Consider the following 56,101-nt stretch of genomic DNA (forward strand, 5'->3'; position numbering starts at 1 on the left):
ATTCGGCGGCCTTCGCGCTGCTGCGCATGCGGCCCTGAACCACGATCTGCGCGCCGGTCATGCTCTGTGGCTTCAGCAGGACGGGGTTCATGTGGACGCTGGCCGGCACGCATGCCGCGCGCGCCTGCAGGGCCTGGGCGCGGCCGATCTCGCCGCCGTCCTCCGTCACGGCGGCATTGTTCGACATGTTCTGCGGCTTGAAGGGGCGCACGCGCAAACCGCGCCGCGTGAAGGCGCGGGCCAGCCCCGCGACGATCAGCGACTTCCCGACATCGGAGCCCGTGCCCTGGAACATGAGGCTCCGCGCCGGCATCAGAACTCCACGCCCTTCTGGGCGCGCACGCCTGCCGCGAAATGGTGCTTCACGGCGCCCATCTCCGTCACGCAATCGGCGGCGGCGATCAGCTCCGGCTTCGCGTTGCGGCCGGTGACGACCACATGCAGCCCCTCGCGCCGCGAGGTCAGCGTCGCGACCACCTCGGCGATATCCAGCATCTCGTAGCGCAGCGCGATGTTGAGCTCATCCAGCACGACAAGGTCCAACGCGGGGTCGGCCAGCATGCGCTTGGCCTGTTCCCAGGCACGGGCGGCAGCGGCGAGGTCGCGGGCACGGTCCTGCGTCTCCCAGGTGAAGCCTTCGCCCATGCTGTGCCACTGCACGCGCTCGCCGAAGGCGGCGAAGCCGTCCTGCTCGCCCGCATGCCAGGCGCCCTTCACGAACTGCACCACCCCGACGCGCCCGCCGGTGCCCAGCATCCGCAGCGCGAGGCCGAAGGCGGCGGTGGACTTGCCCTTGCCGGGCCCTGTGTTCACCAGCAGCAGTCCCTTTTCCACGATGGGCTTGGACGCGACCTCGGCGTCCTGCACCTCCTTGCGGCGGCGCATCTTCTCGCGATGGCGGGCGGCTTCTTCCTCGGTGATGCTCATTTCAACCTCAGGGGCAGTCCGGCGACGATCAGCAGCACCTCGTCGGCCTCGGCCGCGACGCGCTGGTTAAGGCGGCCCTGCGCGTCGCGGAAGCGGCGGCCGAGCGGTGTTGCCGGCACGATGCCGGAGCCGACCTCGTTGGAAACCAGCACGGTCTCGTCCGTCCGCTGGCGGAGTGCCGCCAGCAGCGCCTCGGCGGCGGCCTCGATATCGGCCTCGGCCAGCATGGTGTTGCTGAGCCAGAGCGTCAGGCAGTCCACCAGCAGGGGCGCGGGGGGGGCGGCGGCAATGGCGCCGGCCAGGTCCAGCGGCGCGTCGATGGTGGTCCATCCGGCGGGGCGGCGGGCGCGATGCTCCGCGATGCGCGCCGTCATCTCGGCATCGTAGGATTCGGCCGTGGCGATGTAGGTCCAGGGCGCCGGCAGCGCCTGCACGAGCGCCTCCGCATGGCGGCTCTTGCCGGAACGCGCGCCGCCGAGAACCAGGGTCATCCGCTTCGTCATGGGCCGCGGACCATGGCCGCAGCCGGGGCGAACCGCAACGGTCTCCCGAACGGCGTTGACAGCGGGCCGCCGCCCGTGTCTCTCATGGCTGAGCTTGATGGTCCCCAATGGGAGTTGGGGTGAAAAGGGAACATGGAACGGTCGCCGAGAGGCTCCGAAGCCATGGCTGCCCCCGCAACTGTGAGCGGTGAGCCTGCGCCAATCAGCCACTGGAGCGCCTTCGGGCACCCCGGGAAGGCGGCGCCAGGCGTGGATCCGCGAGCCAGGAGACCTGCCATCTCGCCACAGACCCACGTACCGGGCGGGGTGCTCCGGTGCGTTAGCCATTCCGGCGACGGCGCCCTGCGCCGCCATCGCATCCCGCTGGCCGTGTCCGCCCCGGACCCGGAGGAGTTGCGCTTGACTGAATCCCATCCCGTGCCGGTGACGCTGTTCGTCTGCACCACCTGCCGCCATCCCGAGGACGGGCCCGAGGCACCGCGTGCCGGCGCCCGCCTCGCCGCAGCCCTGCACGCGCCCGAGGGCGTCGAGCTGCGCGAGGTGGAATGCCTCGGCAATTGCCGCCGCGGCCCCTCGGTCGCCATGGTCCGTGAGGGCGGCTGGAGCTACGTCTTCGGCGGGCTCGACGCCGCCGATGGTTCCGCGGTGGTGGAGGGCGCGCTGCTCCTGGGCGCCTCCGCCGATGGGCTCATGCCATGGCGCGGCCGGCCGGAGGTGCTGAAACGCGGCCTGATCGCCCGCATCCCGCCCGTTCCGGGGATCGCGGCATGAGCCTCGCGCGCATTCCCTGCACCATCGTCACGGGCTTCCTCGGCGCCGGAAAGACGACGCTGATCCGCCACATGCTGCAGAACCCGCAGGGGCGGCGCCTCGCCGTCATCGTGAACGAGTTCGGCGATGTCGGCATGGATGCCGAGATCCTGCGCGGCTGCGGCGCGGAAGCCTGCGACGAGCAGGGCATCATCGAGCTCGCCAACGGCTGTCTCTGCTGCACCGTGGCCGACGACTTCGTGCCCGCGCTCGATGCGCTTCTGGCGCTGGAGCCGCGGCCCGAGCACATCCTCATCGAGACCTCCGGCCTCGCGCTGCCCAAGCCCCTGGTACAGGCCTTCCACTGGCCGGCCATCAAGGGCCGCGTCACCGTGGACGGCGTTGTCGCCGTGGTGGACGGCGCGGCGCTGGCCGAAGGCCGCGTGACGGCGGACCCCGAGGCGTTGGCGGCCCAGCGCGCGGCCGACCCCTCGCTCGATCACGAGGATCCGGTCGAGGAAGTCTTCGAGGACCAGATCGCCTGCGCGGATCTCGTGGTCATGACCAAGGCGGACCTGCTGGATGCGCCCGCGATGCAGCGCGCGCAGGCGGCCATCGCGGAAACCTTGCCCCGAACCGTGCATGTGGTGACGAGCGCGGAAGGGCGCCTCGATCCCGGCGTGATGCTGGGCCTGGGCATCGGCACCGAGGCCGACATCGAGAATCGCCGCACCCATCACGACGACGAGGCCGATCATGACCATGACGACTTCGACACCGTGGTGATGGACCTTCCCGAGGCGCCGGACGCCCCCGCGCTCGCCGCGCGCGTGGCCGCCGCCTGCGCGGTGACGGGCGTGCTGCGGGCCAAGGGCTTCTGCCCCGTCGCCGGCAAGCCGCTGCGCCTTCTCGTCCAGGCGGTGGGCCAGCGGGTGACGCAGCAGTTCGACCGCGCCTGGGGCCCGGCCGAGGCGCGGCAGGGGCGGCTTGTCGTGATCGGGCTCAAGGGCTTCGACCAGGGCGCGGTCGCGAGGGCGCTCGCCGGGTAGGATGCATATCCTCGCCACCACCTCCGCCACGATCGACGGGCTCGCCGAGCCGGTCGATCTGCGCCAGGAGCCGGCGCCCGTGGTGGCGCTGTCCTTCACCGACAGCGACCTGGCGGGGCTGGAAGCGGCGTGGGAGGAAGGGCTGCCCGAGCTCCGGCTCGCGCCGCTGCGGGACCTGCGGCACCCGATGTCCGTCGATCTGTGGCTGGAGCGGACGGGGCAGCATGCGCGCGTGATCCTGCTGCGGCTGCTCGGCGGGCTGGACTGGTGGCGCTACGGCGCCGAGCGCCTGGCCGAGACGGCGCGGGCCAGGGGCATCGCGCTCGCCGTGCTGCCGGGCGAGGATGGCGACGATCCGCGCCTTGCGGAGCTGAGCACCATCCCGGCCGAGGAGCGGGCCACCTGGCTCGCGTACTTCCGCGAGGGTGGACGGGCCAATCTGCGCGCGCTACTGCGCCGCGTGGCACGGCATGCGGGCGTCGGCATGGAGGCGCCGCCGCCGCATCGCCTGCCGCGCGCCGGCGGCTGGAAGCCAGGTCAGGGTGAGACCGTCTGGCGCCGCGACGGGTCACGCCCGGTCGTGCCGATCCTCTTCTATCGCTCCATGCTGCTGGCCGAGGACGCCGCCCCTGTCGCCGAGCTGGCGGCGGCCCTGGAAGCCAAGGGCATTGCGGCCGCGCCCATCTTCGTCGCGAGCCTGAAGGAACCCGAGAGCCTGGCCCTCGTCCGAGCGGCGATGGAGGAACTGCGGCCCGCGGCGATCGTCACCACCACGGGCTTCGCCTCGGGCGATGCGGCGGCCCTGGGCGCGCCGGGCGTTCCGGTGCTGCAGGCCGTGATGGCGACGACAGCCCGCCCTGCCTGGGAGGGCAGCCCGCGGGGGCTGGGCGGCGCCGATCTCGCGATGCATGTGGTCCTGCCCGAGCTCGACGGGCGCGTGCTCGCCGGTGCCTTGAGCTTCAAGCATGGCGACGGGCCGCGCCAGGCCAACCGGCCGGAGCCCGATCGCGTCGCGCAGGTGGCGGCGCGCGTCGCGGCCCTGTTGCGGCTGCAGGCGTTGCCGCGGGCGGAGCGCCGGATCGCGATCCTGATCCCCGACTATCCAGGGGCGGGCGGGCGGGCGGGCTACGCGGTGGGACTTGACGTGCCGGAGAGCGTCAGGCGGCTGCTGCTCGATCTCCGCGGCGCGGGCTACGCGGTGGGACCGGTTCCGGATACCGCGCGGGACCTCATGGCCGCGCTGGAGAACGCGCGGCGGACGGCCCCCTCCGTCCCGCAGGAGCCGTGGACCGATGACGGCGGCGCCGACTTCGCCGCTTTGTCGTTCGGCCGCGTCACCGTCGCCATCGCGCCCGATCGGGGGCTTGCCGAAAACCGCCGCGCGGATTGGCACGATCCGGCATTGCCGCCGCATCCCGCGTTGCTCGGCTTCGGGGCATGGCTCCAGGAACATGCCGACGCGGTCGTGCACATGGGTGCGCATGGCGCCATCGAATGGCTGCCGGGCAAGGCGGTCGCGCTCACGGGCGCCTGCTTCCCCGAGCGCGTGCTGGGCGCGCTGCCGGTCTTCTATCCCTTCCTCGTCTCCAATCCGGGCGAGGCGGCGCAGGCCAAGCGGCGCATCGCGGCCACGATCCTGGGCCATTTGCCGCCGCGCCTGGCGGAGGCCGGTCTTCATGGCGCCCCCCGCGAGCTGGAACGCCTGCTCGACGAATACGCGATCGCGGACGGACTCGACACGCGGCGGCGCGAGAGGCTCGCGACCCTCATCCTCGAGCAAGCGGGCGAGGTTCCCGGCCTGGCGCCAGGGTCGCCGCCGGTGGAGGTGCTGAAGCACCTCGACGCCTGGCTCTGCGACCTCAAGGAGCTCGCCATCAAGGACGGGCTGCACATCTATGGCCACGCCGCGGCGGAGGACGGCGCCGCGCGGATCGAAAGCGCGGCGGCCGAACGTGCGGCGCTGCTGGCGGCGCTGGACGGGCGTGCGGTCGCGGCTGGGCCCGGCGGGGTTCCGGGCCGGGCGCGCCGCGATGTGCTGCCCACCGGGCGCAACCTCTTCACCGCCGATCCGCGCGGCCTGCCGACCGCGACCGCCATGGATCTCGGACGCCTCGCCGCCGAGGAGTCCATCCGCCTGCATCTGCAGGAACAGGGGGAGATGCCACGCTCCATCGTGCTCGATCTCTGGGCCAGCGCCACGCTGCGAAGCGGCGGCGAGGAGATGGCCCAGGGCCTCGCCCTCATGGGGTGCCGTCCCATCTGGGACGAGGCGAGCGGCCGCGTGACGGGCATCGAGGTGCAGCCCCCGGCCGTGATGGGCCGCCCGCGCGTGGACGTGACCTTCCGCGTGTCGGGCCTGTTTCGCGATCTCTTCCCGGCGCAGATCGCGTTGCTCGACGCCGCGGCGCGCGCGGTGGCGGCGCGCGACGAAGGCCCGGGCGAGAATCCGCTCTCCATGGCGCCCGGCCCGCGCGTCTTCGGCGCGGCGCCCGGGGCCTATGGCGCGGGGCTGGAGGATGCCCTGGCCTGCGGTACCTGGTCCTCGCGAGAGGATCTGGGCCGCGCCTATCTCGACGCCACCTCGCATGCCTATGGCGGCGCGGACGGTGCGGCGGAGGCGGCGCCCGGCGCGTTCGAGGCGCGGGTCGCGGCGGCGGACGCCTTGGTCCATGGCAGCGACGACCCGGCGCACGACCTGCTCGAGGGCGGCGCGGACGCGGCGCATCTGGGGGGCTTCGCAAGCGCGGCGGCGATGCTGGGCCGGGCGCCGCTGCTGATCTCGCTCGACACCACCGATCCTTCCCGTCCGCGCGCACGCCCGCTCGCCGTCCAGATCGCGCGGCTGGTGCAGGGGCGCATTGCGCCGCGCTTCATCGAAGGCCAGATGCGCCACGGTCCCCGGGGGGCCTCGGAATTCGCGGAGACGGTGGACCGCCTCGTCGCCTTTGCGGAAACGACGGACGCCGTCCCCGATGCCGCGCTCGACGCGGTGTACGCGGCCTATCTCTGCGACCCGCGCGTGCGCGGCTTTCTCGTGCAGCAGAACCCGGCGGCGTTGCGCGCCATGGCCCGGCGCTTCGCCGATGCCTTGCGGCGCGGAATCTGGCACCCCCGCGCCAATGATGTGGCGGCGACGCTGGAACCCTGGGCATGACGCCGCGCGGTGCCTGTCCGAGCCTGGCGGCCCCGATGGAGACGGGCGATGGCCTGCTGCTGCGCGCGCCGGGCGGCGAGTGGAGCCGTGACACCGCGCTCGGCATCGCGGAGGCCTCGCGGCGTTACGGCAATGGCGTGCTCGAGGTCACTTCGCGAGGCAATCTGCAGCTCCGCGGCCTCAGCCGCGCGACGGCGCCCGCCTGCGCGGAGGCGCTGCTGGCCCTGGGCATCGCCGATGCGCCGCCCATCCTGGTGAATCCTCTCGCGGGCCGCGATGCCACTCTCTGGGCCGACCCGCGCCCGATCGCCGCCGCGCTGGCGGCCGCCTGGCCGGGAGGGTTGCCGCCGAAATTCACCGTCGTCGTGGATGGCGGCGGTGCGCTGCATCTCGATGCGGTAAGGGCCGATCTGCGCCTGGTCGCGACGAAGGCGGGCGACTGGTGGCTGGGCCTGGGCCGCGCCACGCGCTGGCTCGGGCGTGTGCCCGGCGGCGATGCGGCCGGGGCCGCGTGGCGCGCCTTGAGCGTGGGAGCCGGCGGGGGGACCGGCCCGGAGCCGCGCCCCGCGGCCGAGCCGCTGGGGTGGCATCGTGCCGGGGCGCTTGGCCTGGCGGCGGCCTTCGGCAGCCTGGAGGCCGATACGCTGCGCGCCCTGGCGGAAGCCCTTCCGGATCGGGCCGTCCTGCGCCCGGCACCGGGCAGGGCGTTGCTGGTGCTCGGGGTCGCGGAGGCCGGGCCCCTGACCGGCGTGGCCGCGCGGCTGGGCCTGATGACCGACCCGGCGGACCCGCGCCGCCGGGTCCTGGCCTGTCCGGGCCGCCCTGCCTGCGGCAGCGGTGAGGCCGAGACGCGCGGGCTGGCCGCGCAGCTGGCGGCCCTGGGAGGGCTGCCTGGCGGCACCCTCCATATCTCCGGCTGCGGCAAGGGCTGCGCCCATCCAGGGCCTGCCGCCGTGACGCTGGTGGGCCGCGCGGGCGGTTTCGACCTGATCCGGGCTGGCGGGCCGCACGATCTTGCGGCATGCCATCTGGCGCCCGGCGAGGTGGCCACGGCGCTCAAGGAATTGCGATGACCGACTACATCCGCGACGGCGCGGCGATCTACGAGAAGTCCTTCGCCATCATTCGCGCCGAAGCCGACCTGTCCCGCTTTTCGGCGAGCGAGGAGGATGTCGCGGTCCGGATGATCCACGCCTGCGGCATGGTCGAGGCCGCCGCCAGCTTCGCCTTCGCGCCCGGCTTCGTGGAAGCCGCCCGCGGTGCGCTCCAGGCGGGGGCGCCGATCCTCTGCGATGCCGAGATGGTGGCGCGGGGCGTGACGCAGGCGCGGCTTCCCGCGGGCAACGAGGTCGTCTGCCGCCTGCGCGACCCGGAGGTCCCCGCGCTGGCCGCGCGCCTCGGCACGACCCGGTCCGCGGCCGCCTTCGAGCTGATGGCGGAGCGTCTCGAAGGTGCCGTCGTGGCCATCGGGAACGCGCCCACGGCCCTGTTCCATCTGCTCGAGATGCTGGAGCGTGGAGCGCCACGTCCGGCCGCGATCCTCGGCATGCCGGTGGGCTTCGTGGGCGCGGCGGAATCCAAGGATGCGTTGATGCAGGCGGCGCTGGGCGTGCCCTGGGCGGTGGTGCGGGGCCGGCTGGGCGGAAGCGCCATGACGGCGGCGGCGCTGAACTCGCTCGCACGGGCGGGGTTGTGAGCACCGGCCGCCTCTACGGGGTCGGGACGGGCCCGGGCGATCCGGAGCTGCTGACCCTGAAGGCTGCGCGTATCCTGGGCTCGGTTCCCGTCGTCGCGCATTTCGCCAAGCGCGGGCATCCGAGCAACGCGCGTGCCGCCATTGGCTCCACGCTGCGCGCGGGCGCGGTCGAACTGCCGCTCCTCTACCCGGTGACGACCGAGATCGACCGGCACGATACGCGCTACAAGGAATGCATCGCCGCCTTCTACGAGGAAGCGGCGGCCGCGGTCGCGGCGCATCTCGATGCGGGCCGCGACGTGGCGGTGCTGAGCGAGGGCGATCCGCTCTTCTATGGTTCCTACATGCATCTCCATCTGAGGCTATCCACGCGATACCCGACCGAGGTGATCCCGGGCATCACCAGCATGTCGGGCGCATGGTCGGGCGCGGGCGTGCCCATCGCGCAGGGCGACGACGTCATCGCCATCCTGCCCGGCACGCTGCCCGAGGAAGAACTCGTCCGCCGGATTTCCGATGTGGAAGCCGCCGTCATCATGAAGGTGGGGCGCCACCTGCCACGCATCCGGCGGGCGCTGGAGAAGGCCGGGCGGCTCGATCGCGCGATCTATGTGGAGCGTGCGACGCGGCACGACGGCCGCACCGAGAGGCTGGCCGCGCGGGACGACAGGCCGGCGCCCTATTTCTCGCTCGTGCTCGTGCCGGGCTGGGCGTGAGCGGGCGCCTCGACATCGTGGGCCTCGGCCCCGGCCGCGAGGGCCTTGTGACGCCGGAGGCGAGCGCCGCTCTGGCGGCGGCCGCGGCGATCTACGGCTACGGCCCTTATCTCGCGCGGGTGCCGTGGCGCGAGGGCCAGGCACGCCATCCTTCGGACAACCGCGTGGAGCTGGACCGTGCGCGCGCCGCGCTGGAAGCCGCCGCGCAGGACCGCGTCGCGATGGTCTCCGGCGGCGATCCGGGCGTCTTCGCCATGGCGGCGGCGGTTTGCGAGGCGGTGGAGCAGGGGCCGCAAGCCTGGCGCGGCATCGAGATCGTGGTGCATCCCGGCATCACCGCGATGCTGGCGCTGGCCGCCCGCCTGGGCGCGCCGCTCGGCCATGATTTCTGCGCCATCTCGCTCTCCGACAATCTGAAGCCATGGCCGCTGGTCGAGAAGCGCCTCGCAGCCGCCGCTGGCGCCGGCTTTGCCATGGCGCTCTACAACCCGATCAGCCGCGCGCGCCCGTGGCAGCTCGGCCGGGCGTTCGGGGCACTGCGCGCCGTTCTGCCCGCCGCGACGCCGGTGATCTTCGGCCGTGCGGTGATGCGCGCCGAGGAGCATATCGAGATCACGACGCTCGGCGCCGCCGATCCCGCGCGGGCGGACATGGCGACCTGCGTGATCATCGGTACCGCCGAGACACGCGTGATCGCTCGTCCCGCCCTGCCGCCACTGGTCTACACGCCGCGGAGCATGCCCGCATGAGCGAGCCATTCCATGGCGGCTTCGGGCGTGGCGACGGATTCCGCTTCGGGCAGTGTCGGCCGGCGCAGCATGATCACGCGCAGCCCCAGCGCGCGCGCGACGGCGATCTTGCCGTAGGTGGCCGTGCCGCCGCTGTTCTTGCAGATGATCGTGTCGACGGCCTCGCTCTCCAGGAGCAAGCGTTCCCACGCGATGTCGAAGGGGCCGCGCGCCACGACATAGAGCGCATCCGGAACCGCGAGGGGCGGCTCCACGGGATCGACGCTGCGGATCAGGTAGCGGTGCTGCGGCGCGGCCTCGAAGGGCCGCAGTTCCTGGCGCCCGAGAGCGAGGAAGGCGCGCCGTGGCGCGGCGCCGAGCGCGGACACGGCTTCGGCGGCATCACCGACCTCGAGCCAGTCGTCGCCCTCCTGCCGGCGCCAGGCCGGACGCCGCAGCGCGAGCAGCTTCACCGGAGCGAGCGCGGAGGCTTCCGCGGCGTGGTGCGACATCGCCGCCGCATAGGGGTGGGTGGCGTCCACCAGCGCTTCCGTGCCGCTGGTGCGCAGATACTCCACGAGGCCGGCGATGCCCCCGAAGCCGCCGTGGCGCGTCGGCAGGGGCATCGCGACGGGCGTGGCGGTGCGGCCGGCCAGCGAGAGCGTGGCATCGGCCCCGCGCTGAGCGAGCATGGTGGCGAGCTCCCGCGCTTCCGTCGTGCCGCCGAGTATGAGGATGCGTGACATGCCCGCGCAAATTGCGGCGGCGCCGCGATGGCTGTCCATCCTGGGTATCGGCGAGGAAGGGATCGCGGGTCTGCCGCCTCTCTCCCGCGGGCTGATCGAAGGCGCCGAGATCGTGTTCGGTGGCCGCCGCCATCTGGAGCTGGCGGCCGGGCTGATCCGCGGCGAGGCGCGGCCCTGGCCGTCACCCTTCGACGTCTCCGGCGTGCTGGCCGAGCGTGGGCGGCGCGTGGTTGTCCTGGCCTCCGGCGACCCGATGCTGCATGGCGCCGGAGCCACGCTGCTCCGGCGCATGTCCCCGGAGGAGGCGTTGGTGGTGCCGGCGCCATCCGCCTTCAGCCTGGCGGCCGCGCGACTGGGATGGCCGTTGGAAGGCACGGTCACGCTCTCGCTGCACGGCCGCCCGGCCGGGCTGCTTCGGCCCCATCTGCATCCCGGCGCGCGCATCCTGGCGCTGACCAGCGACGGGGAGGGGCCGGCCGCCATCGCCGCCCTGCTTCGGGATGGGTTCGGAGCCAGCCGCATGACCGTGCTCGAAGCGCTCGGCGGGGAGCGCGAGCGCATCCGGCGCTGCGACGCGCGTGATTTCGCCCTGGCGGATGTCGCAGCGCTGAACCTCGTGGCGCTGGAGGTCCGGGCGGAGCCCGGCGCGAGGGTGATCCCGCGCGCGCCCGGCCTGCCCGATGCCTGGTTCGAGAATGACGGGCAGCTCACCAAGCGCGAGATCCGCGCCGTTACGCTCTCCTCCCTGGGGCCCAGGCGCGGTGCGCTGCTGTGGGACATCGGTGCCGGCGCGGGGTCGATCTCCATCGAATGGATGCTCTCCGACCCCTCGCTGCGCGCCATCGCCGTCGAGGCGCGGGCGGATCGCGCCGCGCGCATCCGCCGCAACGCCTGGGCACTGGGCGTTCCGGGCCTCGCGGTGGTCGAAGGCGAGGCGCCGGGCGCATTGGCCGGGCTGGCGGCACCGGACGTCATCTTCCTCGGCGGCGGCGCGGGCGATGCGCTGGACACGGCATTGGCGGCGCTCAAGCCGGGCGGCCGCTTGGTCTGCAATGCCGTCACGCTGGAGACTGAGGCGCTGTTGCTGGCCCACTACGCCGCGCGCGGCGGCGAGCTGACGCGCCTCGCCGTGTCGCGCGCCGTGCCGGTGGCCAGCATGACGGGATGGCGCGCCGCGATGCCGGTGACGCAATGGGTCTGGGACAAGCCGGCATGAGGCTCGTCGCGGGAATCGGTTGCCGTCGGGGCGCGACGGCGGCCGAGGTGCTGGAGGCGGTGGACGCGGCGCTGGCGGCGAGCGGCCTTGGACGCGGGGCGCTGGAGCGCCTGGCGACCATTCCCCACAAGGCCGGGGAGCCGGGCATCGTGGAGGCCGCGCGGTGCCTGGGCATCGGCCTCGCGATCGTCGAGGATGCCGCCGGCTTTCCCGGCCCCACCGAAAGCCGTTGTTCGCGTGCCACCACGGGCCTCGGCTCCGTGGCGGAATCCGCGGCGCTGGCGTCGGGGCGCGGCCGGCTTCTGGCGCCGCGCAGCAGCACGAGCCGCGCGACCTGCGCGCTGGCGGAGATCGCGACATGACCATCCATTTCATCGGCGCCGGGCCGGGCGCGCCGGATCTCATCACCCTTCGCGGCCGGGATCTCATCGCGCGCTGCCCCGTCTGCCTTTTCGCCGGCTCCCTCGTGCCGATGGCGCTGCTGGCGCATTGCCCGCCCGGCGCGCGGATCGTGGACACCGCACCGCTCGACCTCGACGCCATCGAGGCGGAGTTCGTGAAGGCTTACGAGGCGGGGCAGGAGGTGGCGCGCCTGCATTCGGGCGACCTCTCCATCTGGTCGGCGGTGGCCGAGCAGGTGCGGCGGCTGAAGGCGCGCGGTATCCCCTACAGCATCACGCCCGGGGTTCCCGCCTTTGCGGCCGCCGCCGCCGCGCTGGGGCAGGAGCTCACCATCCCCGAGGTCGCGCAGTCGCTGGTGCTGACGCGCATGGGCGGCCGTGCCTCCTCCATGCCGCCGCGCGAGACGCTCGCGAATTTCGCGGCGAGCGGCACGACGCTCGCCATCCACCTCGGGATCCACGCCATCGCGCGCGTCGTGGAGGAGCTGGTGCCGTTCTACGGCGCCGACTGCGCCGCCGCCATCGTGGTGCGCGCGAGCTGGCCGGAGGAGCAGGTGATCCGCGGCACCCTGGCCGATATCGCCGCGCGCGCCGAGGGGATCGAGCGCACGGCGATCATCCTCGTCGGCCCGGCGCTGGGAGCCGAGGGGTTCCGCGAGAGCGCGCTTTATTCCGTCGATTACCGCCGCAGGTATCGCGGCGCATGACCGACCAGCCGGCCCTCGCGATCGAAGATGGCGACGTCGATCGCGACGCCCTTGAGCACCGTCATCGCGGTCTCGCGCGCCCGTTCGGCGATGATGTCGCCGAGGCCAGCCGGTCCCCGCTGGAACGCCTCCGCCACCGTGTTGCAGGCCGCGAGTTCCGGCATGCCCGCCAGTTCCGCCAGCGCCGTCATGTCTGCGCTGCCGCGCTTGGAATGCAGATCCAGGAGTCCCTGCGCGAGCTTCGTCATCTTCGCGACCCCGCCTGCGATGGTGACGCGCTGGACGGGGTGGCCGCGCAGATATTTCAGCATGCCGCCGACGAAGTCGCCCATCTCGATCAGGGCCACATCCGGCAGGCCATGCAGTTGCCGCACGGCGGTTTCGCTGGTGGAGCCGGTGCTGCCTGCGATGTGCTGAATGCCCGTCGCGCGCGCGACATCGATGCCGCGATGGATGCTCGCGATCCAGGCCGCGCAGGAATAGGGCACCACGATGCCCGTCGTGCCCAATACCGAAAGCCCGCCGAGGATTCCCAGCCGCGCATTCAGCGTGCGTTCCGCCAGTCTTTCGCCGCCGGCGATGGCGATGGTGACCTCAATATCCGGGCGCGGCTCCACCTCCGCCAGCGCGGCGGCGATCATGCGGCGCGGCACGGGATTGATGGCCGGTTCGCCGGGGGGGATGGGCAGGCCCGGCCGCGTCACCGTTCCCACGCCCTCACCCGCGCGAAACACGACACCGCTGCCCGCCGGCAGGCGGCGCAGCTCCACGCGGATGAGGGCACCGTGCGTCACGTCCGGATCGTCGCCGGCATCCTTCACGACGGCGGCCATGGCGCCGGCCTCGTCCAGCGCGTGCCGGGCCAGCGCGAAGGCCGGCTTCTCGCCGCCGGGGAGGGTGATGCTCACGGGGTCCGGGAAGTGGCCCGTGGCGAGTGCCGTCATGGCGGCCTTGGCGGCCGCCGTCGCGCAGGCGCCGGTCGTCCAGCCACGGCGCAGATCCGGTCCGGGGCGATCGCTCGGGTCCATGCTGCATGGCCTATCGCGGATGCCGCCCCGCGTCACGCGCGGACATGACGGCCAGCGGCCTCATCGTCTCGGCGCCGCGCTCGGGCTCGGGCAAGACGACGCTGACGCTCGGCCTGCTCGCGGCGCTGCGCGGCCGAGGCGTCGCGGTCACCGCGGCCAAGGCGGGGCCCGACTACATCGACACGGCCTTCCACGCCGCGGCCTCGGGCCGGGCCGGGCTGAACCTCGATTCCTGGGCCATGTCGCCAGCCCTGCTCGATACGCTGATGGCGGAGGCCGCGCTGGACGCGGATCTTCTGCTGATCGAGGGGGCCATGGGCCTGTTCGATGGCATCGAGGCACCGCCGGGCCGCAGCGGCGCGGGCGCGGACATCGCGGCGCGGCATGGGCTCCCCGTCCTGCTCATCGTCGACGTGTCGGGTGCGAGCCAGAGCCATGCGGCGCTCCTGCGCGGCTTCGCGACGCATGATCCGAAGGTGCGGATCGGCGGCGTCGTGCTCAACCGCGTGGGCAGCGAGCGGCACCGGCGGATGGTGGCCGATGCCGTCGCGCCGCTCGGACTGCCCATTCTCGGCGCCATTCCCCGGGACGCCCCGCCGGCCCTACCCGAACGCCATCTCGGCCTCGTGCAGGCCGAGGAGCATCCGGCGCTGGGCGCGGCGCTGGCCGCGCTGGGGGAGCACATCGCGCGGTACGTCGATCTCGATGCCGTCAGGCGGCTTGCCGCGCCGCTCGGGATTGCCGCCGCCCAGGTGCCCGGCGTGGCCGTGCCGCCGCCGGGGCAGCGCATCGCGCTGGCGCGGGATGCGGCCTTCAGCTTCGTCTATCCGCATCTGCTGGCGGCCTGGCGGCGGGGGGGGGCAGAAATCCTTCCCTTTTCCCCGCTGGCGGACGAAGCGCCGCCGGACTGCGCGGATTGCTGCTGGCTGCCTGGGGGCTATCCGGAATTGCATGGCGGCCGGCTTGCCGCCGCCTCGGGCTTCCTCGCGGGGTTGCGGCGCTTTGCGGCAGCCCGGCCCGTGCACGGGGAATGCGGCGGCCACATGGTGCTGGGCGAGGGGATCGAGGATGCGGCCGGTCAGCGTCACGGCATGGCGGGCTTGCTGGGCCATTCCACCAGCTTCGCGCGCCGGCGCATGAATCTCGGCTACCGGCGCGCCCGGATGCTGGCCGATGGCCCGATGGGCCGGGCGGGGAGCTGGCTGCGCGGCCACGAGTTCCACTATGCGACGGTCACGGATCCGGGGCGCGATATGCCGTTCGCCCTTCTCAGCGACGGCACGGGGCGGGAGCTGGGCCCGGCAGGCGGGCGGCGCGGCTTCGTCACCGGCAGCTTTTTCCACGCCATCGCTCGCGAGGAAGCATGAGCATCGGCGACCTGGCCCGCCAGCGCCTCGACGCGCTGGCCAAGCCGCGCGGCAGCCTGGGCACGCTGGAGAGGCTGGCGGTGCGCCTGGCGGAGACCCAGGGGCGCATCGATCCCGAGGCCTCGCCGCGCCGGCTCATCGTCTTTGCCGGGGATCACGGCGTCGTGGCGGAGGGCGTGGGCCTTTGGCCGGACGAGGTCACCGCCGCGATGATGCGGCTGATCCTGGAAGGGCGCGCCGGCTGTTCGGCCCTGGCGCGCGCCAGCGCGACGCCGGTGGTGCTGGTCGACGCCGGCAGCAAGGCGGAAGGCATCAGCGGCGAGGCTTATCGCGACTGGCGCGTGGCGAAGGGGACGCGCAGCTTCGCGCGCGGACCCGCGATGAGCCCGGCGGAGTTCGACGCCGCCCTCGCCTGCGGGGCCCGCGCCGCGCGGGAGGCCGCGGAGCAGGGCGTGCGCGTGCTGGCGCTGGGCGAGGTCGGCATCGGCAACACCACGACCGCGGCGGCGCTGGCCGCGCTGCTCACCGGCGCTTCGGCCGACAGCCTGATCGGCCCCGGCGCGGGCGCGACGCCCGAGAGCCTGTCGCGAAAGCGCGCCGTGGTGGGGGAGGCCGTGGCCCGGGCCCAGGCGCTGGAACCACACGCGGCGATGGCCGGGCTGGGCGGCTTCGAGATCATCGCCATCGCCGGCTGCATCCTGGAGGCCGCGCGGAACCGCCTCACGGTCGTGCTGGACGGCTTCATCGTGGGAACCGGCGCGCTGGTCGCGCAGGCGATCGATCCCGCCGCGCTGGGCTGCTGCCTGGCCGCGCACCGGAGCGCGGAACCCGGGCATGCCGTCGTGCTCGCGCAGCTCGGCCTGGAGCCGTTCCTGGAATGGGGGCTGCGGCTGGGCGAGGGCACGGGCGCCCTGCTGCTGCTGCCGATGCTGGAAGCCGCGGCCGGGCTGCTTCGCGACGTCGCGACGCTGGCCGAGGTCACCGGCCCATGATGCGGGCGGCGGCGACGGCCATCCAGTTCCTCACCCGCCTCCCGGTGCCCGGGGGTGCGGTGACCCCGGAAGCCTTCTTGCAGGAGATCGGGCGCGCGCTGCGGCTCTTTCCGCTGGTCGGCGCAGGGATCGGCGCGCTGACGGCGCTCGCGCTCTGGCTGGTCGACCTGGTGCTGCCCTTCGCGCTGGCGGTTCTGGTCGCGCTGGCCATCGAGGCGCGCCTGACCGGCGCGCTGCATGAGGATGCGCTGGCCGACCTCTGCGACGGGGCGGGTGGGGGGCGCAGCCCGGAAGATGCCTTGCGGATCATGAAGGACAGCCGCGTCGGCGCCTTCGGCGTGCTGGGCCTCGGCTTCGGGGTCGCTTTGCGCGCGGGCGGGCTGATGGCGTCGGGCGGCGCGGCGCAGGCGGCGGTGGTGCTGATCGTGGCCGGCTGCCTCGGGCGCCTGCTGATGGTCGCCGTCATGGCGGTCGTGCCGCCGGTGCCTGGCCGGGAAGGGCTGGGTGCCGCCGTCGGGCCCTCGGCCAATGCGAAAGGCCTGGGCGTTGCCGCGCTGCTCGCCGCGCCTGTGCTGTTGCTGGGGATTCTCAGCGATGCGCGCGCCATGGCGGTGGCGGGGGGCGCGGGGGTGCTGTTCCTCTTCTGGTATCGCGGATGGTTGCGGCGGCACCTCGGGGGCAGCACGGGCGATGCGGTGGGCGCGGCCGGTTATGTGGGAATCGTGATGGCGACGCTGGCTTTCGCGATGGAGCGATGAAGCGCGCCCTGCTGCTGCGGCATCCGCCCGTCGCGGCGCAGTGGGGCGGCCGCTGCTACGGCCGGACGGATGCCGGGCTGAGCGCGGAAGGCAGGGGGCAGGCGAGGCGCTGGTCCTGCGGGGATTTCGCGCGGGTCGTCACCTCGCCGGCGCGGCGCGCGCGTTGGCCGGCGGCGCTGCTCGCGCGGCGGCGCGGCCTGCCGCTGGAGATCGAACCGCGCGTCGCCGAGCGCGATTTCGGCGCCTGGGAAGGGATGAGCTGGGACTCGATCTGGCAGGCCGAGGGCGATGCCATGAATGGCATGATCGACGCCCCTGGCAGCTTTCGCCCCGGCGGCGGGGAAACCACGGCGGAACTCGCGCTCCGCGTGCTGGACTGGTGGCGTGGGATTCCGGACGAACCCATTCTCGTTATCGCCCATGGCGGGCCGATCGCGGCACTGGCGGGGTCGCTGCGAAATCTCCCGGTCCGCGAATGGCTCGGTCAGATCCCGGCGCCCGGCGAAGGGCTCCTGATCCAGGGCGATGCAGTCAGCCGCTGGAAGGCTCCCTGAGCTCCGGCAGATCGGGCGGCGGCACGCGGCCGAGCAGCAGCGGGCGGAGCGGCGGCGGGCGATCATTCTTGCCGACGAAGCCATCCGGCGCGGCCAGCCAATGGCGGGCGAATTCCAGCAGATCATCCGTGGAGGCGTCGGGGTCGAGGCCCCCGAGGAGCCAGCTCCAGCGGCCCTGTCCCGCGAAAGACACGCGGCAGCGTGCCGCGCAATTGCCGATGCAGGGTGCCGCGACCACGCGCAACCCGGCCAGGCCGGGACGCGCGGCGACCTCCTGCGCGAGGCGCGCGGCGAAAAGCTCGCCGGCCCTCACCGGGCCGCGCTTCTCGCGATCGGGATGGGTGCAAGGCGCGCAAACCTGCAGCTGCGCCGGATGACGAGAGGGGCCCAAGGCTTCGACCTTCCCAAGCATGAATGTTACTATATAACATACCAGTATGAACCAATACTCGATGTTCAATGGCTTGCGTGGCTTCGGAGCGCCTGCCTAGCATGGATGCCGCAACGGTCCCGCGCGAGCGGGTGAAAAGGGAATGCCGTGAGTCCGCCGGGGAAGTTCCTCCCCGTCCCGGGCAAGTCGGCAGCTGCCCCCGCAACTGTCAGCGGCGAGACGCTGGCCTCTTCCGCCGAAAGGCGGGCCACTGCGGCGCGAGCCGCGGGAAGGCTGGGCCAGCATCCACGACCCGCGAGCCAGGAGACCTGCCGTCGCCGGAGTGCCGAGAGGCCGCCGTAACCCACGAGGATCCGGGCGGGGTGCACCGGGGACAGGTGACGACGATGCGTATTTCCCCGGCGGCCCAGGCCGCCTTTTCTTCCGTCTGGGCTGACCGCCCGGCGCGCTTCTACGCGCATGGCATGGATCGTTCGGATTACGGGCGCCATGCGGGCGCCGCGCTGCATGCGGCGCTCGGCCGGCCGGCGAGCCTGATCGATATCGGTGCCGGCGCTGGCCACCCCGCTCTGGGCTGGGTCGAGCCGCAGGCGCCATGGTGGGCCGTCGAGCCCAACCGCTATCTGCGCGCCCGCCTCGGCCGGCTCTCGCGCACGAGCCATCCCGGGCTGCGTCCCATCGACGCGCTCTGGCAGGCCATGCCGGAACTGCCGCTTGCGGATGTGGCGTTCTGCGCGAACACCTCCGGCCCGCTCGAGGCGCCGGCGCTTTTGCTGGACCTCATGAGGGGGATGGCGACGCGCGCCGTCGCGTGGATCGTGCCGGCGCAGCGTGGGCCGAAGCGCTGGTGCCTGTCGGGCGCGCTGCCCGCGCATCTGCACGGCGAGGAGGAGCGCCCGGCCGTCACCGAGGTCCTCGCCCGCCTGGGCGAAGGCCGGCAACCCAGCCGCAGCACGCTCTTCCCCTGGAGCTTCACGGCCCGCTTCGCCTCGCGCGAGGACGCTTTCGCCCATTGCGCGATGCAACTCGGACTGGCGCCGCAGGATGCGCGCCGGAAGGCGTTGGAGGATCACCTGCAGACGGCCCTGCGGCGGTCCGATGACGGGGGATACGAGCTCTCCGCCCCGAAGCTCTCCGCCCTGCTGATCTGGGACCGCGTCTGATGCGCCGCGCTCTTTTCGCCGCGGCAGCGCTGCCGCTCGCCCTCTCCGCGCAGGCGCAGGAGGTCCGGCTCCCCATCACGCTGGACGAGATGGTCGTGACCGCGACCGGCCGGCCCGAGCCGCGCTCCAGCCTCGCCGGCACGGTGCAGATCATCGACCAGGAGACGATCCGGCGCAGCACCGCGCAGAACATGACGGATCTGCTGGCCGAGAACGCGGTCGGCTTCTTCAGCGAATGGACGCCGGGCCAGACCAGCATCAACATCCGCGGCGGCTCGACGGACGGCCAGGGGCGCGACTTCCGCTCCCAGGTGCTCGTGCTGGTGAACGGACGCCGCGCAGGCACCGCCAACCTCTCCAAGCTCAGCCCGGCCGAGGTGGAGCGCATCGAGATCATCCGCGGCCCGGCCAGCGTGGTCTATGGCAGCCAGGCGATCGGCGGCGTCATCAACCTCATCATGCGCGATGGCCGTTCCTCGCCGGGCGGCTTCGGCGAGATCGGCTTCGGCTCCTGGGGGCTGGCGGAAGGGCGCTTCCGCTACGGTACGAGCTTCCGCGATTCCGAGGCGCCCAACACTTCGGGCGGCTACAACGTGCGCGCCGGCGACCTCTATGCCGGCTTCTCCGGCGGGCGCCGCGACAATTATCGCGCGGGAAATGGCGGGCCGTCCCTGGACGGCACTCAGTGGAACAGGCTGGGCGGTGCCTTCGCCGCGGGGGTGGAGACCCGTATCGGGCGCATCGGCACCTCCATCCGCACGGACGGCACCTACGACACGGGTTTCCTGGGCTCGGCCTGGAACACCTCGAACCTCGAGGAACGCACCAACACATCGGCCGACCTGTTCCTCGACGGCGCGACGGCGGATGGACGTTTCCGCTGGAATCTCCAGGGCTATGCGGTGCGGGACGTCGACAATCTGCGCTGGCGCTCCCCGATCCAGCGCAGCTCGGCGGGTTTGCCCGTGCCGGGCACGGACCATGACGACAACCGCCGCGTGCTCGACATCTTCGGGACGCGGTTGCAGCCCTCGATGCGGCTCTGGAAGGGGGCGGACCTGCTGGTCGGCCTGGATCTGGAGCGTTCGGTGCTGCGGTCCACGCGCAACCGCGTCTCGTTGCCGGGCGGCCCCACGGGGCAGGTCGCGCCCATGGACAACAACCAGACGGACATGAATGCCGGGCTCTACACGGAGCTCTCGCAGGTCTTGTTCGACGATCGCGTGACGGTGCGCGCGGGCGTGCGCCAGACCTGGGGCAACACGGCCTTCGACCCCACGCCGAACCTGCCCCTGCAGCGCACCGGCAGCGCCGACTACGACGCGACCACCTGGTCTGCCGGCGCATCCTATCGGCCCGTGCCATCCGTCGCGCTGCGCTTCAACGCCGCGACGGGCTACCGCGCGCCGACGGCAACCGAGCTCGCGGCGGATTTCACCGCGCTTGGCGGAGGCCGCACCTTCGGAAATCCCAACCTGAAGCCGGAAACCAACCTGCAGTACGAGGTGGGCGCCGCGCTCTTCCGGCCGGGGTTCCGAGCTGACCTCGCGCTGTTCCAGAACACCATCTCCGACCGCATCATCACCCGCACGCGGCGCAACGACAGCACGACCAGCGACTACGCCAACAATGCCGGCGACGTGCTGGTGCGGGGCCTGGAGCTGCAGCTGGAGGCCGATCTCGCGCGGTTCTTCGGCATCAGCAGCGTGAACTGGCGTGCGACGGCGAACGGCTCCTGGAACTTCGACATGCGCGACGACGGCGCCTCGTCGACGGCCAATACGCGGAATGTCGAGCGCATGTACCGCTACCAGGCGGCGCTCACGACCACGGTGGGGCAGCCACGCTGGGACGTGACGTTGCAAGGTATCCTGCGCGGACCGGTCTACTACAACACCGAGGAGAACCTGCTGATCCCGCAGGGCGAGCCTTTCCGCGACTATGTTCATCGCAAGGGCGCCTTCTGGGTCTTCAATCTGCGCGGCAGCTTCCAGCCCTTGCCGGAGACGGCGCCGAACGTCCGTGTCTATGGCGCCATCAACAACCTGCTCGACAAGAACTACCACGCGCTCTTCATCGCGACCGCGTCGCAGCCCTTCATCGGCGATGCGCGCTTCTCGAATGGCGGGCTCGGCAATTCCGCGCCGGGGCGGGAGTTCATCGGCGGGTTGAGGTTCACCTTCTGATGCGTCGCCGCGCCTTCCTCGCCGCGCCGCTCGCCCTCGCGGCGGGCAGCGCGCGCGCGGAGGGCTGGCCGCGTGCGGTTGAGGATGGGCTGGGACGGCGCGTGGAGATCGCCTCGCCGCCCCAGCGCATCGTCGCGATTTTTGCCTCCAATGTGGAGATGCTGGCGTCGCTCGGCCTCGTGCCGCGTATCGTCGGCATCGAGGCCTATACGCGCTTCCCGCCGGAGGTCGCGCGGCTGCCTCTGGTCGGGGGCAGGCTCGGCTTCTCCGTGGAAGCCGTGGCGCGGCTCTCGCCGGATCTCGTCGTGATGACGCCCGCGCGCCAGGCGGCGCACCTGTTGACGGAGCCGCTGGCCCGTATCGGCATCCCGAGCCTGGTGGTCACCCATGCGAGCCTGGCGCGCATCTTCGCCAATATCGAGATGCTGGGCCGCGCCACCGGAACCGAGGATCGGGCCGCGCGCCTGCTGACCGGCCTGCCGGCGCGGCTCGACGCGGTCGCGGCACGCATCGCGGGCCGCCCTCCCGTGCGCGTGTTCCTGGAGACCTCTTCGGCGGGGCGTGGTGCCTATGGCACCGCGCGGCCGGGCACCTACACCATGGACATCCTGCTGCGTGCCGGCGGGGTGGCGGCGCTGCCGCCCCTGCCGGAGGCCGGGCCCGCACAGGTCTCGGGCGAGGCCATCCTGCGTGCCGATCCGGAGGTCTACCTTGTCGCCGGTCGTCCCGACCAGGCCGCCGAGGTTCAGCGGCGCCCGGGCTTCGATGGCGTCGCCGCCATCCGGGAAGGCCGTGTCCGTGTCGTTTCGCGCGCCGAGCTGCTGATCCCGGGCCCGCGCGCGGTGGACGGCGTGGAAAGCGTTGCGCGCATCCTGCACCCGGATGCGTTTTCGTGAGCTGGCTGTTTCCGCTCCTGGGCTTCGCGCTCGGCCTCATGCTGGGGTCGGAGACCCTGAGCCCGGCAGAGCTCTGGGCCCTGGCCGCCCATCCGGCCTCGCCCATGTCGCATCTGATCTGGCAATGGCGGCTGCCGCGCGTGCTGGCGGCGGGCTGCGTGGGCGCGTTGCTGGCGCTGGGCGGGGCGGTCTTCCAGGGCGTGTTCCGCAATCCGCTGGCGGAGCCTTATCTGCTCGGCAGCGCGGGGGGCGCGGCTGTGGGCGCGACCGTCGCGCTGCTGGTGGCGCTGCCGTTGCCGTCAGGCGTTGTGTTGCCGCTGCTGGCCTTCCTCGGCGCTTGGGGTGCGACCTGGCTGGTCCTGGCACTGGCGCGGCTCACTGGAAGGCCGTCCATCGCGGCCCTCTTGCTGGCCGGCGTGGCAGTCGCGGCGGTTCTGGGCGCCCTGCGCTCCTTCCTGATGCTGGCTCTCTCGGACGAGACGGTCAGCCTGCAGGCTGTGCTGTCCTGGGCGCTGGGCGGCGTGCAGACCCCCTCATGGCCGGAACTGGGCGTGCTCGGCGCGATGACGGCGGCGGGGCTTGTCCTTTGCCTCTCGCTCGCGCGCGGCCTCGACCTTCTGGGGCTGGGCGAGGGCGTAGCCGAGGGCTTCGGCCTGCCCGTGCGGCGCTTCGTGGCGCTCGCGGTCCTGGCCGCGGCGTTCATCGTCGCCGTCTCGACCGTCTGGGGTGGCTTGGTGGGCTTTGTCGGCCTGATGGCGCCGCATGTCGCGCGGTGGCGCCATGGACCCCTGCACCGGGCGATGATGCCACGGGCCGCCGCCGTCGGCGCCGGGCTCGCCATGCTGTGCGACGGCATCGCCCGCGCGGCGCTGCCGCCGGCCGAAATCCCGCTCGGGCTCGTGACGGCGTTGATCGGCGGGCCGTTCTTCCTGCTCATCCTGGCCCGGGAGGTGCGGCGTGGCTGAGGCGTTGCTCTCCGGGCAGGGGCTCGGCTACTCGGCCGGCGAGGCACCGCTGCTTCGTGACGTCTCGGCTGAGCTGCGGGGCGGCTCGGTGCTCGGTATCATCGGGCCCAACGGGGCGGGGAAATCCACGCTGGTGCGGCTGCTCATCGGCCAGCTCTTGCCGGCCGCCGGCCAGGTGACGCTGAAGGGACGCCCGCTGGCGGCCTGGCCGCGGCGGGAGCGCGCGCGGCTGATCGGGCATCTGCCACAGCATTTCGAGCCGCATTGGGACTATCGGGTGGAGGAGCTGCTCCGCCTTGGCCTGGACCGTGCCGGGCCGGGCGCGCCCGGGCTGCGCGAGCTGGCGGATCGTTTCGAGCTCGGCGCGCTGCTGCGGCGCACCTGGTCCACGCTTTCCGGCGGCGAGCGGGCCAGGGCCCTGGCCGCCTCCGTCCTCGCGCCCGACCCGCCCGTCGTCCTGGCCGATGAGCCGGCCGCCGCGCTCGATGTCGGGCAGGCGGCGGCGCTCATGGCGCGGCTGCGGGATCTGGCGCGGAAGGGGGCTGCGGTCGCGGTCGTGGTGCACGACCTCAACCTCGCCGCCCGCTGGTGCGACCGCTTGCTGCTGTTGGAAGGCGGTCGCGCGGCGATGGAAGCGCGCCCGGACGAGGTCCTGGGCGCGCCGGAACTGGACCGCGTCTTCGCCACGCGTTTCCGGCGCGTGGCCCTCCCCGGGGGCGGAATGCTGCTCGCGCCCGGAGATTGAGCGGGGCGGATGGCATTCGGGCCGGTCCGGCGCTAAGTTGTCCGGCTCTCATGGCCGGACCGCTGGCCCAACGTTGATCACAGGACTCGCCCTCATGCCCCAGTACCGTTCGCGTACCACCACCCACGGCCGCAACATGGCGGGTGCCCGCGGCCTTTGGCGCGCCACGGGCATGAAGGACGGCGATTTCGGCAAGCCCATCATCGCCATCGCGAACAGCTTCACGCAGTTCGTCCCCGGACACGTCCATCTGAAGGATCTCGGCCAGCTCGTGGCGCGCGAGATCGAGGCGGCGGGCGGCGTCGCCAAGGAGTTCAATACCATCGCGGTCGATGACGGCATCGCCATGGGCCATGACGGGATGCTCTACAGCCTCCCCTCGCGCGAGCTGATCGCCGACGCCGTGGAGTACATGGTCAACGCCCACTGCGCCGACGCGCTGGTCTGCATCTCCAACTGCGACAAGATCACCCCGGGCATGCTGATGGCGACGATGCGCCTTAACATCCCGACCATCTTCGTCTCCGGCGGCCCGATGGAGGCCGGCAAGGTCGTGCTGCGCGGTAAGAAGCGGAAGGTGGACCTGATCGACGCGATGATCGTCGCCGCCGACAGCAACGTGACCGACGAGGAAGTGGATGCCATGGAGCGCTCCGCCTGCCCGACCTGCGGCTCGTGCTCGGGCATGTTCACGGCCAATTCGATGAACTGCCTCACCGAGGCGCTCGGCCTCGCGCTGCCTGGCAACGGCACGGTGCTGGCCACGCATTCCGACCGCAAGCGCCTCTTCCTCGAGGCCGGCCGCCGCATCGTCGAGATCACGCGCCGCCACTACGAGACGGAGGACTTCTCGGTCCTGCCGCGCAACATCGCGACGGTCGCGGCCTTCGAGAACGCGATGACGCTGGACATCGCCATGGGCGGCTCCACCAACACGGTGCTGCACCTGCTGGCGGCCGCGCATGAGGGCGAGGTGCCCTTCTCCATGGCCGATATCGACCGTCTCTCGCGCCGCGTGCCGGTGCTGTGCAAGGTGGCGCCCTCCGTCGCCGACGTGCATGTCGAGGACGTGCACCACGCCGGCGGTATCATGGGAATCCTCGGCGAGCTGGAGCGCGGCGGCCTCATCGATACATCCGTCAGCCGCGTGGACGCGCCGACGCTCGGCGAGGCGCTGGAGAGCTGGGACGTTCGCCGCACGGTGGACAACAAGGTGCCCGAGTTCTTCTGCGCGGCGCCCGGCGGCGTGCCGACCCAGGTGGCCTTCTCGCAGTCCGAGCGCTGGGAAGAGCTGGACCTGGACCGCGAGAAGGGCGTGATCCGCGACATGGAGCACGCCTTCTCCAAGGATGGCGGCCTCGCGGTGCTCTACGGCAACATCGCCGCCGACGGCTGCATCGTGAAGACCGCGGGCGTGGACGCGGCGATCCTGAAGTTCACGGGCCCCGCGCGTGTCTTCGAGAGCCAGGACGCGGCGGTCGAAGGCATCCTGGGCGGCGCGGTGAAGGCGGGCGATGTCGTTGTCGTGCGCTACGAAGGACCGCGCGGCGGGCCGGGCATGCAGGAGATGCTGTACCCGACGAGCTACCTGAAGTCGAAGGGGCTCGGGAAGGTCTGCGCGCTGGTGACGGATGGCCGCTTCTCGGGCGGTTCCTCGGGCCTCTCCATCGGTCACCTCTCGCCGGAAGCGGCCGAGGGCGGCCCGATCGGCCTCGTCGAGGATGGGGACCTGATCGAGATCGACATCCCGAACCGCACCATCCATCTGGCCGTCTCGGATGAGGAGATGGCGCATCGCCGCGCGAAGATGGAAGAGAAGGGCGATGCCGCGTGGCAGCCCGCGCAGCCGCGCAAGCGCAACGTGACGACCGCGCTCAAGGCCTATGGCGCGCTGGCGAGCAGCGCGGCCAAGGGCGCGGTGCGCGATCTCTCGGCGCTTAAGCGCCGCTGAGTTTGGTGGCGTCAACGCTCCGCGCCACTTCCGGCGTGGAGCGTTGGCGCACGAATAGGGCTGTTCTCCTCGCATCTCCGGGCGTAGCCTTTTCGCCAGCATCCCGAGCAACGGGATCACGCGGCGAATGGGAGCGATCACGGAAGCGACGATGACAGACATCCGATACCTTGCCCCAAGCACGCTCGACGACGCGGTCCGCGCTTTCGCGGCCACGGAGGGCGCGCGCATCCTGGCCGGCGGAACCGACCTGCTGGTGCAGATGCGCTCCGGCGCGATCCGCCCCGCGGCCATCATCGACATCAAGAAGATCGAGGAGATGACGGCCATCTCCGAGGGCGCCGACGGCAGCTTCACCATCGGTGCGGCCGTCTCCGGCGCGGCGCTGGCCGAGCATCCGCGCTTCGGGCAGGCCTGGCCTGGCGTGCTGGAGGCCGTGAACCTCATCGGCTCGACTCAGGTGCAGGGGCGCGCCTCGCCGGGCGGCAATCTCTGCAACGGCTCGCCCGCGGGCGACAGCGTGCCGGCCATGGTCGCGGCCGGCGCGGTGGTCACGGTGCAGGGGCCGAATGGCAGGCGGCAGATGCCGGTCGAGGCGGTGCCGAAAGGGCCCGGCCGCACCAATCTGGCGCCGGGAGAAATTCTGGTCAGCTTCACGCTACCCGCGCGCTCGAAGGGCTCGGCCGACGCCTATCTTCGGATGATCCCGCGCACGGAAATGGATATCGCCGTGGTGGGGCTCGGCGTCAGCCTGACGCTGGAGGGCGGCACGGTGACCGCCGCGCGCGTCGGTCTCGGCGCTGTCGCGCCGACGGTGCTGCTGGTTGCGGACGCGGCCAAGGCGCTCATCGGCTCGAAGCTGGACGACGCGGCGCTGGAGGCCGCTGCAGCCGCCTGCCGCGCCGCCTGCAATCCCATCAACGACAAGCGCGGCACCATCGCCTATCGCATCAAGGCCGCGGGTGTCCTGCTCAAGCGCACGGCCATGATCGCTGCCGAACGCGCGAAGGGGACCTGAGAACATGGCGAAGCTGCACGTCTCGACCACCATCAACGGCGAACCTGCCGAATTCCTGGCCGACCCGCATCAGAGCCTGCTGGATGCGCTGCGCGGCACGCTCGGCCTGACCGGCACGAAGGAGGGCTGCGGCACCGGCGACTGCGGGGCCTGCTCCGTCATGCTGGACGGACGGCTCGTCTGCTCCTGCCTCGTGCTCGCGCCCGAGGTGGAGGGCAAGGAGATCTCGACCATCGAAGGCATGGCCGAGGGCGAGGAACTGCACCCCCTGCAGCAGAAGTTCCTGGAGATGGCCGCGCTCCAGTGCGGCATTTGCACGCCGGGGGTTCTCATGGCCTCGCGCGCGCTGCTCGAGCGCAATCCGGATCCGTCGGAGACGGAGGTGCGCTTCTGGCTCGCGGGCAATCTCTGCCGCTGCACCGGTTACGACAAGATCGTGCGCGCCGTGCTCGACACCGCCGCCGAGATGAGGGAGGCCGCGCGATGAACGTCATCAGCAACAAGTGGATCGGCCAGCGCACCATCCGGCCGGACGGCGCCGACAAGGTGACGGGCCGCGCCGCCTACGCCGCCGACACCAACATGCCCGGCATGATCTGGGGCAAGGTGCTTCGCAGCCCGCACGCGCATGCGAAGATCCTGGCCATCGACACGTCGAAGGCCGAGAAGCTGCCGGGCGTGAAGGCGGTGGTCACCGCGAAGGACGTGGTGGAGTTCCCGCTCGACAAGTCCGTGATGCTCGGCATTCAGGACATGCGCTGGATGTGCCGCAACGTGATGGCGCGCGAGAAGGCGCTGTTCCATGGCCATCCCGTCGCCGCCGTCGCCGCCATCAGCGAAGAGATCGCGGCCGAGGCCTGCAAGCTCATCGAGGTGCAGTACGAAGTCCTTCCGCACGTCATCGAGATCGATGATGCGCTGAAGCCGGACGCCCCCATCCTCCACGATTTTCTGCAGTTCGACGGCAAGCCTTCCAACATCGCCGGCAAGCTGGAGCACAAGCTCGGCGACATCGAGGAAGGCTTCGCCAAGGCCGATGTCATCATCGAGCGCAGCTTCGACACGCGCCCGGTGCATCAGGGCTACATCGAGCCGCATGCCTGTCTGGTCAGCGTCTCGGGCGACGGCAAGGCGACGATCTGGAGCTCCAGCCAGGGCCAGTTCATGGTCCGCGCCATGACGGCGCTGCTGACGGGCATTCCGCAGAGCGACATCCGCGCCATCCCGGCCGAGATCGGCGGCGGCTTCGGCGGCAAGACGATCATCTACCTGGAGCCGGTGGCCGTCCTGCTGTCCAAGAAGTCGGGGCGGCCGGTGAAGATGGCCATGTCGCGCGAGGAGGTCTTCCGCGCCTCCGGCCCGACCTCCGGCTCCAAGAGCACGGTGAAGATCGGCGCGACGAAGGACGGCAAGATCGTCGCGGGGCAGGGGACGTTCTACCTGCAGGCAGGCGCGCTGCCGGGCTCGCCCATCCGCGGCGCGGCGGGCTGCGCCTTCGCGCCCTACGACATCCCGAACGTGCTTTCGACCGGCTTCGACGTGGTGTCCAACCGCTCCAAGGTCGCGGCCTACCGCGCCCCGGGCGCGCCCATCGGCGCCTATGCCGTGGAGTGCGTGCTGGACGAGGTCGCCGAGGCGCTGAAGATGGACCCGCTGGAGTTCCGCCTGAAGAACGCGGCGCGCCAGGGCACCAAGGCGGCGCATGGGCCGGTCTATCCGGTGATCGGCTTCGTGGACACGATCGAGGCGGCGCTCGCGCATCCGCATTACCAGGCGCCGCTGGGCCAGTTCCAGGGGCGGGGCGTGGCCAGCGGCTTCTGGTTCAATGCGGGTGGCGAGAGCAGCGCGCAGGTGAACATCACCGAGGACGGCAATGTGGTCGTGACCACCGGCCATCCGGATATCGGCGGTTCCCGCGCCTCCATCGCCAACATCACGGCGGAACTGCTGGGAATCGACTACAAGCGCGTCTCGGTGCTGATCGGCGATACGGCGACCATCGGCTATTCGAATCTCACGGGCGGCAGCCGCGTGCTTTTCGCCTCGGCGATGGTGGTCACGCAATCCACCGAGAAGGTCGTGAAGACGTTGTGCGAGCGCGCCGCGAAGATCTGGAAGATCGACCCCGACGCGGTGGTCTGGGAGGATGGCGAGGCGCGGCCGGCCGGCGAGAACGCCGGCAAGTTCCCCGCGCTTTCCCTCGCGCAGATCGCGGCCAAGGCGAGCGAGACGGGCGGGCCGATCGGCGCCGGCGTGCAGCTCAACACCACGGGCGCCGAGGGCGGCTTCGCGACGCATGTCTGCGACGTCGAGGTGGACCCGGATCTCGGGATCGTGCGCGTGGTGCGCTACACCTCCTTCCAGGATGTGGGACGCGCGGTGCATCCGAGCTACGTCGAGGGCCAGATGCAGGGCGGTGCCGCGCAAGGAATTGGCTGGGCGCTCAGCGAGGAATATCTCTACGACAAGAACGGGAAGGTCGATAACGCGAGCTTCCTCGACTACCGCATGCCTGTCTGCTCCGACCTGCCGATGCTCGACACGGTGATGATCGAAGTGCCGAACCCGAAGCATCCGCAGGGCGTGCGCGGCGTGGGCGAGGTGCCGCTGGTGCCGCCGCTCGCGGCCGTGGCCAACGCGGTGGCGAATGCGCTGGGCAAGCGCTTCTACAGCCTGCCCATGTCGCCCCCGCGTATCGCCGAGGCCATGGACGGCTAGCGCGCTCCTGGCGGCTTCTGCCGGAGCGTGAGCCCCGGCAGGATCGCCAGCAGGCAGGCCAGGCCCACGGCCAGGAAGGCGTCGCGGAAGCCCATCAGCCCCGCCTGGGCTTCGACCATGCGCGTGATGAAGTCATGCGCGGCGTCGCGGCGCACGACCTCGGGCAGTCCGCCTTGCGTGTACAGGTTCTCCAGCAGGCGCCGCACCTCCAGCGTCGCGGTGCCGCCGTCGATGGTGCTGTTCAGCAGGTCGGCATGGAGCTGCGTCCGGCGCTCCATGTAGACGGCGATGAGGTTGGTGCCGAAGGCCCCGCCCAGCATGCGGAAGAAGTTGATGCTGCCCGCGCCCTGTCCCAGCAGCGAGGGCGGCAGCGCCCGCATTGCGCCGACATTCATGTTCGGCATGGTAAGGCCGAGCCCGACCCGCCCGATCAGGATCCACATGCCGAGCTGCCAGAAGGAACTGTCGGTCCCGACGCCGGAGATCAGCCAGCTCGAATAGGCGAAGAGGGCGAGGCCCGTGCAGACCGGCAGCCAGGGCGGCAGGAAATCCGCGAGCCGCCCGGCCAGGAGGAAGGCGAAGGCCACCGCGAAGCCCGCCGGCATCAGGATCAGCCCCGAGCGCGTGGGCGTGTAGCCCTGCACCACCTGCACCAGCAGCGGGATGAGATAGGTCGAGCCGAAGATCGCCGCGCCATAGATGAATGCGACCAGGGCGGCGCCCGCGAAGCCCCAGTGCCCGAAGAGCCGCAGGTCCATCAGGGGCGATCGCGAGAATCCCTGCCAGACCACGAAGGCCACGGTGGAGATCGCCGCCGCCGTCAGCTCGATCAGCACCCGGTCCGAATCCCAGCCGTAATGCTGCCCGTTGGTGAGGCCGGAAAGCAGGCTCCCGATAGCGATGGTCAGCAGCACCGCGCCCCACCAGTCGAAGGCGCGCGTCCCTGCGGAAAGCCGCCCCGGCATGAAGGCCAGGCCCATGACGAGGCCGAGGAGGGCCGTCGGCAGCGAGAGGAAGAAGACCGCGTGCCAGGAATAGTGATCCACCAGCACGCCGCCCAGCGTGGGCCCGATGGCGGGCGCCATCACCACGCCGAAGCTGAAGAGGCCCATGGCGGTCCCGCGCCGCTCCGGCGGAAAGACCAGGAAGATGATCTGCATGGAGAGCGGCTGCAGCAGGCCGGCCGAACCGCCCTGCAGCACGCGGCACACCACCATCACGCCCGTATCCGTGGCCAGCCCGGCGAGGATGGACGACACGACGAAGACCGCGATGGAGCCGACATAGGTGACGCGGAAGCCCACCCGGTCCACCGACCAGGCGTTCAGCAGCATGAAGCCCGTATTGGCCGCGAGGAAGCCGGTGGAGAGCAGCTGCCCTTCCTCGTGCCCCATGCCCAGCGCGCCCATGATGTCCGGCAGCGCCACGACGACGATGGTGGAGGAGAGGATGCAGGAGATGGTGCCGGTCAGCGCCGTCAGCGTCACCCACCAGCGATAGGCGGGGCCGTAGCGGGCGAACATCGCCTCGATGGAGGCGCCGCCCGCCGTGCTACTCACGCGCCTCTGCCTCCACGCGGACCAGCATGCCTGGGCGCAGCAGGCCGGGGCGCGGCGGCGGTTCCAGCCGCACGCGGATGGGCAGCCGCTGGGTGATGCGCGTGAAGTTGCCGCTGGGGTTGGGGCTGGGCAGAAGGGCGAACTCGCTTGTCGCCGCCTCCACCACGCGGTCCACCACGCCGTCGAAGACCTGGCCGGGCCAGGCGTCGACGGTCACGCGCACCGGGCGTCCGGGACGGAAGTAGCGGACCTCCGTCTCCTTCACATTGGCCTCGATGCGGATCTGGGCGGGATTGTGGACCAGGATGATGCGCTGGCCGGCAAGCACATACTCGCCCGGATCGACGAAGATGCGGTCTACCACGCCGTCGAACGGCATCCGCATGGTGCGGTCGCCGAGATCCAGGGCCGCACGGTCTCGGGTTGCGGTCAGCTCCCGCTCCTGCGGGACCAGGGCCTCGAGCTGGCGGGAGATCACGTCCACTTCGGCGCGGGAAGCGAGGGCGGCGGCCATCAGGGCTTCGGCATTGCGGATCTCGGCGGCGGCGGAGATCACCTTCTGGCGCGAGGTGTCGAGGCCGGCACGCAGGCGCTCGAAGCTCTGGCGGGTCCCGGCGCCCGTGGCGATGAGGCCCTGGGCACGGCCGAGTTCCGCCTCGGCGAAGACACGCTCGGCCTCGGCGGCGGGCAGGGCGGCGCGGGCTGAATCGAGGCGGGCGGCCGCGGCCTCGTGCTGGCTGGTGCTCGTCCGGTCCACCAGCGCGAGGCGCGCCTCGAGCTCCGCCCGGCGGGCCGCGATTCCGGCGATGCGGGCGTTCAGCTCCTCCACGGCCAGGGTGGCCTCGCGGGCATCCATCTGCACCAGCAGATCCCCCTCGCGCAGGCTGTCGCCGGCCGTGGGCGGGATCTGCTGCACCCAGCCCGGCACGCGGCTGGCCAGCGTGATCATGTCCGAGGCCACACGGGCATCGTCCAGCACCACATGGTGGAACTGCCAGTGGAGCCAGCGGAAGCCGAAGCCGAGCCCGGCGAGGATGGCGAGGGCGAAGAACAGGGCGCGCAGACGGCGCTGCCGCGGTTTTCGTACCTCCGAGTGATCGACGCCTTCCTGCGCGGCGCGCTTGGGCGGCCCGATATCCATCTGCAACGATTCCCAGTCCGCCGATCCGGGGCGGCAACCCCAAGTTGCGATCATATGACCAGAAACTTGTCCGAGCCAATCCGGACCAGGGCGGAAACTCCTGGCAGGCCTGCCTAAATTCGCCAGGGAAGATTACCGGGCGGACAGGCAGCGAAGGGATTGCGCGCGGCGGCCCGTCCCCTACACAGGTGCCATGCCCATCGAGCTGCGCGCGCCGCATGCCGCCGACCTCCCTGCCATCCGCCGGCTCATCGCCCAGCTGGGCTATGAGCTGAGCCCCGAGACGATCCAGGCCAACCTCGCCGAACTGGCGGAGCGATCCGAACCGGTTCTCCTCGCCTGCGAGGGGGAAGAAGTTCTCGGCCTCATGGCGATCCGCTGGGGCCGCATGCTGCAGACACCCGCCCCGCTGGCGCGGATCACGACGCTGGTGGTGCTGGACGCCGCCCGCGGGCGCGGCGTGGGCAAGCTGCTGGTGGACGCCGGCGCCGACCTCGCCCGCGCGGCGGGCAGCGAGGTGCTGGAGCTCACCACGGGTCTTCATCGCACGGCGGCGCAGGAATTCTACAAGGCCATCGGCTTCACGGTCTCAGCCCTGCGGCTGAATCGCCCGCTGGGCTGAGCCGGGTCGATGCGCGAGATTTCTTAAACTTCACGCGGGCGCCTGTCGGCGCGATGCTCTGCGTTCCGTCCTGGGATCGGAGGCGCCGCATGCTCTACGCGATTCTTTGCTACGACCTGGAAGACGTCGTCTGGTCCTCGACGAAGGAGGAGGAGGCCGCTGTCATGGCGCGCCTGGGCAAGGTCCAGGAAAAGCTGATGCAACAGGGGCGCCTCGGCCCCGTGGCGCGTCTGTTGCCCACGACTTCGGCTACCACGCTGCGCAAGGGCCGCGAGGGGCTGGTGATCGACGGCCCCTTTGCCGAGACCAAGGAGCAGCTGCTCGGCTTCTACATCGTGGAATGCGCCGATCTCGAAGAAGCGCTGGCGGTGGCCAGGGACCTGGCCGCGGGTAGCGACAGCGGCGGCTCTTTCGAGATCCGGCCGCTCGCTGTGTTTCGCCCGGGTGGTGCCGTGGGGTGACGGATCTCGGCTGGATCGAAGCAGCGCTCGTCTCGGCCCGCCCCAAGGCCGTGGGCGCGCTGCTGCGCCATTTCCGGGACCTGGACACGGCCGAGGAGGCCTTCCAGGACGCTTCGCTCCGGGCCCTGAGGAACTGGCCCGTCAATGGCCCGCCGCGCGATCCGACAGCCTGGCTCATCCTCGTGGCCCGCAACGCCGCCATCGACGGCAAGCGCCGCCAGCGCCGCGAAACCCCGCTGCCGCAGGAGGAGCATCTCTCAGATCTCACGGATGCCGAGACGCCGCTGGCCGACCGGCTGGACGAGGCCGACTACCGTGACGACGTGCTGCGCCTGCTCTTCATCTGCTGCCATCCGGCGCTGACCCTGGCGCAGCAGATCCCGCTGGCGCTACGGATCGTCTCCGGCGTTCCGCTTCGCCAGATCGCGCGGGCCTTCCTGGTCGGCGAGGCGGCCATGGAGCAGCGGATCACACGGGCCAAGGCGCGGATCGCGGCCGCGGGCCTGCCCTTCGAAACGCCAGGCCCGGTCGAGCGGGCCGAGCGGCTCGAGGCCGTGGCAACCATGGTCTACCTCGTCTTCAACGAGGGTTATTCGGCTGCCGGCGCCGAGCCGGAGCGCGCGCTCCTGGCCGATGAGGCCATTCGCCTCGCGCGCCTGTTGCTGCGCATGTTCGCGGCCGAGCCGGAGATCATGGGCCTCACGGCGCTGCTTCTGCTCCAGCACTCCCGCACGGCGGCGCGCCTGGCCGGTGGTGCCCTGGTGCTGATGGAGGATCAGGACCGGGAACTATGGGACAGGTCCATGATCGCCGAGGGGCTGGCGCTGATCGACAAGGCCATGCGCCACCGCGCGCCCGGCCCGTACCAGGTGCAGGCGGCCATCGCGGCATTGCATGCGCGCGCGGCGACCCCGGGCGAAACCGACTGGACCCAGATCGAGCTGCTCTACGCGACGCTGGAGCGGATGCAGCCTTCGCCCGTGGTCACGCTCAACCGCGCTGTCGCTGTCTCCAAGATCCGCGGCGCGGGGGACGCGCTGGCCATGGTGGAACCGCTGGGCGAGCGCCTAGCCGGCTATTTTCCCTTCTTCGGTCTCAAGGGGGCGCTCCTGCAGCAGCTCGGCCGGGCGGAGGAGGCGCGGGAGGCCTTCTCCCGCGCCATCGCATTGGCTGGCACGCTGGCCGAGGCCGATCATATCCGCACGCATCTCGACCGGCTCTCCGAAAATTCCTGAGACCATGTCGGGCGGCCGCGTTCCACGGCGTCCTTGGAACGACCGGGACAGGTCTGAATGGGAGAGATCGTGACGATGGACAATCCGAAGGACGCCGTGGCCCCCGTGAAGGGCGGCATCGCCCCCTATCTCATGGTGGACGGTGCCATGAAGGCGGCCGAGTTCTACAAGAAGGCGCTGGGCGCCGAGCTCGCCGGCGCGATGCCGCCGGACGCCAGCGGCCGCACCATGCATGTCCACCTCTACATCCATGGCAATTCGCTGATGATGAGCGATCCATGGCCCGAGCACGGCCAGCCGCTGAAGGAGCGGCATGGCACCACGCTGCACCTGCAGCTCGACGATGTGGATGCGTGGTGGAAACGCGCGGTGGATGCGGGCATGACAGTGGTGATGCCGCTGGAGCTCCAGTTCTGGGGTGACCGCTACGGGCAGTTGAAGGACCCGTTCGACGTGCTCTGGAGCATGGCCTCCCGCGGCTGACCTATTCGCCGATATCCTCGGCCCAGATGTCGGGGTGCTCTTCCTGGAACCGGCGCATCAGCTCCTTGCAGCGCGGATCGTCGAGCACCAGCACCTCGACGCCGCGGGCGCGGAGGAAATCCTCGTTGCCGCCGAAGGTCTCGTTCTCGCCGATGACGACGCGCGGGATCCGGAACTGGGCGATGGTGCCTGAACACATCATGCAAGGGCTGAGCGTGGTGTAGAGCGTGGTGCCGCGATAGCTGCGGCGCCGGCCGGCGAGGCGCAGGCAATCCATCTCGCCATGCGCGATGGGGTCGCCCTTCTGCACCCGGCGATTTCGGCCGGTCGCGACGATGCGTCCGTTCTCGACCAGCGCTGCCCCGATGGGCAGCCCGCCTTCCTGGAAGCCCTTCGCGGCCTCCTCATAGGCGGCGTCCATGAAGGTCGGGTCCATCTCGGTCATGCATCGCTCCCTCGGGGGGGAGAATAGGCACGGTGCCGGCCGGCCTTCAAATGCCGCTGCGCGAGCGCCATGTAGAGTGGATTGCGCAGGCGCGGGAGCATCTTGGCATGCATCGCATCGTGATCGTGGGCGGCGGCGCCGGCGGGTTGGAGCTGGCCACGAGGCTCGGCAACAAGTACCGCGGCAGCGATCGCGCGAGCGTGACACTGGCTGAGCGCGCGCGCACCCATATCTGGAAGCCCCTGCTGCACTCCCTCGCGGCCGGCAGCCTGGATCCTTCCCAGCATGAGCTCAACTACCTGGCGCAGGCCCATTGGCACGGCTTCACCCATGCCTATGGCGAGATGACGGGCCTGGACCGCGCGGCGCGCGAGATCCTGCTGGCTGCGACGCATGACGAGGAGGGGCGCGAGATCACGCCGGCGCGGCGTGTGGGCTACGACACGCTTGTCATGGCAGTCGGCAGCGTGACCAATGATTTCGGAACGCCGGGCGCCTCCCGGTATGCTATCCCCCTCGAGACGGCGGAACAGGCAAGCCGCTTCAACAGACGCCTGATCAATGCCTGCCTGCACGCCAACGCGCAGGAGGGGCCGATCCGTCCCGGCCAGCTCCACGTCGCCATCATCGGTGCGGGAGCGACGGGCACGGAACTGGCAGCGGAACTGCACCGCACGGTGCGCAGCATCGTCGCCTACGGCCTCGACCGGATCCAACCGGAGCGCGACATCCGCATCATCCTCCTCGAAGCCGCGCCGCGCATCCTGCCAGGCCTGCCCGAGCGCATTTCCGAGGCGACGCTGAAGCTGCTGCGCGAGATGGGCGTGGAGGTGCGGACCGGCACCCGCGTCTCGGAGGTGCGCGAGGAGGGGATCCTGCTGGCTGACGGCACCTTCGTGCCCGCGGAGCTCACGGTCTGGGCGGCGGGGGTGAAGGGGCCGGATTTCCTGCGGGAGCTCGATGGGCTGGAGACGAACCGGGTGAACCAGCTCGTCGTCCTGCCCACGCTGCAGGCGACGCGTGATCCGGCGGTCTTCGCCATCGGCGATTGCGCGGCCTGTCCGCTCCCCGACGGCAAAGGCCAGGTCCCGCCGCGCGCCCAGTCGGCGCATCAGATGGCAAGCCACATGGTCGGGCAGGTCGAGCGGATCCTGGAAGGCAAGCCGCTGGAGCCCTTCGTCTACCGCGATTTCGGGTCGCTCGTCTCGCTGGGCGAATACAGCACGGTGGGCAACCTGATGGGGGCGCTGACCGGCCGCAGCTTCTTCATCGAGGGCTGGTTCGCGCGGCTGATGTATCGCTCGCTCTACCAGATGCATCTCGCGGCGCTGCATGGGAAGGCGCCGACGCTCTGGCGATACTGGCTCTCACTCTTCTCGCAGAGGCCGGAGCCGACCGTGAAGCTGCATTGAGCTATTCGGCGGGCATGGGCGGCGCGACGAGCTTGCGCCGCTTGCCGCCCGCGAGGCTTTCCAGCGCGAGGTAGACGACGGGCGTCGTGTAGAGCGTCAGCAACTGCGACAGCGCCAGCCCGCCGATGATGGCGATGCCGAGCGGCTGCCGCAGCTCGCTGCCCGGGCCGCTGCCGATGGCCAGCGGCACCGCGCCCAGCAGCGCCGCCAGTGTCGTCATCAGGATCGGGCGGAAACGCTCCCTGCAGGCTTCAAGGATCGCCTGTTCCCCGCCTTCGCCGCCCTCGCGCTCATGCTCCAGGGCGAAATCCACCATCATGATGGCATTCTTCTTCACGATGCCCATGAGCAGGATGACGCCGATCAGCGCGATGACGGTGAAGGGCGTGCCGGTCAGGATCAGGGCCAGCAAGGCCCCGATGCCCGCCGTGGGAAGCGTGGAGATGATCGTCAGCGGGTGGATCAGGCTCTCGTAGAGGATGCCGAGCACGAGGTAGATGCTGACCAGCGCGGCGACGATGAGCAGCGCCTGCCCTGTCTGGAACGACCGGAAGACCCTGGCGTTGCCGGCGAATTCCCCGCGTACCGAGGGCGGCATGCCGATGGCGCGCTGCGCCTCTTCCACCAGCGCCGCCGCCTCGCCGAGCGCCACGCCAGGCTGGAGATTGAAGGTGATGGTGGAGGCCGGGAACTGCCCCTGGTGCATGATCGAAAGAGGCGCGCTGGACCGTTCCAGCCGCGTCAGCGCGCTGAGCGGAACCTGTCCGCTGCGGCCGGAGACATAGATGTCGTCCAGCTGGCGCGGATCCTCCGTCAGGCGAGGATCGACCTCCATCACGACGCGGTACTGGTTCCGCGTGCGATAGATCACGCTGACCTGGCGCTGCGAGAAGGCGTTGTTCAGGGCCTGGTTGATAGCCTGGACGCTGATGCCCAGGCGTGCCGCCGCGTCGCGGTCCACGACCAGGCGGGAGACGAGCCCCGCGCGCTCCTGGTCGGAGGAGACATCGGCCAGCTGCGGCACCGTGCGGAGCTGGCGCACGAGCAGTTCCGACCAGTTCTGCAGCTCGTCCAGGTCGGGGGCCAGCAGCGCGTACTGGAAGGATGCATTCCCCGCGCGGCCGCCCACGTTGATGTCCTGCACCGGGCGAAGGAAGGCCTGGGCACCCGCGATCCGCCCGAGAGGCGCGCGCAGGCGGTTCACCACCGTCTCCGCCTTCACGCCGGGACGTTCGGATTCCGGCTTCAGCGAGATGAACATGCGCGCGGTGCCGCCCGAGAAGCCGCCGCCGCCGCCCACCGAGACGCCGAGCGAGGCCACGGCCGGGTCCGCCATGATGATGTCCACCGCTTCCTGCTGCAGGCGCATCATGGTCTGGAAGGACGTGTCCGGCGCCGCCTGTACGACGCCGGCGAGCAGGCCGGTGTCCTGTTGCGGGAAGAAATCCTTGGGGACGATGATGTAGAGCCATACCGTGACGCCGACGAGGCTCACGGTGAAGAGCAGCATGATGGCGCGGAAGCGCAGGGCGATCTTCAGGCTCGCCATATAGGCGGAGACCATCCCGTCCATCATGCGCTCGAAGGCCCGGCCGAACCAGCCGGGCTTGCGCTCCGCGTCCGAAGCCAGTCGGGCGGCGATCATGGGGGTCACGGTCAGTGAAATGATGGCGGAGAAGGCGACGGCGATGGCCAGCGTCACCGAGAACTCGCGGAACATGCGGCCCACGATCCCCGGCATGAAGAGGAGCGGGATGAACACCGCGATCAGCGAGACCGTGATGGAGACGACGGTGAAGCCGATCTGCCGGGCGCCCTCCAGCGCGGCGGGGAGGGCGGGCATCCCCTTCTCGCGCAGCCGGGTCATGTTCTCGATCATGACGATGGCGTCGTCCACCACGAAGCCGACCGAGATCGTGAGCGCCATGAGAGACAGATTGTCGAGCGAGTAGCCCAGCAGCCACATGACCGCGAGCGTCCCCAGCAGCGAGAGCGGCACGGCGATGGCCGCGGCGAAGACCGCGGCCTTTCGCCGCAGGAAGACGGCCACCACGAGCACCACCAGCGCGATGGAGATGATGAGGGTGAACTGCACCTCGTCCACGCTCGCGCGGATGGTCTCCGATCGGTCGCGAAGGGTATGGATATGCACGCCGTTGGGAATCCAGCGCTGCAGGTCCGGCAGCAGCTTCTGGATGTTGTCGACCACCTCGATGACATTGGCATCGGGCTGCTTGAAGACGACGACGATGACCGCGGGCCGGCCGTTGAAGCTGCCCCCCTGACGCCGGTCCCGCACGCCCAGCTCCACATTGGCGATGTGGGAGATGCGCGTGATGGCACCGTCCCGCGCGCGCAGGATGAGGTTTCCGTAGTCCTCGGCCGTCTCGATCCGGTCGTTGATCGAGATGGCCCCACCCTGCTCCGCCCCGTCGATGAGCCCGGTGGGCTGCGTGATGTTGGAGCTGGTGACCGTGCGGCGAATATCCTCCAGCGCGATGCCCGCGGAAGCGGCCGCCATGGGGTCCACCTGGATGCGGATGGCCGGCTGTTCCGCGCCGGTGACATTGACCTGGGCCACGCCCTCCACACGCGCGATGCGGGGGGAGATGATGCTGTCCACCGCATCGTAGACCGCCCCCGGGGCCAGCGTGTCCGACGTCACGGCGAGAATGAGGATGGGCGCGTCGGCCGGGTTGGCCTTGCGGAAGGTCGGCGGGTTGGGCAGCCCCGCCGGCAGGTCCGTGCCGGCCGCGTTGATCGCCGCCATCACATCCTTCGCCGCATCGCTGACCGAGCGATTGAGGTCGAACTGCACGACGATCGATGTGCTGCCGAGCGAGGAACGCGACGTCATCTCCGAAACGCCGGCTATGGCACCCAGGCGGCGCTCCAGCGGCGCCGCGACGGAGGAGGCCATGACGGCCGGGTCGGCCCCCGGCTGGCTGGCGCTGACGACGATGGTGGGAAGGTCCATGCGCGGCAGAGGCGCCACCGGCAGCGCGAAATAGGCCACCATTCCCGCCAGCGCGAGGCCGATGGAAAGCATCACCGTCGCGATGGGCCGCCGGATGAAGGGCGCGGAGATCGACATCCTACTCGGCCGGCGTGCCGGGTGCCGCGAGCGGCTGGTCCCGCGCGTCGGGCCGCCCACCGGCCCGGACGCGCAGCTGCTCCAGCGCCAGGTAGATCACGGGCGTCGTGTAGAGGGTGATCACCTGGCTCAGCAGCAGGCCGCCGATCACGGAGACGCCGAGCGGCAGCCGGAGCTCGCTGCCGGGCCCGCTGCCCAGGACGAGCGGCACGGCGCCCAGCAGGGCGGCCATGGTGGTCATCATGATGGGACGGAAACGGAGTACGCTCGCTTCGTAGATCGCCTCGCGGGCGGTGCGCCCGTGGTCGCGCTGCGCCTCGAGCGCGAAGTCGATCATCATGATGGCGTTCTTCTTCACGATGCCCATCAGCAGCACGATGCCGATGAGCCCCACCACCGAGAGGTCCAGCCCCATGCCCCAGAGCGCCAGGAGCGCGCCGATGCCGGCCGAGGGCAGGGTGGAGAGAATGGTGATCGGATGCACCACGCTCTCGTAGAGCATGCCGAGCACCAGATAGATCACGACCACCGCCGCCAGGATGAGCCAGGGGGAGTTCTTCATCGAGCGGTCGAATTCCGCGGCGTCGCCCGAGAACTCGCCCGTGATGGTCTCCGGCAGGCCCATCGAGGCCTCGATCTGCCGGATCTCGGCGACCGCGTCGCTGAGCGAGGCGTGCGGGGCCAGGTCGAACCCGATGGTCACGGCGGGGAACTGGTCCTGCCGGGTGATGGTGAGCGGTCCGGCGCGGCGGCTGATGGTCGCGAAGGCGCTGAGCGGCACCTGGTAGTTGCCGCTCGCGCTCGCGGTGGTGGCCGTGACGGTGGCGCCGGAGGTGACCTGGGTCGCCGCGGTGCTGCCACCCTGGCCGCTCGCATTGCCGGGCACGCGCAGCAGTCCGATCAACGAGGGGTCGTCCCGGATCTCGGGCGACGCCTCCAGCACCACGCGGTACTGGTTGGACTGGGCGTAGATGGTCGAGATCTGGCGCTGCCCGAAGGCGTCGTACAGGACGTCGTCCACCGCCTGGATGGTGACGCCGAGCTGCGCCGCGCGGTCGCGGTCGATCTCGACATGCACGCGCAGGCCGCCGTCGCGCTGATCGCTGATCACGTGGCGCAGGCTCTGCGCCTGGGAAAGACGCTCGACGAGCTTGGGCGCCCATTCGCGCAGCTGTGCCGCGTCGGAATCGGTGAGCGTGTAGAGGTATTGCGTGCTCGCCGCGCGCGCGCCGATCTGGATGTCCTGCACCGCCTGGATGCGCGTATCCACGCCCGCCACGGCCGCGAGCCGGGGCGCGAGCCGTTCGGCGATCTGCTGCGCGGTGACGTTCCGGTCTTCGCGAGAGCGGAGGATCGCGGTGATCCGCCCCATGTTCTGCGCCGGGTTCACCGACCCGGCTCCGACGACGGAGGTGACGCCGGTCACGTCGGGGTCCTGGCGGACAATCTCCGACACCTGGTGCTGGAGCTCCGCGATGCGCGCGAAGGAGGCGTCTTCGGGCCCTTCGCTGGTGATGACGAGAAGCCCGGTATCCTGGGCGGGCAGGAAGCCCTTGGGCATCACGACATAGAGGCCGACCGTCCCGGCCAACGTCACCGCCGTCAGGACAAGCATCAGCGCCTCGTGCCGCAGCACCCAGCGCAGGCTGGTGGCGTAGTGGTCGCGCATCCAGTCGAACCCGCGTTCGAACTGACGCGAGATCCAGCTGGGATGGTCCTCGGCGGCCGGGCGCAGCATGCGCCCCGTCATCATCGGCGTCAGCGTCAGGGAGACGAACATCGAGACGATGACCGCGATGGTCAGCGTCAACGCGAATTCCCGGAAGAGGCGGCCCACCACGCCAGACATGAAGAGCAGCGGGATGAAGACAGCGATCAGCGAGACGGTCAGCGAGACGATGGTGAAGCCGATCTGCTTGGCGCCCTTGTACGCGGCGGCGAGAGGGGACTCGCCCTCCTCGATCAGGCGCACGATGTTCTCGATCATGACGATCGCATCGTCTACGACGAAGCCCGTCGCGATGGTCAGCGCCATGAGCGAGAGGTTGTCCATCGAGAAGCCGCAGAGCGACATGACGCCGAAGGTGCCGATGATGGAAAGCGGCAATGCCACCCCGGGCACGACAGTGGCGCGCGCGCTGCGAAGGAAGAGGTAGATCACCGCCACCACCAGGATGACCGAGAGCACCAGGGTGAACTGCACCTCGTGCACCGAGGCGCGGATGGTCTCCGTCCGGTCGGAGACGACGGTCAGCTTTATGCCCCCGGGCAGCGCGCCCTGCAGCTGCGCCAGCTGCTCGCGCACGCGGTCCACCGTCTCGACGATATTGGCGCCCGGCTGGCGCTGCACGTCGATGAGCACGGCGCGCTGGCCGTTGAACCAGGCGGCGTTCAGCGTGTTCTCGAGCCCGTCCACCGCCGTGCCGACGTCGGAGAGGCGCACAGGCGCGCCGTTGCGCCAGGCGACGACGAGGTTGGCGAAGGCGGATGGCGAGCTGATCTGGTCGTTCGCCATGACGGTGGAAGCCTGCCGCGGCCCGTCCAGCGAGCCCTTCGGCCCGGCCTGATTCCCTCCGACCACGGTGTTGCGGATGTCCTCCAGCGAAAGCCCGTAGGCGGCGAGGCGCCGCGGGTCGGCCTGGATGCGGACGGCCGGGCGCATGTTGCCCTGCACTGCCACGCGACCGACACCCGTCACCTGCGAGAGCCGCTGCGCGAGGAGCGAGTCCGCGGCATCGGAAATCCGGTAGATCGGGATGGAGTCCGAGGTCAGCGCCAGCGTCATGATCGGTGGGTCGGCCGGGTTCACCTTCGCGTAGGTCGGGGGGTAGGGAAGGTTCTGCGGCAAGGTGCCGCGCGCGGCGTTGATCGCCGCCTGCACGTCCTGCGCCGCGTCGTCGATGTTGCGGCCAAGGTTGAACTGCAGGGTGATGCGCGAATTGCCCGGCCCGCTGACCGAGATCATGTCCACCAGCCCGGCGATCTGCGCGAGCTGCCGCTCGAGCGAGGCGGTGATCTGGACCGCCACCGTCTCGGGCGATGCGCCCGGGAGCTGAGTGCTGACCTCGATGGTGGGGAAATCGACCTCGGGCAGCGCCGAGACGGGCAGCTTCAGATAGCCGAAGAGACCGGCCAGCAGCACGGCCACCGCGAGGAGCGAGGTGGCGACCGGCCGGGTGATGAAAGGCGAGGAGAAGTTCACGGCGCGCCCGCGGGCCGCGTGCCGCCGCCGGAGATCGGGGGCTGGGCATCGCCCGGCGCACCGGCGGGCCTGCCCTCGCCGGGCGCGCGGCCGCCGGGACGATTCTCGCCGCCCGGGCGGCCCTGCCGGCCCTCGGCCGGGGCCCCCTGGCCTTCGCCCTGCGGCCGCCCCTGGCCGGGCGGGCCGCTGAAGCGGCGGCGCGCGGCCGGCGGCACATAGGCCGGCACGACCGGCTCGATCACCTGCACCTGGGCCCCGGCATTGAGCCGCAGCGCGCCCGAGGTGACCACCCGTTCCCCAGGCTGCAGGCCACGTTGCACCACGGCATCGGTCGCGTTGATGAAGCCGGTGGTGATGGGGCGCTGCTCGACCGTGTTGTCCTCCTTGAGGACGAAGGCATACGTGCCGTCGGGGCCGCGTTGCACGGCGACCAGCGGCACGGTCAGTGCCTGCCGGATGGTGCCGACCAGCATGCGGACATTCACGAAGGCGCCCGGCCAGAGCATCCGGTCCTGGTTCGGGAAAGTCGCCTTCAGCTTGATGGTGCCGGTATTCTGGTCCACCTGGTTGTCTGGCGTCAGAAGCTGGCCCGTGGCGCGAACCGTCCCGTCCGTCGCCACCACGAGAACCTCCACCGGCCCGTCGCGCATGGCAGTGAGGATGCGGGGCAGATCCTGCTGGGGCAGGGTGAAGATCACGCTGATCGGGTCCACCTGCGTCACGACCACGAGGCCGGAACTGTCGCCCGAACGCACGATGTTGCCCTGGTCCACGAGGCGCAGGCCCACGCGGCCGTCGATGGGGGAACGAATGGTGGTGAAGTCGAGCTGCGTGCGCGCGCTGTCGATGGCGGCCTGATCCGCCTGCACCAGCGCCTCGTACTGCGCCACCTGGGCGCGCTGCGTGTCGAGCTGCTGGCGGGAGGCGCCGTTGATGCGGACGAGGTCCGTGTAGCGCTGCAGGTCCAGGCGCGCATTGGCGAGGGTCGCCTCGTCCTGCGCTTTCTTCGCCTCGGCCTGGGCCAGCGCCGCGGCATAGGTGCGCGGGTCGATGCGCGCCAGCACGTCGCCGCGCCGCACTTCCTGGCCCTCCGTGAAGGCGACGTCGATGAGGATTCCATCCACCTGCGAGCGGACGGTGATGGTGTTGAGCGCCTGCACGGTGCCGAGCGCGTCGAGCAGGACCGGCAGGTCCTTGGCCGTGGCGGGGGCCACCGTCACCGGCACGGCCATGTTGCCGCCGAAGCGGCCGCGGCCGGCGGCCGCGCCGGGCTGGCCGGCCGCCGGCTGGCCGGAGAAGCGAGCCGAGATCTGCGGCCACCAGTACCAGGCCGCGCCGCCCGCGGCCGCGAGGATCAGCAGGAAGATCAACCAGCCCCGGCCGCGCCGGCGCTTCGCTGGCGGGGGCGTTTCCGGCGGGGGCAGAGCCGGACGCTCGGCTGGCGAGGGCAATGCCTTCTGGCGGGCCGTGTCGATGGGAAGCGGGGTGTCAGGCATGGATCATTCCCTCGACATCAGCTCCAGCCGCCGCCCAGGGCGCGGAAGAGTCCCACCGCGGCCTGCAGCTTCTGAAGGCGAGCCTGCGCCAGTGCGTTGCGGGCGTTGAAGACGGCCTGCTGCGTGACGAGCAGGGTCAGAAGATCGATCGTCCCGACGCGGAGCTGGGTCTGGGAGATCGCATAGGCCCGCTCCGCCGCCTGCGTCGCGGCGCCCTGGAGGGCTTCCTGCTCGGTCGTCTCCCGCAGAGCCACGATCGCGCTCTCCACATCCACCAGCGCGGCGACGATCGCGGCGCGGTAGTTTTCCAGGAGCTCCTCGGCCTGGGCCTGGGTCAGGCGGTACTGCGCCCGGAGCTGCCCCAGCTGGAAGATGGGCTGCGTGAGGCCGGCTGCCAGGGAGTAAAGCACGGAACCCGGCCGGAGCAGGTTCTCGAGCGCCACGTTCTGAAAGCCGCCATTCGCGGTCAGCGTGATGGAGGGGAACATGGCCGTGCGGGCCTGCTCCACGCTGGCCTGGGCGGCGGCGAGCGTCGCCTCCGCCTGCCAGACGTCCGGCCGACGCTGCAGCACTTCGGATGGAAGGCCGGGCCGTGGGGAGGGGACGCGGATATCGGCCAGGTTCATGCGCGGCGGGGGGACCTGCTCCGGCACCTGGCCGGTCAGCGTTCCCAGCGAATAGGTGTTCTGCTCCACCGATTGCCGCAGCGGGGGGATGGCGGCGCGCTGCTGCCCGACGAGCGTCTGCTGCTGCGCGATGTCGAGCCCGGTCCCGGTGCCGGCCGTCAGCCGTTGCTGCAGCAGGCTCAGCGTCTGTTCTGCCGCGGCGAGGTTGGCTTGCTGGATGGCGAGTTGCTCGCGGGAGGCCAGGATCTGGAAATAGGTCGTGGCGACCGAGGCTTCGGTCGTCATGGTGATGGCGGCGACATCGAAGCGGCTGGCGCGCGCATTCTGCTCGGCGGCGACGACGGCGGCGCGGTTCTTGCCCCAGAAGTCGATCTCGTAGCTCGCCTGCAGGCCCGTCTGGAACAGCTCGCGCTGCACGAAGCGGCGGCCGCCGGTGTTGTTGATGGTGACGGCGGTGGCCGTCTGCGTCGGCGACTGCGTGCGCGTGGCGCTGGCGGTCAGATTGCCGGTGGGCAGAAGCGCCTGCCCCGCGATACGGACCTGTGCATCGGCCTGGCGGATCCGCGCGACCGCGGCGCGGATATCGAAGTTCGCTTGCACGGCCTGGGCCATCAGGGCGTCCAGCTCCGGCGAGCCGAAGCCACGCCACCAGGCGGGGTCGGGCCAATTGGCGGGCTCTCCCGTGGCGGCGGCCAGCTGAGCCGGCAGGGCGATCCCCGAACGCGCATCGGGCCGGATGGTCGAGCATCCGGCGAGAAGGATTGCGCCGAGCCCGGTCGAGGCACGGAGAAGGGAACGTCGAGGCGGCATCACGGCGCCGTGTATGCCGCGGTCGGAGCGAAGCTGCAGCAACTGTTACCTTTCGACAACATTGAACACGAAGGGAAACTCCGGGCATTGGCATCGGATGCCCCAAACAAATCAAGCGTGACCCATTTGCATGGGTCACGCCTGAACGGGCACCGCAAAGCCGGTCAGCGCAGGGAGAAGCGGACCGGAACCGTGAGGCTGAGGGGGTTGCCCTGCACGTCGGCCGGCGGGGCCGGCAGCGGGGAGGCGCGGCGCGCCAGTTCCACCGTCTCCTCGTCCAGCGCCGAATGTCCCGAGCTGCGGGCAATCCGCGCGCTCAACACGTTGCCGCCGCGGTCCATGGTGAAGGCCAGGTAGACGACACCTTCCTCCCGACGGAAACGGGAGCTGTCCGGGTAGCGCCGGTAGGCCTGAAGCCGGGCCATGATCTGGCCTTGCCAGCTCGTCACCGCGGCGCCGCTGGCGCGCGCGGGCGCGGCCGGTCCGGGCGCCACGGCGGGCGCGGCGGCCGGGGCCTCTGCCGGCGGCGCTTCGGCCGGGACCGTCCGCTGCACCGGCTGCGGGCGTGGCGGGCGCGGCGGGGTGACCCGGCGCGGCGGAGGCGGCTCGGGCGGCGGGGGAGGGGGCGGCGGTTCGGGCAGGGCGACCTCGGCCGGGGCCTCGGGCGGAGGCGGCTCTGGCGGGGGGGGCTCCTCGGCGACGGGTTCGGGAGGCGGAGCGGCCTCGGGGAGCGCTTCCGGCTCCACGGCCGGGGGCTCTTCCGCCGGCGGCGCCGGATCGGGCGTGAGGTCGATCAGGATCGCCTCGGCGGCCACCGGCTGGGTGTTCTGGCGCGGCATGAGCGCCACGGCGACGGCCCCGGCGTGCAGAGCCAGAACCAGCGCCAGGGCCACCCCGTAGCGGGGCTGCGGGCTGTCCGGATCCAGCAGGCGGCCGGACGCGGCGCTGGCGCTCACGGCCGCGTGCCCCCGTCCAGGCCGACCAGGGCGAGTTTCAGATAGCCGGCCCCGCGCAGCAGGTTCATGGCTTCTGTCAGCTCGCCGTAAGGCACCGTCGTGTCCGCGCGCAGGAAGACGCGCTGCTCACGGTCATGGCCCGAAGCCTCGTCGAGCGCGGCGCGCAGCCCCTCCCGGGAAACCTCCTGGTCGCCGAGGTAGAGCGACATGTCGGAGCGCAGCGTCAGGAAGATCGGCTTGTCCGGCCGCTGCTGCTGCTGGGCCGTGCTGCTCGGCAGGTCCACCGGCACGTCGACCGTCGCGAGCGGGGCTGCGACCATGAAGACGATCAGCAACACGAGCACCACGTCGATGAACGGGGTGACGTTGATGTCGTGGGTTTCGGTGAGTTCGTCGTCACCGCCACCGAGTTGGAAGGCCATCGAGGGTTACTCCGCGACCATCCGCAGGTGCGCGCGGTTCGGGTGGTCGAGTTCACGCGAGAGCAGGCGCATCGTCTCCGCCACGGCGTCGGCGAGCAGCGCCTTGTGCCCGGTGATGCCGCGCGCGAAGACGTTGTACAGGATCACGGCGGGGATGGCGGCCACGAGGCCGATGGCGGTCGCGAGCAGCGCCTCGGCGATCCCCGGCGCCACGACCGCGAGGTTTGTCGTCTGCGCTCGGGAAATGCTGATGAAGCTGTCCATGATGCCCCAGACCGTGCCGAAGAGGCCGACGAAGGGCGCCACCGAGCCGATGGAGGCGAGGATGCCCGTCCCGCGCGACAGGCGGCGGCCGGAATTCGCCACGATGCGCTCCAGGCGCCAGCCCACGCGCTCCTGCACCGCCTCGCGCTGCGCGCCCTCGCTCGTGGCGAGTTCGGCCGAGGCGGCGCGGGTCAGTGCCGCGCAGGCGCCCGGCTGGCCGGCGAGGCGCGACGAGGCCTCCGCCAGGTCCCGTGCCTGGGTGAGCTGGGCGACGCCCTCGCGCGCGCGCCGGTTGGCGGCCGCCAGCTCAAAGGCCTTGGCCAGCGCCACGGTCCAGGTGAGGACTGAGGCGAGAGCCAGGCCGATCATGACCGATTGAACGACGATGTCGGCATGGGCGAACATGCCCCAAGCCGAGAGGTCCTGCGGCAGAACCGCCCGGATCGGACTGGACGGCGCTGCGGCGGGCGCCGCGGCTTCCTGCGCGTAGGCCTGGGCTGTCGCCGCCAGCATCGCGGCGGGGACGAGAATACGCTTGAACATCGATAGTCCCTATCCGTTGGTGTCGCGACCGGCCGCTCCGGGCCGTTTTCCGGACCGTGCCGGAACGCGACATGCCTGCCGGCCCCGCGGAAGCGCGAGCCAGGCCAGCAGGCCGGTGACGATGATGGCGGACGTCGCCTGTACGAGGAGGGCCGCGCTGCTCATGCTTCGGCCCCGCCGCGGAGGAGTTCTTGATAGCCGACCCCGGACTTCGCAGGGCCGCCATGATCTCGGGTGTGACCAGCGCCATGCGCCATGGTGGGAGCCTGCAGGAAGGAAGCCGGTGGCCATCCTCCCGTCCAGCCAATGACGCCGAGGCAGCCGCGGGAGTGATAGGCCATCATGGAGCCGGGCGCTAGAGGTGTTGCGAATAATTCGCAATAACAGCGATAGGCGGAGGCCGAAGCACGGAAGGCGTTGCGCTTTCGCGCAACGCCTTCCGTGGCCGTCCAGCTTGTCCGGCCCGCGGCACGGCTGTCAGAACCTCGCGGTCAGGGAGGCGATGATGGTCCGCCCGGCGCCCGGGGTGATGTTGCCCTGATAGACGCCCTCGTAGAACTTGCGGTCCGTCAGGTTCAGGCCGTTCAGACGCGCCGTCAGGCCCTGGGAAATGTTCCAGGCCACGGTCGCATCGTAGCGCGTGTAGGAGGGCACGCGCACCGTGTTGGCGGTGTTCGCGTAGCGGCTGTCCACGTAGCTTGCGCCGCCGCCGATGGTGAAGCCATAGGGAAGGTCGTAGGTCGTCCAGAAGGTCGCGGTGTTCTGCGGCGTGTTCAGCATCTGGCGCCCGACCTCGGCCGGGTTGCGGGACTTCACGATCTCGCTGTTCAGGTAGGTGTAGCCGGCGATGACGTTCCATTGCGGCACGCTGGGGATCGGGGCGCCGCTGGCGGAGATTTCGAAGCCCTGGACCCGCTGCTCGCCCTGCAGGACGGTGACCGTGGCGTTGGTCGGGTCCGTCGTGCGGGCGTTCTCCTTGTCGATCTGGAAGAGGGCGCCGCGGATCTCGAAGTTGCGGTTCACTTCCCAGCTCGCGCCGAACTCGTAGGAGATGTTGGACTCGGGCGCGAGGTTCGAGGTCGCGGTTGTGAGGGCCAGGCTCTCCGCCGAGGGATTGTAGGAGGTGCCGGCGGCGAAATAGGTGCGCACGCCACGGACCGGCTTGAACACCAGCGCGCCGCGCCAGCTCCACATATTGTCGTCGCGCGAGAGGTTCGCGTTCGCGACGAAGCGATTGGTGACGGACGCGTCGTAATTCTCGAAGCGGACGCCGCCCAGAACCTCGAAGTACTGGCCGATGCGGATCTGGTCCACGGCGTAGACGGCGATGCGGTTGGCGACCGTCAGCGTGTCCGCCGTCAGCGAGCGCGCATCCTGGTAGCCTGGCATCTGGTCGTAGTTCGGCGCGACGAGCGAGGCCGTCGGACGCGTGGCCGTCCAGCGGCGCAGCTGCACGCTCTCACGCCCGACCTCGAGGCCGGAGACGACGTTGTGCTCCAGCGGGCCCGTGCGGGCCTGCACGCGCAGTTCGGTCTGGTTCTCGAGGATGGTGCTGAGGCCGGCGCGGAGCTGCGCCTGGCGGTTCACCAGAATGTTGGCCAAGGGCGTGTTCACCGTCGCGGTGCCGACGATGCGCGGCGCGGTGGCGCTCACGTCGCGATAGTAGTTGCCGTAGCGCGTGGTGTTGCTGAGGTTCACGCCCTCGGTGAAGCGGTGCTGGATGCGCGCCGTCATCACGTCGGTGACGTATTGCTCCCGGTCGACGTTGCGGAGGCCGTAGAAGTTGCTGACGTTCACGTTCGCGACGCGGTTCCCGATGATGGGGATGCCGAAGTCGGGAATGTTGTTCTCGGTCTGGTGCAGGTAGCTGAAGGTGACCTGCGTGTCGCCGCCGAGGCCCCAGGTGATCGACGGCGCGACGCCCCAGCGCTCGTTGTAGACGTTGTTCCGGCGCGCCACGTCCTGGTGCATGGCCATGGCGTTGAGGCGGACGGCCACGTTGCCGACATTGACGTTGATATCCGTGGTGGCCCGGAAGCCCATCGGGTCCATGCCCGACATGGTGAACTCGCCGAAGGTGCGGGCCTGGGGCGCGCGCGACGTCTGGTTGATGACGCCGCCGGTCGAGCCGCGGCCGAACATCACGGCAGACGGGCCCTTCAGCACCTCGATGGATTCCACATTGAACGGATCGCGCGTGTAGGGCGCGCTGTCGCGAATGCCGTCGATGTAGAAGTCGTTGGTCGCGCTGAAACCGCGCAGCGTCAGATTGTCGCCCGAAAGGCCGCCTTCGCCTGCGGCGAGGCTGATGCCGGTGACGTTTCGCAGAGCCTCGCGCAGCGAGGTCGCGCCGCGCTCGTCGATCAGGGCGCGGGGAACGACGCTGATGCTCTGCGGCGCGTCCTGGACGCCCGTGGGAAGGCGAGGGGCATTGCCGATATCGGTGCGGATGGGCGGGTTCGGCGCGGTGCCGCCGACGTTCAGCTCCGGCAGGGTCACCTGGGTCGCCGTGTCGGGCGCCGCCGCGGGCGCGGTCTGCGCGGAAGCGTTGCCAGGCAGAGCGGCCAGGAGGCCGAGGCCCATCAGCCCGAGGTTAGACTGCCAGTTGGCCGGGGTTTCACGCAGGGACATTTGCCACCATTCGATACGATAGGTGACGTTGCACTAGCGCAAATAATAACCATTCGCAACTCGGCCGAAGGCGGATTTGTGCTACTGTTGCAACATTGCACGGATCAAACGAAGTCGCCCCGGAACCCCTTGCTTCCTCAGCAGATCCTTGGCCGGCTCATGGCCGAGGGCCGCGGCGCGGCCTAGCCACCGGCGGGCCTCACGCGGGTCCTTCGGCAGGATGGCGGCGCCATAGGCGAAGAGGTCTTCGGCCTCGCCCGAGGCACGTCGTCGCGCGAGGATTTCCAGGGCGATGGCGTGGAAAATCTCGTACGGCTGGCGCAACAGATCGGCCGCCATGCTGCGGAGGAAGCCGGCGGTTCCGGTCTCCGAGGCGCGCCGGTACCATGTCGCCGCCGCATCGATCTCCCCTCGCCGGGCCAGCACGCTGGCGTGGTTGAACTGGCCGCGGAAATCGCCTCCTTCGGCGGCGCGGCGATACCATTCCGCGGCCTCTCCTGGGTCGGCGATGGTGCCCCAGCCTTCCTCCTTGAACCGCCCCACCAGGTTCATCGACTTCGCATGGCCCTGAGCGGCCGCGCGCCGATACCAGCGGAGCGCTTCGTCCCGGTCCTGGGCGACGCCCGCGCCCCGCGCGAGCAGATTGGCGTAGTTGTATTGGCCCCAGTCGAGCCCGGCCTCGGCGGCCTTGCGATACTGGACCGCGGCCGCCTCGGGATCGGCGGGCACGCCCCAGCCGAGCTCGTGACAGCGGCCCAGCATGTTGGTCCCCTCAATGGAACCGGCGCCGGCCGCGATGCCGAACCAGCGGAAGGCGGCGGCGGGGTCGCGCGCCACGCCGCGCCCGTCGAGGAGGATCTGCGCGTAGTGCACCTGCGCCTCGACCATGCCGAAGCGCGCGGCGGCGCCGAGCAAGCGGGCCGCGCTGGCGGGGTCGCCGTTGAGCAGGCGGGCGAGTTCCTGGGGCGTCATGCCCGAGATCTCGGCGAAGGTGGGCGGCGCGGGTGGTTCGGCCGGGCGGGGCAAGGGCGGTTCCTGTCGTGCGCCGGCTGCCATAGGCGCGGCCGCCCGGCGAGTCCATCGCCGGGCGGAACGATCCGTCAGCCCAGCAGAGGCCAGAAGCTCGGAACCGTCTCGTCCGGCGCCTCGCCGGCGGCGAAGCGCGCATAGGTGTCGCCGAGATGCGCGCAAAGGATATCCGCGTGCCAGACGTTGCCGCGCCGCGTCTGGACGAGGCCCCAGGGATTGGCTGCGTTACGGTCCGCGCGCAGGCTGCCGGCGTTGTAGGCGATCGCCGCCAGCGGCGGGTCGAAGCCGGTGGGCGCCTTGCCGGTCCGGCCCTGGCGCGCGACGTAGGCCGCGCCGGCGGCGGCGGAAACCGCCGGGTCCAGCAGCCGTGCGCGGTCGAGCTTCGGGTCGCCCAGGGCCTCCCGCGCCGTGGAGATCAGCGTCTGCATCAATCCCGGGGACACGCGATGAGGCGTGGCCTCGTCGTCGACATAGCCGGGCTCCTCGCGCAGCGCCGTGGCCCGGCCCGCGCTCTCGGTGCAGGCGATGGCGAGAAGCAGCTCCACCGGCACGGAAAACCGGCGCGCGGCATCCCCCAGCGCCTGGCGATAGGTTGCCCAGCAGCGCGCCGCCACGGCGCCGTCGCCATTCCGGCGCGGTGCGTTCTCGCCCTGGATCTCGATGCCCGCGCGCGTCAGCCGCCAGCTCAGCCGGCCGGCATCGCCATGCCACGCGGTGATGGCCGGCAGGAAGGGGCGCAGCCCGTCCTGCCAGGGACGATCGGGCTGCAGGCCCGGCTCGCCGCCGAGCCGGGACCAGGTCACGGGGCCAATGATGCCGTCGGCGGGAAGGCGCGCGCGGCGCTGGAATTCCAGCACGGCGTCGCGCGTCGCCGGACCGAAGGCGCCATCGGCCTCGCCGCGCAACGCGCCCGCGCGGATGAGGGCCAGCTGCGCGCGCCGCACGTCATCGCCCCGCAAAAGGGGAAGCCGGAAGGCGAGGTTTCGTTCGAGGATCATGGATGGTCTCCGCACTCGGGAAGGGTGGCGCGGCGGCGGGCCAGATCGGCCGCTTCGCGGGAGTCGGCCGGGGCCAGGCGCAGGCCGGCGCGCAGCGCGGCGCAGCGCTCGCCGGCCGTTCCCGCGCCCGGCCGCGTGGCCGCCAGCGCCGCGCGCGCGCCCAGCAGGGCCGCGCGTTCCGGCGGTGCCTCGGCAGCGGCCCGTGCGGCCAGGGCCAGATCGCTTCGCGCGTCGCCCGGGGTGGCGTGTTCGGCCAGGCAAAGCCGGGCCTGCGCCTCGCCATCCGCCAGGCGTTGCGAGGGCGAAAGCGAGCGCGCCGCCGCGTAGGAATCGGCGGCGCAGCGCAGGAAATCGGCCACAGGTGGACACGCGGCCCCCGCCGCCCGGCGCCCCATGGCCAGCGACATGCAGGCCTCGGCCTTTCGCGAGTACAATGGCGGACAGGCCACGTGACCGGGGGGGCAGTCGAGCGGCTCCGCGGCGATCTCGGCCGGGCTGGCCGATTGCCAGCGCGCGAGCTGCCCGAGCGGTGGATCGGCGATCGACGCCACGCTCGCGCAGCCCGCCAGCAGCCAAAGCGGAAGCCATCTCACGCCGCGATCTCCGAGAGGATACGGCTCGGATCCGTGCGGGCCTCGCGCATCTCGCCGAGCAGCAGGGTCAGGGCCTGGAGCGCGGCCTGGGCGTCCGAGCCGCCGCCGAGCTGGGGAAGGGCGACCCGGTCGTTCGCTGCCGGGCGCAGCGCCGGCGCGGCCTCCTGGAGGGATTGTACGGCGCGGATGGAAGTGTCCGCGCCGAGATCGCTTTCCACACGGTCCTGCAGAAGGGCGCGGCGGAACTGCGCGAGGCCTTCGGAGGCCTCGGCGGGGTTGGCGAAGCCGGGATAGCCGGCCCAGAGGCGCTCGGCCGCGTCCTCGCGCAGGCAAGTATCGAGCAGGCTGGCCAGGAAGCCGGCTTCGGCGACGCGCGGCTGGAACAGGCGCGCGAAGATCGGGGCTTCCGAGAGGCGCAGCTCCGCCGAGGCAGGCGTGATCGTGCCGGGGTCGAAAAGCGCCGGGTCATGCGGCGTGTCGAGAAGTTGCGCGCGGAAGCGCCGCCACGCCGCGGCCCCCAGGCTCCATCCGGCACTCAGCAACAGGGCGATGCCGGCGAGCGGACCGCCGGCGGCGGGCAGCAGCGGGGCGGCGGCCCGCAGCAGCGTGGCGAGCGGACCCTCGCGCCCGGTCAATGCGCTCGCCGCGGCCTGGATCGCGCCCAGATCGGCGCCACCGGCGCGGGCGAGGCCGAGCGCTTGCTCGGCCATATCAATGGCGGATTGCGCCTGGGGTGGAATGAGGCCTGCCGGCAAAGCAGGACCCAGCCGCTGCAAGAGAATCCGCGCGACGCCGAGATGACGCTCGAGCGCCGCGGCGGCGCCGGCCAGGAGGTCCGGCTGCGCTGCCTGGCTCGCGGCCTCGCGGGCGGCGGCCTCGCTGGCCCGAAGAGCGTCATTCGCGCGCTGCTGGCCTTCGAGCGCCTCGCCCAGCCGGCGATTCGCCTGGGCGTCGGGTCCGGTGGAGCGGGCGCCGAAGTAGTAGCCGAAGACGCCGGCAATGATGCCGTTCACGTAACCCGCGACCGCGTCGTTGAGGGCGAGGGTCTGGCTGAACAGCAGCAGCGGCAGGCCGATGACGCCGACGATGAGCGCCAGCAGCGCACGCACCGTGCCCTCCGGCAGGGCGAGCGGCAGGTCGCGGAGCGCCGCGATCTGCTCGGGCGTAGTCGCGGGATCGCGCAGCAAGAGGAAGCAGCGCGAGGCGAGCCACCAGAGGAATCCGGCGAAGCCGAGGCCCACGAGGAAGACGAGCAGCGCAGCCAGGCTCCCCGGCGCCACCAGGAGGGGGGCAGGGCTGAGCCCGGCGATCTTCGCGGCGGCCAGCACGGCAATGGCGGCCGTGCCGCAGAGGAGAAGCTTGAGAGGGGTGGCGAGGAAGGGTGGCAAGGGAGGCCTCCAGACATGCTGAAGGCTATATGTTCCTATTTTGTTCCTTAAATCAAGGAAAACAGGACGTCAGTCCTAGCGGGGCTCTTGACATTAGAGTTAAGTCAATACGTTCGGCGCCATCATGGCGACCGATCAACAGGGTGGATCAGGAATGCTCATCACACGCACCGCTTTCTTCGCCGCCATCGCCATGACGGCAGCCGCACCGGCCTGGGCGCAGTCCAACAACCCGGACTTCCGCCTGAACAACCGTGGCAACGTGGTCATCAACGAGGTCTATGTATCGTCCTCGGCGGATCAGAACTGGGGCTCGGACCGGCTCGGGCAGAATGTGCTGGAGCCGGGCCAGAACTTCGTCATTTCGCTGCCCGCCGGGCAGTGCGTGAACGACATCCGGGTCGTCTATGCCAATGGTCAGGCGACGGAACGCCGTCAGGTCAACACCTGCAACCTGACGGACGTGAACTTCCCCTGATCAGGCCGGCTGCTTCTTCAGCAGCCCCTGGCGGTGCAGCTCCTCGGCGATCTGCACCGCATTCAGGGCCGCGCCCTTCCTGAGATTGTCGCTGACGCACCAGAAGGCGAGGCCATTCGGCACCGTCGGGTCGCGGCGCATGCGGGAGACGAACACGTCGTCATCGCCGGCCGCGTCGATCGGCGTGATGTAGCCCCCATCCTCTCGACGGTCGTAGAGGTTCACGCCGGGCGCCTTTTTCAGCGCCGCCTGCGCCTGCGCGACGGTAATGGGGTTCTCGAACTCGACATGCACCGCTTCGCCGTGGCCCACGAAGACGGGGACGCGCACGCAGGTTGCGACGACCTGGATGTCCGGATCCAGGATCTTCCGCGTCTCCACCGCCATCTTCCACTCCTCCGTCGTGGAGCCGTCATCCATGAAGATGTCGATCTGCGGGATCACGTTGAAGGCGATCGGCTTGGGGAACTGCTCGACCGTGGGCAGGTCGTTCACGAAGCTGCCCTTGGTCTGGTTGAAGAGCTCGTCCATCGCCTCCTTCCCCGCGCCGGAGACGGATTGGTAGGTCGAGACGACGACGCGCTTCACCTTCGCGATGTCGTGAAGCGGCTTCAGCGCCACGACCATCTGGATGGTGCTGCAATTGGGATTGGCGATGATGTTGCGCTTGCGGAATCGCGCCAGCGCCTGCGGGTTCACCTCCGGCACCACCAGCGGGACGCCGGGCTCCATGCGGAACTGGCTGGTATTGTCGATCACCACGCAGCCCTGACCGGCGGCGCGGGGCGCATGCACGGCCGAGATCGCGGCGCCCGGGCTGAACAGGGCCAGGTCCGTCCCGGTGAAGTCATAGGCTTCCAGGCTCCGGACCTTCAGCACGCGGTCCTC

At 71.0% G+C, this 56,101-nt stretch carries 51 protein-coding genes and 2 riboswitches (2 of these 53 cut by a window edge); of the genes, 29 read left to right on the forward strand and 22 right to left on the reverse strand.

What is annotated here, in order from left to right; translation table 11 throughout:
• The 3 genes in view from WJM96_RS14430 to cobU are tightly spaced (each overlapping or abutting the next) and all read right to left on the reverse strand, a layout consistent with a single transcriptional unit that may run on beyond the window.
• On the reverse strand, positions 1 to 313 hold the 5' portion of the coding sequence (locus tag WJM96_RS14430) for a cobyric acid synthase (RefSeq protein ID WP_424813215.1). It extends 1,148 nt beyond the left edge of the window; only the first 313 of its 1,461 coding nucleotides appear in the window; the start codon lies at positions 311 to 313; its stop codon lies beyond the left edge, outside the window.
• Positions 313 to 927, reverse strand: a complete 615-nt coding sequence (gene cobO, locus WJM96_RS14435) for a cob(I)yrinic acid a,c-diamide adenosyltransferase (protein WP_424813216.1) — start codon at positions 925 to 927, stop codon at positions 313 to 315. The genes WJM96_RS14430 and cobO overlap by 1 nt, the downstream gene beginning before the upstream one ends.
• Positions 924 to 1,418 carry a bifunctional adenosylcobinamide kinase/adenosylcobinamide-phosphate guanylyltransferase gene (gene cobU, locus WJM96_RS14440; protein ID WP_424813217.1) on the reverse strand — a complete coding sequence of 165 codons (495 nt, stop codon included), beginning with the start codon at positions 1,416 to 1,418 and terminating at the stop codon, positions 924 to 926. The genes cobO and cobU overlap by 4 nt, the downstream gene beginning before the upstream one ends.
• 93 nt (positions 1,419 to 1,511) lie before the next feature.
• Positions 1,512 to 1,723: riboswitch (cobalamin riboswitch) on the forward strand.
• Between the two features lie 106 nt (positions 1,724 to 1,829).
• Here cobU and WJM96_RS14445 point away from each other — a divergent pair.
• From WJM96_RS14445 to WJM96_RS14475, 7 genes are read left to right on the forward strand one after another with little or no spacing between them, the layout of a single operon-like run.
• Complete coding sequence (locus tag WJM96_RS14445) at positions 1,830 to 2,201, forward strand: DUF1636 family protein (protein ID WP_424813218.1); 372 nt, start codon at positions 1,830 to 1,832, stop codon at positions 2,199 to 2,201.
• Complete coding sequence (gene cobW / locus WJM96_RS14450; protein ID WP_424813219.1) at positions 2,198 to 3,229, forward strand: cobalamin biosynthesis protein CobW; 1,032 nt, start codon at positions 2,198 to 2,200, stop codon at positions 3,227 to 3,229. The genes WJM96_RS14445 and cobW overlap by 4 nt, the downstream gene beginning before the upstream one ends.
• A 1-nt stretch (position 3,230) precedes the next feature.
• A complete protein-coding gene (locus WJM96_RS14455) occupies positions 3,231 to 6,383 on the forward strand; it encodes a cobaltochelatase subunit CobN (protein ID WP_424813220.1) in 3,153 nt (1,050 codons plus the stop codon).
• On the forward strand, positions 6,380 to 7,456 hold the full coding sequence (locus WJM96_RS14460) for a hypothetical protein (protein WP_424813221.1): 1,077 nt from the start codon (positions 6,380 to 6,382) through the stop codon (positions 7,454 to 7,456). The genes WJM96_RS14455 and WJM96_RS14460 overlap by 4 nt, the downstream gene beginning before the upstream one ends.
• A complete protein-coding gene (locus tag WJM96_RS14465) occupies positions 7,453 to 8,079 on the forward strand; it encodes a precorrin-8X methylmutase (protein ID WP_424813222.1) in 627 nt (208 codons plus the stop codon). Before WJM96_RS14460 ends, WJM96_RS14465 begins: the two co-directional genes overlap by 4 nt.
• Positions 8,076 to 8,795 carry a precorrin-2 C(20)-methyltransferase gene (locus WJM96_RS14470; RefSeq protein ID WP_424813223.1) on the forward strand — a complete coding sequence of 240 codons (720 nt, stop codon included), beginning with the start codon at positions 8,076 to 8,078 and terminating at the stop codon, positions 8,793 to 8,795. Before WJM96_RS14465 ends, WJM96_RS14470 begins: the two co-directional genes overlap by 4 nt.
• The gene (locus WJM96_RS14475; protein WP_424813224.1) at positions 8,792 to 9,544 is read left to right on the forward strand and encodes a precorrin-3B C(17)-methyltransferase; all 753 of its coding nucleotides are present in this window, start codon (positions 8,792 to 8,794) and stop codon (positions 9,542 to 9,544) included. The genes WJM96_RS14470 and WJM96_RS14475 overlap by 4 nt, the downstream gene beginning before the upstream one ends.
• On the opposite strand, the gene WJM96_RS14480 is transcribed toward WJM96_RS14475, so the two are convergent.
• Complete coding sequence (locus tag WJM96_RS14480) at positions 9,517 to 10,269, reverse strand: cobalt-precorrin-6A reductase (protein WP_424813225.1); 753 nt, start codon at positions 10,267 to 10,269, stop codon at positions 9,517 to 9,519. The genes WJM96_RS14475 and WJM96_RS14480 overlap by 28 nt on opposite strands.
• On the opposite strand from WJM96_RS14480, the gene cbiE reads away from it, so the two are divergent.
• The 3 genes from cbiE to cobM are packed head-to-tail and all read left to right on the forward strand — an operon-like array spanning position 10,259 to position 12,593.
• Positions 10,259 to 11,485, forward strand: coding sequence for a precorrin-6y C5,15-methyltransferase (decarboxylating) subunit CbiE (gene cbiE, locus WJM96_RS14485; protein ID WP_424813600.1), 1,227 nt, complete (start codon positions 10,259 to 10,261; stop codon positions 11,483 to 11,485). The two genes, WJM96_RS14480 and cbiE, sit on opposite strands and share 11 nt — an antisense overlap.
• Positions 11,482 to 11,847 carry a cobalamin biosynthesis protein gene (locus WJM96_RS14490; RefSeq protein WP_424813226.1) on the forward strand — a complete coding sequence of 122 codons (366 nt, stop codon included), beginning with the start codon at positions 11,482 to 11,484 and terminating at the stop codon, positions 11,845 to 11,847. Before cbiE ends, WJM96_RS14490 begins: the two co-directional genes overlap by 4 nt.
• Positions 11,844 to 12,593 carry a precorrin-4 C(11)-methyltransferase gene (gene cobM / locus WJM96_RS14495; protein WP_424813227.1) on the forward strand — a complete coding sequence of 250 codons (750 nt, stop codon included), beginning with the start codon at positions 11,844 to 11,846 and terminating at the stop codon, positions 12,591 to 12,593. The genes WJM96_RS14490 and cobM overlap by 4 nt, the downstream gene beginning before the upstream one ends.
• On the opposite strand, the gene WJM96_RS14500 is transcribed toward cobM, so the two are convergent.
• Positions 12,566 to 13,621 (reverse strand): cobalt-precorrin-5B (C(1))-methyltransferase, encoded by a 1,056-nt coding sequence (locus WJM96_RS14500; protein WP_424813228.1) that lies wholly within the window; start codon positions 13,619 to 13,621, stop codon positions 12,566 to 12,568. The genes cobM and WJM96_RS14500 overlap by 28 nt on opposite strands.
• Before the next feature lie 44 nt (positions 13,622 to 13,665).
• On the opposite strand from WJM96_RS14500, the gene WJM96_RS14505 reads away from it, so the two are divergent.
• The 4 genes from WJM96_RS14505 to WJM96_RS14520 are packed head-to-tail and all read left to right on the forward strand — an operon-like array spanning position 13,666 to position 17,292.
• Positions 13,666 to 14,988 (forward strand): cobyrinate a,c-diamide synthase, encoded by a 1,323-nt coding sequence (locus WJM96_RS14505; protein WP_424813229.1) that lies wholly within the window; start codon positions 13,666 to 13,668, stop codon positions 14,986 to 14,988.
• Positions 14,985 to 15,980 carry a nicotinate-nucleotide--dimethylbenzimidazole phosphoribosyltransferase gene (gene cobT, locus WJM96_RS14510; protein WP_424813230.1) on the forward strand — a complete coding sequence of 332 codons (996 nt, stop codon included), beginning with the start codon at positions 14,985 to 14,987 and terminating at the stop codon, positions 15,978 to 15,980. Before WJM96_RS14505 ends, cobT begins: the two co-directional genes overlap by 4 nt.
• Positions 15,977 to 16,738 (forward strand): adenosylcobinamide-GDP ribazoletransferase, encoded by a 762-nt coding sequence (locus WJM96_RS14515; RefSeq protein ID WP_424813231.1) that lies wholly within the window; start codon positions 15,977 to 15,979, stop codon positions 16,736 to 16,738. Before cobT ends, WJM96_RS14515 begins: the two co-directional genes overlap by 4 nt.
• Positions 16,735 to 17,292, forward strand: a complete 558-nt coding sequence (locus WJM96_RS14520) for a histidine phosphatase family protein (RefSeq protein WP_424813232.1) — start codon at positions 16,735 to 16,737, stop codon at positions 17,290 to 17,292. Before WJM96_RS14515 ends, WJM96_RS14520 begins: the two co-directional genes overlap by 4 nt.
• On the opposite strand, the gene WJM96_RS14525 is transcribed toward WJM96_RS14520, so the two are convergent.
• Complete coding sequence (locus WJM96_RS14525) at positions 17,270 to 17,704, reverse strand: DUF1636 family protein (protein WP_424813233.1); 435 nt, start codon at positions 17,702 to 17,704, stop codon at positions 17,270 to 17,272. The genes WJM96_RS14520 and WJM96_RS14525 overlap by 23 nt on opposite strands.
• 76 nt (positions 17,705 to 17,780) lie before the next feature.
• Positions 17,781 to 18,013: riboswitch (cobalamin riboswitch) on the forward strand.
• A 56-nt stretch (positions 18,014 to 18,069) separates the two neighbouring features.
• Between WJM96_RS14525 and WJM96_RS14530 the strand changes: the two genes are divergently transcribed.
• The 9 genes from WJM96_RS14530 (at position 18,070) to WJM96_RS14570 (ending at position 29,325) form a co-directional block, all read left to right on the forward strand.
• Complete coding sequence (locus WJM96_RS14530) at positions 18,070 to 18,846, forward strand: hypothetical protein (RefSeq protein WP_424813234.1); 777 nt, start codon at positions 18,070 to 18,072, stop codon at positions 18,844 to 18,846.
• On the forward strand, positions 18,846 to 21,032 hold the full coding sequence (locus WJM96_RS14535; protein WP_424813235.1) for a TonB-dependent receptor: 2,187 nt from the start codon (positions 18,846 to 18,848) through the stop codon (positions 21,030 to 21,032). The genes WJM96_RS14530 and WJM96_RS14535 overlap by 1 nt, the downstream gene beginning before the upstream one ends.
• A complete protein-coding gene (locus WJM96_RS14540) occupies positions 21,032 to 21,928 on the forward strand; it encodes an ABC transporter substrate-binding protein (RefSeq protein WP_424813236.1) in 897 nt (298 codons plus the stop codon). Before WJM96_RS14535 ends, WJM96_RS14540 begins: the two co-directional genes overlap by 1 nt.
• A complete protein-coding gene (locus WJM96_RS14545; protein WP_424813237.1) occupies positions 21,925 to 22,893 on the forward strand; it encodes a FecCD family ABC transporter permease in 969 nt (322 codons plus the stop codon). Before WJM96_RS14540 ends, WJM96_RS14545 begins: the two co-directional genes overlap by 4 nt.
• Positions 22,886 to 23,638: an ABC transporter ATP-binding protein gene (locus tag WJM96_RS14550; protein WP_424813238.1), complete on the forward strand. Its 753-nt coding sequence runs from the start codon at positions 22,886 to 22,888 to the stop codon at positions 23,636 to 23,638. Before WJM96_RS14545 ends, WJM96_RS14550 begins: the two co-directional genes overlap by 8 nt.
• 94 nt (positions 23,639 to 23,732) lie before the next feature.
• Positions 23,733 to 25,589, forward strand: coding sequence for a dihydroxy-acid dehydratase (ilvD, locus tag WJM96_RS14555; RefSeq protein WP_424813239.1), 1,857 nt, complete (start codon positions 23,733 to 23,735; stop codon positions 25,587 to 25,589).
• 151 nt (positions 25,590 to 25,740) lie between these two features.
• Positions 25,741 to 26,607: an FAD binding domain-containing protein gene (locus tag WJM96_RS14560; RefSeq protein WP_424813240.1), complete on the forward strand. Its 867-nt coding sequence runs from the start codon at positions 25,741 to 25,743 to the stop codon at positions 26,605 to 26,607.
• Positions 26,608 to 26,611: 4 nt separating this feature from the next.
• Complete coding sequence (locus tag WJM96_RS14565; protein ID WP_424813241.1) at positions 26,612 to 27,094, forward strand: (2Fe-2S)-binding protein; 483 nt, start codon at positions 26,612 to 26,614, stop codon at positions 27,092 to 27,094.
• The gene (locus WJM96_RS14570) at positions 27,091 to 29,325 is read left to right on the forward strand and encodes a xanthine dehydrogenase family protein molybdopterin-binding subunit (RefSeq protein WP_424813242.1); all 2,235 of its coding nucleotides are present in this window, start codon (positions 27,091 to 27,093) and stop codon (positions 29,323 to 29,325) included. Before WJM96_RS14565 ends, WJM96_RS14570 begins: the two co-directional genes overlap by 4 nt.
• Here the strand turns inward: WJM96_RS14570 and WJM96_RS14575 are convergent.
• Positions 29,322 to 30,884 (reverse strand): DHA2 family efflux MFS transporter permease subunit, encoded by a 1,563-nt coding sequence (locus WJM96_RS14575; protein WP_424813243.1) that lies wholly within the window; start codon positions 30,882 to 30,884, stop codon positions 29,322 to 29,324. The genes WJM96_RS14570 and WJM96_RS14575 overlap by 4 nt on opposite strands.
• A complete protein-coding gene (locus WJM96_RS14580; protein ID WP_424813244.1) occupies positions 30,877 to 32,025 on the reverse strand; it encodes an HlyD family secretion protein in 1,149 nt (382 codons plus the stop codon). Before WJM96_RS14580 ends, WJM96_RS14575 begins: the two co-directional genes overlap by 8 nt.
• A gap of 193 nt (positions 32,026 to 32,218) precedes the next feature.
• On the opposite strand from WJM96_RS14580, the gene WJM96_RS14585 reads away from it, so the two are divergent.
• From WJM96_RS14585 to WJM96_RS14600, 4 genes are all read left to right on the forward strand, one after another.
• A complete protein-coding gene (locus WJM96_RS14585) occupies positions 32,219 to 32,647 on the forward strand; it encodes an N-acetyltransferase family protein (protein ID WP_424813245.1) in 429 nt (142 codons plus the stop codon).
• 89 nt (positions 32,648 to 32,736) lie between these two features.
• Entirely contained in the window at positions 32,737 to 33,108 is a 372-nt protein-coding gene (locus WJM96_RS14590) for a YciI family protein (RefSeq protein WP_424813246.1), read from the forward strand.
• A complete protein-coding gene (locus WJM96_RS14595; protein WP_424813247.1) occupies positions 33,105 to 34,343 on the forward strand; it encodes an RNA polymerase sigma factor in 1,239 nt (412 codons plus the stop codon). Before WJM96_RS14590 ends, WJM96_RS14595 begins: the two co-directional genes overlap by 4 nt.
• A 57-nt stretch (positions 34,344 to 34,400) precedes the next feature.
• Entirely contained in the window at positions 34,401 to 34,826 is a 426-nt protein-coding gene (locus tag WJM96_RS14600; protein ID WP_424813248.1) for a VOC family protein, read from the forward strand.
• 1 nt (position 34,827) lies between these two features.
• Here the strand turns inward: WJM96_RS14600 and WJM96_RS14605 are convergent, their stop codons facing one another.
• A complete protein-coding gene (locus tag WJM96_RS14605) occupies positions 34,828 to 35,271 on the reverse strand; it encodes a nucleoside deaminase (RefSeq protein WP_424813249.1) in 444 nt (147 codons plus the stop codon).
• A 107-nt stretch (positions 35,272 to 35,378) separates the two neighbouring features.
• On the opposite strand from WJM96_RS14605, the gene WJM96_RS14610 reads away from it, so the two are divergent.
• Positions 35,379 to 36,683, forward strand: a complete 1,305-nt coding sequence (locus tag WJM96_RS14610; RefSeq protein ID WP_424813250.1) for an NAD(P)/FAD-dependent oxidoreductase — start codon at positions 35,379 to 35,381, stop codon at positions 36,681 to 36,683.
• A 1-nt stretch (position 36,684) separates the two neighbouring features.
• On the opposite strand, the gene WJM96_RS14615 is transcribed toward WJM96_RS14610, so the two are convergent.
• From WJM96_RS14615 to WJM96_RS14670, 12 genes are all read right to left on the reverse strand, one after another.
• Complete coding sequence (locus WJM96_RS14615) at positions 36,685 to 39,777, reverse strand: efflux RND transporter permease subunit (RefSeq protein ID WP_424813251.1); 3,093 nt, start codon at positions 39,775 to 39,777, stop codon at positions 36,685 to 36,687.
• 1 nt (position 39,778) lies between these two features.
• On the reverse strand, positions 39,779 to 42,979 hold the full coding sequence (locus tag WJM96_RS14620; RefSeq protein ID WP_424813252.1) for an efflux RND transporter permease subunit: 3,201 nt from the start codon (positions 42,977 to 42,979) through the stop codon (positions 39,779 to 39,781).
• A complete protein-coding gene (locus tag WJM96_RS14625; RefSeq protein ID WP_424813253.1) occupies positions 42,976 to 44,475 on the reverse strand; it encodes an MdtA/MuxA family multidrug efflux RND transporter periplasmic adaptor subunit in 1,500 nt (499 codons plus the stop codon). The genes WJM96_RS14620 and WJM96_RS14625 overlap by 4 nt, the downstream gene beginning before the upstream one ends.
• Before the next feature lie 17 nt (positions 44,476 to 44,492).
• A complete protein-coding gene (locus WJM96_RS14630) occupies positions 44,493 to 45,953 on the reverse strand; it encodes an efflux transporter outer membrane subunit (protein ID WP_424813254.1) in 1,461 nt (486 codons plus the stop codon).
• Positions 45,954 to 46,075: 122 nt separating this feature from the next.
• Entirely contained in the window at positions 46,076 to 46,867 is a 792-nt protein-coding gene (locus WJM96_RS14635; RefSeq protein ID WP_424813255.1) for an energy transducer TonB family protein, read from the reverse strand.
• Entirely contained in the window at positions 46,864 to 47,289 is a 426-nt protein-coding gene (gene exbD, locus WJM96_RS14640) for a TonB system transport protein ExbD (RefSeq protein WP_424813256.1), read from the reverse strand. The genes WJM96_RS14635 and exbD overlap by 4 nt, the downstream gene beginning before the upstream one ends.
• Before the next feature lie 6 nt (positions 47,290 to 47,295).
• On the reverse strand, positions 47,296 to 48,096 hold the full coding sequence (gene exbB, locus WJM96_RS14645) for a tonB-system energizer ExbB (RefSeq protein ID WP_424813257.1): 801 nt from the start codon (positions 48,094 to 48,096) through the stop codon (positions 47,296 to 47,298).
• Positions 48,097 to 48,573: 477 nt separating this feature from the next.
• Positions 48,574 to 50,727 carry a TonB-dependent receptor gene (locus tag WJM96_RS14650; RefSeq protein ID WP_424813258.1) on the reverse strand — a complete coding sequence of 718 codons (2,154 nt, stop codon included), beginning with the start codon at positions 50,725 to 50,727 and terminating at the stop codon, positions 48,574 to 48,576.
• 81 nt (positions 50,728 to 50,808) lie between these two features.
• Positions 50,809 to 51,753, reverse strand: coding sequence for a tetratricopeptide repeat protein (locus WJM96_RS14655; protein WP_424813259.1), 945 nt, complete (start codon positions 51,751 to 51,753; stop codon positions 50,809 to 50,811).
• 74 nt (positions 51,754 to 51,827) lie between these two features.
• On the reverse strand, positions 51,828 to 52,754 hold the full coding sequence (locus WJM96_RS14660; protein ID WP_424813260.1) for a peptidoglycan-binding protein: 927 nt from the start codon (positions 52,752 to 52,754) through the stop codon (positions 51,828 to 51,830).
• On the reverse strand, positions 52,751 to 53,347 hold the full coding sequence (locus WJM96_RS14665; RefSeq protein ID WP_424813261.1) for a hypothetical protein: 597 nt from the start codon (positions 53,345 to 53,347) through the stop codon (positions 52,751 to 52,753). The genes WJM96_RS14660 and WJM96_RS14665 overlap by 4 nt, the downstream gene beginning before the upstream one ends.
• Positions 53,344 to 54,735 carry a hypothetical protein gene (locus WJM96_RS14670; protein ID WP_424813262.1) on the reverse strand — a complete coding sequence of 464 codons (1,392 nt, stop codon included), beginning with the start codon at positions 54,733 to 54,735 and terminating at the stop codon, positions 53,344 to 53,346. Before WJM96_RS14670 ends, WJM96_RS14665 begins: the two co-directional genes overlap by 4 nt.
• Before the next feature lie 154 nt (positions 54,736 to 54,889).
• Here WJM96_RS14670 and WJM96_RS14675 point away from each other — a divergent pair, with 154 nt between their 5' ends.
• Positions 54,890 to 55,213: a hypothetical protein gene (locus WJM96_RS14675; RefSeq protein ID WP_424813263.1), complete on the forward strand. Its 324-nt coding sequence runs from the start codon at positions 54,890 to 54,892 to the stop codon at positions 55,211 to 55,213.
• Here the strand turns inward: WJM96_RS14675 and WJM96_RS14680 are convergent, their stop codons facing one another.
• Positions 55,214 to 56,101 carry the 3' portion of an aspartate-semialdehyde dehydrogenase gene (locus WJM96_RS14680; protein ID WP_424813264.1) on the reverse strand. 144 nt of this gene lie beyond the right edge of the window, so only the last 888 of its 1,032 coding nucleotides appear in the window; the start codon falls outside the window, past its right edge; it ends in the stop codon at positions 55,214 to 55,216.

The organism is Roseococcus sp. YIM B11640 (assembly GCF_049727625.1).
In the GTDB taxonomy this organism is placed as follows: domain Bacteria; phylum Pseudomonadota; class Alphaproteobacteria; order Acetobacterales; family Acetobacteraceae; genus Roseococcus.

Coding starts and splice junctions, on each gene's coding strand:
- cobU (WP_424813217.1), bottom strand. CDS start 1,418: ATGACCCTGGTTCTCGGCGGCGCGCGTTCCGGCAAGAGCCGCCATGCG.
- cobO (WP_424813216.1), bottom strand. CDS start 927: ATGAGCATCACCGAGGAAGAAGCCGCCCGCCATCGCGAGAAGATGCGC.
- WJM96_RS14625 (WP_424813253.1), bottom strand. CDS start 44,475: ATGCCTGACACCCCGCTTCCCATCGACACGGCCCGCCAGAAGGCATTG.
- WJM96_RS14585 (WP_424813245.1), top strand. CDS start 32,219: ATGCCCATCGAGCTGCGCGCGCCGCATGCCGCCGACCTCCCTGCCATC.
- WJM96_RS14480 (WP_424813225.1), bottom strand. CDS start 10,269: ATGTCACGCATCCTCATACTCGGCGGCACGACGGAAGCGCGGGAGCTC.
- WJM96_RS14465 (WP_424813222.1), top strand. CDS start 7,453: ATGACCGACTACATCCGCGACGGCGCGGCGATCTACGAGAAGTCCTTC.
- WJM96_RS14570 (WP_424813242.1), top strand. CDS start 27,091: ATGAACGTCATCAGCAACAAGTGGATCGGCCAGCGCACCATCCGGCCG.
- exbB (WP_424813257.1), bottom strand. CDS start 48,096: ATGTTCAAGCGTATTCTCGTCCCCGCCGCGATGCTGGCGGCGACAGCC.
- WJM96_RS14560 (WP_424813240.1), top strand. CDS start 25,741: ATGACAGACATCCGATACCTTGCCCCAAGCACGCTCGACGACGCGGTC.
- WJM96_RS14535 (WP_424813235.1), top strand. CDS start 18,846: ATGCGCCGCGCTCTTTTCGCCGCGGCAGCGCTGCCGCTCGCCCTCTCC.
- WJM96_RS14650 (WP_424813258.1), bottom strand. CDS start 50,727: ATGTCCCTGCGTGAAACCCCGGCCAACTGGCAGTCTAACCTCGGGCTG.
- WJM96_RS14530 (WP_424813234.1), top strand. CDS start 18,070: ATGCGTATTTCCCCGGCGGCCCAGGCCGCCTTTTCTTCCGTCTGGGCT.
- WJM96_RS14460 (WP_424813221.1), top strand. CDS start 6,380: ATGACGCCGCGCGGTGCCTGTCCGAGCCTGGCGGCCCCGATGGAGACG.
- cobT (WP_424813230.1), top strand. CDS start 14,985: ATGAGCATCGGCGACCTGGCCCGCCAGCGCCTCGACGCGCTGGCCAAG.
- WJM96_RS14505 (WP_424813229.1), top strand. CDS start 13,666: ATGACGGCCAGCGGCCTCATCGTCTCGGCGCCGCGCTCGGGCTCGGGC.
- WJM96_RS14610 (WP_424813250.1), top strand. CDS start 35,379: ATGCATCGCATCGTGATCGTGGGCGGCGGCGCCGGCGGGTTGGAGCTG.
- WJM96_RS14565 (WP_424813241.1), top strand. CDS start 26,612: ATGGCGAAGCTGCACGTCTCGACCACCATCAACGGCGAACCTGCCGAA.
- cbiE (WP_424813600.1), top strand. CDS start 10,259: ATGCGTGACATGCCCGCGCAAATTGCGGCGGCGCCGCGATGGCTGTCC.
- WJM96_RS14455 (WP_424813220.1), top strand. CDS start 3,231: ATGCATATCCTCGCCACCACCTCCGCCACGATCGACGGGCTCGCCGAG.
- WJM96_RS14590 (WP_424813246.1), top strand. CDS start 32,737: ATGCTCTACGCGATTCTTTGCTACGACCTGGAAGACGTCGTCTGGTCC.
- WJM96_RS14525 (WP_424813233.1), bottom strand. CDS start 17,704: ATGCTTGGGAAGGTCGAAGCCTTGGGCCCCTCTCGTCATCCGGCGCAG.
- WJM96_RS14600 (WP_424813248.1), top strand. CDS start 34,401: ATGGGAGAGATCGTGACGATGGACAATCCGAAGGACGCCGTGGCCCCC.
- WJM96_RS14500 (WP_424813228.1), bottom strand. CDS start 13,621: ATGGACCCGAGCGATCGCCCCGGACCGGATCTGCGCCGTGGCTGGACG.
- WJM96_RS14520 (WP_424813232.1), top strand. CDS start 16,735: ATGAAGCGCGCCCTGCTGCTGCGGCATCCGCCCGTCGCGGCGCAGTGG.
- WJM96_RS14515 (WP_424813231.1), top strand. CDS start 15,977: ATGATGCGGGCGGCGGCGACGGCCATCCAGTTCCTCACCCGCCTCCCG.
- WJM96_RS14490 (WP_424813226.1), top strand. CDS start 11,482: ATGAGGCTCGTCGCGGGAATCGGTTGCCGTCGGGGCGCGACGGCGGCC.
- WJM96_RS14580 (WP_424813244.1), bottom strand. CDS start 32,025: ATGGATATCGGGCCGCCCAAGCGCGCCGCGCAGGAAGGCGTCGATCAC.
- WJM96_RS14605 (WP_424813249.1), bottom strand. CDS start 35,271: ATGACCGAGATGGACCCGACCTTCATGGACGCCGCCTATGAGGAGGCC.
- cobW (WP_424813219.1), top strand. CDS start 2,198: ATGAGCCTCGCGCGCATTCCCTGCACCATCGTCACGGGCTTCCTCGGC.
- WJM96_RS14540 (WP_424813236.1), top strand. CDS start 21,032: ATGCGTCGCCGCGCCTTCCTCGCCGCGCCGCTCGCCCTCGCGGCGGGC.
- WJM96_RS14615 (WP_424813251.1), bottom strand. CDS start 39,777: ATGTCGATCTCCGCGCCCTTCATCCGGCGGCCCATCGCGACGGTGATG.
- cobM (WP_424813227.1), top strand. CDS start 11,844: ATGACCATCCATTTCATCGGCGCCGGGCCGGGCGCGCCGGATCTCATC.
- WJM96_RS14660 (WP_424813260.1), bottom strand. CDS start 52,754: ATGATCCTCGAACGAAACCTCGCCTTCCGGCTTCCCCTTTTGCGGGGC.
- ilvD (WP_424813239.1), top strand. CDS start 23,733: ATGCCCCAGTACCGTTCGCGTACCACCACCCACGGCCGCAACATGGCG.
- exbD (WP_424813256.1), bottom strand. CDS start 47,289: ATGGCCTTCCAACTCGGTGGCGGTGACGACGAACTCACCGAAACCCAC.
- WJM96_RS14675 (WP_424813263.1), top strand. CDS start 54,890: ATGCTCATCACACGCACCGCTTTCTTCGCCGCCATCGCCATGACGGCA.